Origin of the sequence: Polaromonas sp. CF318 (assembly GCF_000282655.1) — a bacterium.
Lineage (GTDB): Bacteria > Pseudomonadota > Gammaproteobacteria > Burkholderiales > Burkholderiaceae_C > Polaromonas.
This window is the reverse complement of the sequence record NZ_AKIV01000060.1, coordinates 1-54,864: the sequence shown is the minus strand read 5'-3', so window position 1 is coordinate 54,864 and position 54,864 is coordinate 1. Positions and strand designations below refer to the sequence as shown.

Genomic DNA, 54,864 nt, shown 5'->3' with positions numbered 1-54,864 from the left:
CGCAACCCCTATTTGCAGGACGACCTGCTGGACAACCCCAAGCGGCGCAAGCTGCTGGTCGACGCCCTGCAGCACCGGCTGACCGAGGTGGAAAAGCGCCGCACGCCTGAGGCCGACCCGCAGCGCGACGCCATCGTGGGCGAGCTGCTGGACGCCGCCCGCGCGGCGGTCACCCGCTTTTACACCTCGTTCAGCGAGATCTACGACCTGCGCCGGCTGGCTGAACGCAAGCTGCGCAAGCTGACCCGCAACGACAACATCAAGTTCGACGGCCTCTCGCGGGTCTCGCATGTCACCGACGCGACCGACTGGCGCGTCGAATACCCCTTTGTGGTCCTCACCCCCGACACCGAAGTGGAAATGGCCGGCCTGGTCAAGGCCTGTATCGAACTGGGCCTGACCATCGTCCCGCGCGGCGGCGGCACCGGCTATACGGGCGGGGCGATCCCGCTGACCTGGAAGTCGGCCGTCATCAACACCGAAAAACTCGAAGCCATGACCGAGGTCGAAATGGTCTCGCTGCCCGGTGTCGACAAACCGGTTGCGACCATCTGGACGGAAGCCGGCGTCGTCACCCAGCGCGTGGCCGATGCGGCCGAGCGCGGCGGCTTTGTGTTCGCGGTCGACCCGACCTCGGCCGAAGCCTCCTGCATAGGCGGCAACATTGCGATGAATGCGGGCGGCAAAAAGGCCGTGCTCTGGGGCACCGCCCTGGACAATCTGGCCTCCTGGCGCATGGTCACGCCCGAAGCGACCTGGCTGGAGGTCACGCGCGTGGGCCACAACCTGGGCAAGATCCACGACGCCGACATGGCCAGCTTCGAGCTGCAGTATTTCGAGGCCGACGGCAAGACGCCTCTGCGCCGCGAGCGGCTGGACATTCCCGGCAAGTCATTCCGCAAGGAAGGCCTGGGCAAGGACGTCACCGACAAGTTTCTCAGCGGCCTGCCGGGCATCCAGAAGGAAGGCTGTGATGGCCTGATTACCAGCGCGCGCTGGATCGTGCACCGCATGCCGGCGCACACGCGCACCGTCTGCATGGAGTTCTTCGGCAATGCCAAGGACGCGGTGCCCAGCATCGTGGAGATCAAGGACTTCATGTTCGCCGAGCAAAAGCGCGGCGGAGCCATCCTGGCCGGGCTGGAGCACCTGGACGACCGCTACCTGCGCGCCGTCGGCTATGCCACCAAGTCCAAGCGCGGCGGCCTGCCCAAGATGGTGCTGATCGGCGACATCGCCGGCGACGACGCCGACGTGGTGGCCCGCGCCACCAGCGAGATCGTGCGCATCGCCAACTCGCGCAGCGGCGAAGGTTTTATCGCCATCAGCGCCGAAGCGCGCAAGAAATTCTGGCTGGACCGCAAGCGCACGGCCGCCATTTCCAAACACACCAACGCCTTCAAGATCAATGAGGACGTCGTGATTCCGCTGCCGCGCATGGCTGAGTACACCGACGGCATCGAGCAGATCAACATCGAGCTGAGCCTGCGCAACAAGATCAAGCTGTGCGACGAGCTCGAGGCCTTTTTCCTCCAGGGCAGCCTGCCCCTGGGCAAATCGGACGACGCCAACGACATTCCGTCGGCCGAGCTGCTCGAAGACCGCGTCGCCCAGGCGTTGGCGCTGCTGGCCGAGGTGCGCGCGCTCTGGTCCGGCTGGCTGGAGGGCGTGGCCACCTTGTTCCCGCAGCTGCAGGACCATTCGCTGCGCGCCAGCTGGAAAACCCAGATCCGCGCTCCGCTGCAGGCGATTTTTTCGGGTGGCGCGTTCCTGCCCATCCTCGAGGAATGCACGGCCATTCACAAGCGCGTGCTCAAGGGCCGCGTCTGGGCGGCGCTGCACATGCACGCCGGCGACGGCAATGTGCACACCAACCTGCCGGTCAACAGCGACGACTACGAGATGCTGCAGACCGCGCACGAAGCCGTGGCGCGCATCATGGTGCTGGCCCGCTCGCTGGACGGCGTGATTTCCGGCGAACACGGCATAGGCATCACCAAGCTGGAGTTCCTGACCGACGAGGAGCTGCGGCCCTTCACCGAATACAAGCAGAAGGTCGACCCGCAAGGGCGCTTCAACAAGGGCAAGCTGTTGCGCAACCAGGGGCACCTTGGCAGGGAAGGGCAGGGGCTCCAGGCCGACCTGACCAATGCCTACACACCCAGCTTCGGCTTGATGGGGCACGAATCGCTGATCATGCAGCAGTCCGACATAGGTGCCATCGCCGACAGCGTGAAGGACTGCCTGCGCTGCGGCAAATGCAAGCCCGTGTGCGCCACCCACGTGCCGCGCGCCAACCTGCTCTACAGCCCGCGCAACAAGATTTTGGCGACCTCGCTGCTGGTGGAGGCCTTCCTGTATGAAGAGCAGACCCGGCGCGGCGTGAGCATCAAGCACTGGGAGGAGTTCGAGGACGTGGCCGACCACTGCACGGTCTGCCACAAATGCCTGACCCCCTGCCCGGTGGACATCGACTTCGGCGAAGTGTCGATGAACATGCGCAACCTGCTGCGCAAGATGGGGCAGAAGTCCTTCCGGCCCGGCAACGCCGCCGCCATGTTCTTCCTGAACGCGACCAACCCGCAGACCATCAAGTTCATGCGCGGTGCCATGGTGGACGTGGGCTTCAAGGCCCAGCGCCTGGCCAACGACCTGCTGCGCCGGCTGGCGCGCAAGCAGACGGCGCTGCCGCCGGCCACGGTCGGCAAGGCGCCCGTGAAAGAGCAGGTGATCCACTTCATCAACAAGAAGATGCCGGGCGGCCTGCCCAAGAAGACCGCGCGCGCGCTGCTGGACATCGAGGACAAGGACTACGTCCCCATCATCCGCAACCCGAAAAGTACCACCTCCGAGACCGAGGCTGTGTTCTATTTCCCCGGTTGCGGCTCCGAAAGGCTGTTCAGCCAGGTGGGCCTGGCGACGCAGGCCATGCTCTGGCACGCGGGCGTGCAGACCGTGCTGCCGCCGGGTTACCTGTGCTGCGGCTACCCGCAGCGCGGCAGCGGCCAGTTCGACAAGGCCGAAAAAATCATCACCGACAACCGGGTGCTGTTCCACCGCGTGGCCAACACGCTGAACTACCTGGACATCAAGACCGTGGTGGTCAGCTGCGGCACCTGCTACGACCAGCTGCAGGGCTATGAGTTTGAGAAAATCTTCCCGGGCTGCCGCATCATCGACATCCATGAGTACCTGCTCGAAAAAGGCATCACCCTGCGCACCGACCAACCCGGTGCGGGTTACCTTTACCACGACCCCTGCCACAGCCCCATGAAGCTGCAGGAGCCGATGAAGACCGTCAAAGCCCTGATGGGCGACAACGTGCTCAAGAACGACCGCTGCTGCGGCGAATCGGGCACGCTTGGCGTCACCCGTCCCGACATCTCGACGCAGATCCGCTTTCGCAAGGAAGAGGAGCTGCGCAAGGGCGAAGCCACGCTGCGGGCGTCCGGCGCGGTCGCCGACACCGGCAATGTGAAGATACTCACCAGCTGCCCGAGCTGCCTGCAAGGGCTCTCGCGCTACGGCAGCGACCTGCAGAACGGCCTGCTCGAGGCGGACTACATCGTCGTCGAAATGGCCAACCAGATCCTGGGCAAGGAATGGCTGCCGGCCTATGTGGAGGCGGCCAACCACGGCGGCATCGAGCGCGTGCTGGTTTAGGGCCCGGGTGTCAACAGAGATATTGCCAAAACCATGACGGCCGGTCTGTCCGGCCTTTCCCTTTCAGAAAGCAATTCCCCATGGCAGGCCTTCAACCCGGCTCCCCGACGCCCACGGCGCTGACGGTTCACAGCCAGTCGCGCGTTCTTGAGATCGCTTTTTCCGACGGCGCCGAGTTTCGGATTCCCTTCGAACTCATGCGCATTTACTCCCCGTCCGCCGAGGTGCAGGGCCACGGCCCGGGCCAGGAAATCCTGCAGACCGGCAAGCGCGAGGTGATGGTGGTCGAGCTCGAGCCCATAGGCAACTACGCGGTCAAGCCGGTGTTTTCGGACGGCCACGAGAGCGGGATTTTTTCCTGGGACTACCTCTACCACCTGGGGGCCGAGCAAAACCGCCTCTGGGACGACTACCAGCGTCGCCTGCAGGCCGCCGGTGTGGACCGCGATGCGCCCATGCCCCAGGCCGGCGGGCACGGCTGCGCCAGCCACTGATGGTGCGAGCCGCGCGAAGCCCTTCAACGCGCCGCGCCGGGCGGTCAAGGCCCGCCGCGGCACTGTTGTTTTTCCAGCATAAAAGCCAGCAATAAGCCCGCAATGTCCCGCGTCAGCCCAGGGTTGTCGCGGCCATTCCTGGCTTTGCCCTCTAGCATTGACCTATGAGCAGTACCCATTTCGGTTTTGAATCCGTCGACGAGCAGGACAAGGCGCGCCGCGTGCGCGGCGTCTTCGATTCCGTGGCGCCCAAATACGACGTGATGAACGACTTGATGTCCATGGGCCTGCATCGCGCCTGGAAGGCCTACACCGTGCTGGTGGCCAACGTCAAGGAGGGCTACCAGGTGCTGGACATCGCCGGCGGCACGGGCGACCTGGCGCTGGCCTTTGCCCCCAAGGTGGGCAGCACCGGGCGGGTGGTGCACACCGACATCAACGAGGCCATGCTGCGCGAAGGCCGCAACCGGTTGCTGGACGCCGGCGTGAACCTGCCGACGCTGGTCTGCGACGCCGAGCACCTGCCTTTCCCCGATGCGAGTTTCGACGTGGTGACCGTGGCCTTCGGCCTGCGCAACATGACGCACAAGGAGGACGCGCTGCGCGAGATGAACCGCGTGCTCAAGCCCGGCGGCAAGCTGCTGGTGCTCGAATTCTCCAAGGTGGCCAGGCCGCTGGAAAAAATCTACGACTGGTATTCCTTCAAGGTCCTGCCCCGGCTGGGCAAGCTGGTGGCCAACGATGACTCAAGCTACCAGTACCTCGCCGAGTCCATCCGCATGCACCCGGGCCAGGAAGAACTTAAAGCCCTGATGCGTAAAGGTGGTTTCGGCCATGTGGACTATCACAACATGACGGGCGGCGTAGTGGCATTGCATGTTGGAATCAAGTGCTGAAGTTGTTGAAGTGTGATTAAGGAGACGATATGAAGATCTGGTCCGCAATTCTTTCCACCGTGCTGGTCACGGCCATGGCCCTGGCAGGCACGTCGGCCGAGGCCAAGCGCCTGGCTGGCGGCAAGTCGATCGGCAAACAGTCGTCCAACGTCACGCAACGCGAGGCGGCGCCCGGCGGCGCCGGCTCCGCCACGAATTCCGCCGCCAAGCCGGCAACCCCCGCCGCGGCGCCCGCGCAGGCGCCCAAGCGCCCCTGGGGTGCGATGTTGGGCGGCCTGGCCGCCGGCCTGGGCCTGGCCTGGCTGGCTTCGTCGCTGGGCCTGGGCGGCGCCTTCGGCCAGATCATGCTGTTCGCCCTGCTGGCGCTGGTGGTCATGCTGGTGATCGGTTTTGTCATGCGCAGGCTCAAGGGCGGAGCGGCCAGTGCGCCCGGCGCGGCCTCCGGGCAGGCGCCCTTCGCCTTCCAGGGCGCAGGCAATGCCACCACTCCCAAAAACTACAGCCCCGAAAATGTCGGCAACGATGCCTCCGCGCGCCCCTGGGAGCGCAGCAGCATGGCATTCGACGCCAACAAATACGACGCGGCCGCACCCGCTGCGGGCGGCTCCATGATCGGCTCGGCCCTGCTGGGCTCGCAGTCCTGGGGTGTCCCGGCCGGCTTTGACGCCGAAGGCTTCCTCAAGGCCAGCAAGGCCAATTTCGTGACGCTGCAGGATGCCTGGGACCGCTCCGACATCCAGAGCCTGCGCGCCATGATGACGGACGACATGCTCGAGCAGATCAAGACCCAGCTCGCCGACCGCGAATCGCACACCGGCGGCCAGGTCAACAAGACCGAGGTCGTGATGCTGGACGCCCAATTGCTCGGCATCGAGGAACTGAGCGACGTCTACATGGCCAGCGTGGAGTTCTCCGGCATGATCCGCGAAGACGCCTCCGCCGGTGCCAGCCCCTTCCGCGAGGTCTGGAACATGACCAAACCCCGCAATGGCGGCAGCGGCTGGTTGGTGGCCGGCGTACAGGCACTTCAATAAACTACCCCCGTCCGGGCTCACTTCGTGTAGCCCGTTCCCCCTCAGGGGGCTGCGCCTGCCGGTAGATAAGTAGGTTGCTTACCTTGTCGGGTGTTTTATCCTGCAAAATCGGGGACGTATGAATACCACCACGTCCCCTTTTTCGTTTCTGGAATCCATCGCCACCCGCTTTCAGCCTCCCGCCTGGGTGGTCGACGAGGGGCAGCAGCGACTGGTGCTGTTCCTGAACCATGTCCTGATGCAGGAAAAGCAGGCCCAGGACCGGCTGCTCCGGCAAAAGGGGCGCGTGGTGCACCTGCGCTGGGGTCATTTTTCGATCGACCTGGTGGTCACGCCCGCGGGCCTGGTGGACCGGGCGGTGCCCGGCGCCAAACCTGACCTCACGCTGGCCGTCGCCACCGAGTCGCCCCTCACCGTCGTGCAGTCCGTCCTGGCCGGCAAGCCGCCGCCGGTCAAGATCGAAGGCGACGTGCAACTGGCCGCCGAACTGGGCTGGCTGGCCGAAAACCTGCGCTGGGATGCCGAGGAAGACCTGTCGCGCCTGATCGGCGATGCACCCGCCCACGCGGTGGCCGACGCCGGGCGCCGGCTGTTTGAAGGGCTCAAGCAGTTCCTCGCCAGGACGCCGCTGGCTCCGGCTCCCGCTTCATCCGGGGTCGCCACGCAGGCGGCGCCCGCAAGCCCCGCGGCGGGTGAGGGCGCCCCGACCGCGAAGGCCTCTGCATGACCCGGCTTTTCCGGGGCATCTTCATCGTCTGGACCGTGCTGCGGTTCGGGCTGGACGAGCTGGTGCTCTCCAGTTTCCAGCGCCCGGGGGTGCGCCTGCTGACGCGCATCGTTTCCATCGGGCGCAACCTGAAGGCGCCGCGCGGCGAGCGCCTGCGCGAAGCCCTCGAAAGCCTGGGTCCCATCTTCGTCAAGTTCGGCCAGGTGATGTCCACCCGCCGCGACCTGCTGCCGCCCGACATTGCCGACGAGCTGGCCCGCCTGCAGGACAGGGTGCCGCCGTTTGAGTCCGCCGTGGCCGTGGCCATCATCGAAAAAGCCTTCGGCCGGCCGCTGGACCGTATTTTTGCGAGCTTCGAGCAAACGCCGGTCGCCAGCGCCTCCATCGCTCAGGTGCACTTCGCCACCCTGCCGAACGGGCGCGAGGTGGCCGTCAAGGTGCTCAGGCCCAATATGCTGCCCGCCATCGAAAAAGACCTGGCGCTGATGCACATGATGGCCGGCTGGGTGGAGGGCGCCTCGGCCGACGGCAAGCGCCTCAAACCCCGCGAGGTGGTCGCCGAGTTCGACAAATACCTGCACGACGAACTGGACCTGCTGCGCGAGGCGGCCAATGCGGCCCAGCTGCGCCGCAACATGCAGGACCTCGACCTGGTCATGATTCCCGAGATGGTCTGGGACTTCTGCATGCCCGACGTGATGGTGATGGAGCGCATGAAGGGCGTCCCCATCAGCCAGGTGCAGCGCCTGCTGGAAGCCGGCGTGGACATGAAAAAGCTGGCGCGCGACGGCGTCACCATTTTCTTCACCCAGGTCTTTCGCGACGGTTTTTTCCATGCCGACATGCACCCGGGCAACATCCAGGTGAGCTTGGCGCCGGAAACTTTCGGCCGTTACATCTCGCTGGACTTCGGCATCGTGGGCACGCTGACCGAGGTCGACAAGGAATACCTGGCGCAGAACTTCAGCGCCTTTTTCCAGCGCGACTACAAGCGGGTGGCCGAGCTGCACCTCGAATCCGGCTGGGTCCCCCCCGAAACCCGGGTCGACGAGCTGGAAGCCGCCATACGCGCCTGTTGCGAGCCCTATTTCGACCGGCCGCTGCGGGAAATCTCGCTGGGGCTGGTGCTGATGCGGCTGTTCCAGACATCGCGGCGCTTTCACGTCGAAATCCAGCCCCAGCTGGTGCTGCTGCAAAAAACCCTGCTCAACATCGAGGGCCTGGGGCGGGAACTGGATCCCGACCTGGACCTCTGGAGCACCGCCAAGCCCTTTCTCGAAAAATGGATGCTGGAACAGGTGGGCCCCGAAAAACTGCTGGCGCAGCTCAAGGCCGAGGCACCGGCCTATGCCAAGCTGCTGCCGGGCCTGCCGCGCCTGCTGTCGCAGTACCTCAAATCACCGCCGGGCCTGCATCGCCGGGAGATCGAGGAACTGCTGCTCGAACAAAAACGCACCAACAAGCTGTTGCAAAGCGTGATTTACGGCGGGCTGGGCTTTGTTTTGGGGCTGATCGCCATGCAGTTCATCCTGCGCGTGCGGCTCTTCTAAAGCCGCCGGGAAGGGCCTCAACGGCCTATAATTGAGGGCTTTGCACCCGGGCTACCTTTCCCGGGCAAATTCCCCGGGTATTCCTGGGAATATCCCCTCAAAGCCTTAAGCACTATGCCAATCTACGCCTACAAATGCGAGTCCTGCGGGCATGCCAAGGACGTTCTGCAAAAAATCTCCGATGCGCCACTCACCGTGTGCCCGCAGTGCGGCGCGCCCGCGTTCAAAAAGCAGGTCACGGCTGCGGGTTTCCAGCTCAAGGGCTCGGGCTGGTATGTGACGGATTTTCGGGGCGGCAACAGCACGGGCGTGGCCGCGCCCAAGACTGAGGGCGGCGAAGCAGGCACGGCCAACGGCAAGGGAACGGACAGTAAACCGGCCGACTCTACCGCCCCCGCGCCGGCAAGCACCGCGGCGGCTCCGGCTCCCGCACCGGCCGCACCCGCCAAGGCTTCGGCCGGCGATTCTTCTTCCAAGTCTTCTTCGTGATGGCATCCATTCGCCGCTGGCTTCTGGCCGGACTCCTGGTGCTGGTGCCCCTGGCGATCACGCTGTGGGTGCTCGACTGGATCGTCGGCACGCTGGACCAGACGCTGCTGATCCTGCCGGGCGCCTGGCATCCCGACAAGCTGCTGGGTTTTCACATCCCCGGCTTCGGCGTGCTGCTCATGCTGCTGATCGTGCTGCTGATGGGCGCCTTCGCCAGCAATTTTTTCGGCAAGAAGCTGGTGCGCTGGGGCAATTCCTTCCTGAGCCGCATCCCCATCGTCCGCTCCATCTATTCGAGTGTGAAGCAGGTCTCCGACACGGTGTTTTCAGAAAACGGCAACGCCTTTCGCAAGGCCCTGCTGGTGCAGTGGCCGCGTGAAGGCGTCTGGACCATAGGTTTTCTCACCGGCACGCCCGGCGGCGACGTGGTCAACCACCTGCAGGGCGACTACCTGAGCGTTTACGTCCCGACCACGCCCAACCCCACCGGCGGCTATTTCGTGATGCTGAAAAAAAGCGACTGCATCGAACTCAAGATGAGCGTCGATGAAGCCCTGACCTACGTGATTTCCATGGGTGTCGTGGTGCCCGCAAAGCCCGCGCCGCTGCCCGCGACCCTGCCCCTGACCCCTCCCCTTTAAACGGCGACAACCGCCCCAAAAGCGCTGAAAGTTCGAGTATTTTTATGGCCATCGTTTCCCAAATGCGTTCCAACTATTGCGGTCTGGTGACCGAGAGCCTCATGGGCCAGACCGTGAGCCTGTGCGGCTGGGTCAACCGCCGGCGCGACCACGGCGGCGTCATCTTCATCGACCTGCGCGACCGCGAAGGCTATGTGCAGGTGGTTTGCGACCCGGACCGTGCCGACATGTTCAAGACCGCCGAAGGCGTGCGCAACGAATTCTGCGTTCAGGTCAAAGGCGTGGTGCGGGCTCGCCCCGAGGGCACGACCAACGAGAACCTCAAGAGCGGCAAGATCGAGGTCCTGTGCCACGAACTGATCGTGCTGAACCCCAGCGTGACGCCGCCCTTCCAGCTCGACGACGACAACCTGTCGGAGACGACGCGCCTCACGCACCGTGTGCTGGACCTGCGCCGCCCCTACATGCAGAACAACCTGATGCTGCGCTACCGCGTGGCCATGGAAACGCGCAAGTTCCTCGACGCCAACGGTTTCATCGACATTGAAACGCCGATGCTGACCAAGAGCACGCCCGAAGGCGCGCGCGACTACCTGGTGCCCAGCCGCGTCAACGAGGGCATGTTCTTCGCGCTGCCGCAAAGCCCGCAGCTGTTCAAGCAGCTGCTCATGGTGTCCGGCTTCGACCGCTACTACCAGATCACCAAGTGCTTCCGCGACGAAGACCTGCGCGCGGACCGCCAGCCCGAATTCACGCAGATCGATATTGAAACCTCCTTCATGGGCGAGCAGGACATCCGCGACCTGTTCCAGGGCATGATCAGCAGCATCTTCAAGACCGTGCTGAACACCGACCTGGGCGAGTTCCCCGTCATGGCCTATGCCGACGCCATGCACCGCTTCGGCTCCGACAAGCCCGACCTGCGCGTGAACCTCGAATTCACCGAACTGACCGACGTCATGGCCGACGTGGACTTCAAGGTCTTCAGCGCGCCGGCCACGACGGCGGGCGGACGCGTGGTGGCCCTGCGCGTGCCCGGCGGCTCCGAGATGAGCCGCGGCGAGATCGACGGCTACACCGAGTTCGTGAAGATCTACGGTGCCAAGGGCCTGGCCTGGATCAAGGTCAACGACGCCGGCAAAGGCCGCGAGGGCCTGCAAAGCCCCATCGTCAAGAACATCCACGATGCCGCCATTGCCGAGATCCTCAAGCGCACGGGCGCGCAGAACGGCGACATCATTTTCTTCGGCGCCGACAAGGCCAAGATCGTCAACGACAGCATTGGCGCGCTGCGCCTGAAGGTCGGCCATAGCGACTTCGGCAAAAAGACCGGCCTGTTCACCAAGGGCTGGAAGCCGCTGTGGGTGGTGGACTTCCCGATGTTCGAGTTCGACGAGGATGGCCAGCGCTGGAGCGCCGTGCACCACCCCTTCACCGCGCCCAAGGACGGCCACGAAGACTGGATGGACACCGACCCGGGCCGCTGCATCGCCAAGGCCTACGACATGGTGCTCAACGGCTGGGAATTGGGCGGCGGCTCGGTCCGTATCCACCGCGCCGAAGTGCAGAGCAAGGTTTTCAGCGCGCTGAAAATCGGCCCTGAAGAAGCCCAGCAGAAGTTCGGCTTCCTGCTGGACGCGCTGCAGTACGGCGCGCCGCCGCACGGCGGCCTGGCCTTCGGCCTGGACCGCATCGTCACCATGATGACGGGCGCCGAGTCGATCCGCGACGTGATCGCCTTCCCGAAAACCCAGCGCGCGCAGGACTTGCTCACGCATGCGCCCAGCCCGGTGGACGAAAAACAGTTGCGCGAGCTGCACATCCGCCTGCGCAACCCCCAACCCGTCTAAACGGCGCGCCAACTGCCGGCCCGGAGCGGGGATGCCTTGAAAGCCTTCAAGATCCCCGAATCCGTGCTGGTGGTCATCCACACGCCGCAGCGCGAGGTGCTGCTGATAGAGCGCGCCGATAATCCCGGCTTCTGGCAAAGCGTGACGGGGTCCAAAGACGGGGTGGACGAGCCCTTGCTGGAGACCGCCATGCGCGAGGTGCTTGAGGAGACGGGCATCGCGGCTCCGCCGGCGCAGTTCCGCGACTGGGGCCTTGCCAACGTCTACGAGATCTACCCGGTCTGGCGCCATCGTTATGCACCTGGCGTGACCCGCAACACCGAGCACGTCTTCAGCCTGTGCCTGCCCGAGGCCCGCGAGGTGAAGCTCAACCCCCGGGAGCACACCGCCTGGCAATGGCTGCCGCACCACGCGGCGGCCGACCTGTGCTTCTCGCCCTCGAATGCCGAGGCGGTGCTGCTGCTGCCGCAATTCATGGCCTGAGCCGCAAAGGCCACAGGGGCCGCGCGCAGGCGCAACACTTTGTGAGTTGGCGTTTCACGGGATTGGCAAACACCGGCTGCTCGGTTTAAATGGGACGGACCCCACGCCCATCTCTCCATTCGCACAGGGACGAACGCCACCGCCCATGCTGTATCCCCTCCACAAGACCGGCGCGCTGCAACTGCTCCAGGGCGGGCGGGATTTTTTCCCCGCTTTGGTCCAGGCGCTGGATGCGGCGCATAGCTGGGTCCAGCTGGAAACCTATATTTTCGATTTTCACGGCGCCGGGGCGCAGGTGGCTGAGGCGCTGGTGCGCGCCGCCAGCCGCGGCGTGACGGTGCAGGTGCTGGTGGACGGCATAGGCACCAGCCCGCTGCCGGCCGAATGGCGCGAAAAATTCGCGCAGGCCAAGGTCGACTGGTGCGTGTACTCTCCCTTGGGCACGGGCTTGAGCGGCCTGGGCCTGCTGGTGCCGGAGCGCTGGCGCCGCCTGCACCGCAAGCTGTGCGTCGTTGACCAGCACACGGTGTTTTGCGGCGGCATCAATGTGCTCGACGATTTCTACGACCCGAATCACGGGGAGCTCCAGGCGCCGCGCGTCGATTTTGCCGTGGCCGCCACCGGGCCGCTGGCGCTGGAGGCCGCCGATGCCATGGCGCTGCTGTGGTGGCGCGTGCAGGCGGGTTACAGCGCGCGGCAGCGGCACATGAACGCCGCGTGGGAGAAGTTCAAGGCGGCGGGTTACGGCGGGCGCACGGGCGCTACGCCGCCCGCCGCAGGCCACGGTGCCGGCCCCAGGGCGGCGATGGTATTGCGCGACAACCTGCGCAACCGCAGCAGCATAGAGCGCGCCTACCGCAAGGCTATAGGCAAAGCTCACCACGAGATCATCATCGCCAACGCCTACTTCCTGCCGGGGCGCAAGCTGCGGCGCGCCCTGATAGGCGCGGCGCGGCGCGGCGTGCGCGTCACCTTGTTGCTGCAGGGCCGCTATGAGTACTTCATGCAATACCACGCGGCCCGGCCCGTCTACGGCGTCCTGCTGGCGGCGGGCGTGGAGATCCATGAATACGAGGCCGGCTTTCTGCACGCCAAGGTGGCCGTGGTGGACGGGCACTGGGCCACCGTGGGTTCGTCCAACCTGGACCCCTTGAGCCTGCTGCTGGCCCGTGAAGCCAACGTGGTGGTCGAGGACAAGGCCTTTGCCGAAGGCTTGGCGGGCATTTTGCGCGATGCCATGGTCAAGCAGGGGCGGCGCATGGATCCGGCCGCCCACAGCCACCGCCCCCTGGGCCAGCGCCTGCGGGGCTGGGGGGCTTATGCCCTGGTGCGGCTGGCGTTGCTGGTGGCGGGCCAGCGCTATTGACTTCCCGAAACCGCCGTTTCCGGTAATCAGCTCCTAAATTGATAGCTGCATGCGCCCATGCGGATGGGTCAGAAGGCCAAAGACCCCGCCAAATTCCGGACAAGACGGCAGGGGGACGGGCTGGTAATATCTGGCATGCTTATGAAATCCGACACGCCCCCCCAGGACGCGACCGGCGAGGGTACGCCCGTTTCCGTCAAGATCCGCGAACGGCTGGCGCTGGCGCGCAAGCGCTTTCACGCCAATGACAACATCGCCCAGTTCATCCAGCCCGGCGAACTCGAAAAACTGCTGGACGAAGTCGAAGGCAAGATGCAGGGCGTGCTCGACAGCCTGGTGATAGACACCGCCGGCGACCACAACACCAACAACACCGCGCGCCGCGTGGCCAAGATGTACCTCAACGAGGTGTTCAAGGGCCGCTACGTGGCCTCGCCCACCATCACCGAGTTCCCCAACGCCGAGCACCTCAACGAGCTCATGATCGTCGGGCCTATCACGGTGCGCAGCGCCTGCTCCCATCACTTCTGCCCGGTCATCGGCAAGATCTGGATAGGCGTACTGCCCAATGAGCACACCAATGTGATCGGCCTGTCCAAATACGCGCGCCTGGCTGAATGGGTCATGGGCCGCCCGCAGATCCAGGAAGAGGCCGTGGTGCAACTGGCCGACCTCATCATGGAAAAAACCCAGCCCGACGGCCTGGCCATCGTGATGGAGGCCAGCCACTACTGCATGGCCTGGCGCGGCGTGAAAGACATGGACAGCAAGATGATCAACTCGGTGATGCGCGGCGTGTTCCTGAAAGATTCGACCCTGCGCCGCGAATTTCTCGCACTGATTCCGCAAAAAGGCTAAGCATGCTCGTACGTTTACTTTACGCAAGCCGCGCGGTCGACACCAGCCCCGAAGCCATCGAGGGCATCCTGTCGCAGTCGCGCCAGCACAACCCGGCCACCGGCATCACCGGCATCCTCTGCTACGGCGGCGGCATCTTCCTGCAGGCCATCGAAGGCGGGCGCATGGCGGTCAGCGACCTGTTCGGCCACATCCAGCAGGACGCCCGCCACAAGGACGTGGTGCTGCTGCACTTCGAGGAAATCTCCGAGCGGCGCTTCGGCGGCTGGACCATGGGGCAGGTCAACCTCTCCAAGCTCAACCATTCCATCCTGCTGAAGTATTCCGAGAAGGCCGAGCTCGACCCCTATTCCGTCTCCGGCAAGGTGTCGTACGCGCTGCTCGAAGACCTGATGGCCACCGCCTCCATCTGCGGGCGCGTTTGAGTAGATGACCCCCACGCTCCGCCGTTGCGCGGGTAGCTACCTCCCGAGGGGGCGTTGCGCCTGCGGCCCGGCAAAGCCGGTTCCGCGGCCCTGGCTGGCAAGAAGGCGCTTCATGCTGCACCGCAGCCTTGTTGTGTTGGCTTGACCGGTGCCCCTTTCCGCCCTTGCCCTGATTGTTCTTGCCGGCCTGATTCACGCCAGCTGGAACATCGCCGCCAAAAAGGCCGGCGGCGATGTTCGCTTCGCCGCTTTCACCAGCATCGTGATGATGCTGTTCTGGGCGCCGCTGGGCATCTGGCTGGGCAAGGACCAGGTGCCGGGCTGGGGCAGCGCGGAGTGGCTGCTGCTGGCCGCCAGCGCCGTCCTCCACACGCTGTACTACGTCGTGCTGCTGCGCGGCTACCGCAAGGCCGACCTCACCGTGGTCTATCCGCTGGCGCGTGGCTCGGGCCCCTTGCTGTCGTCGCTGGCCGCGATCTTCGTGCTGGGGGAGCAGATCTCCACCCTCGGCGCCGCGGGCATTGCCGGTGTGGTCGTGGGCGTGTTTCTTATCGCCGGCGGGCCGGGCCTGTGGCGGGCCACGCACGATCCGGCGCAACGCAAGCGTATCCACAAGGGCATGATCTATGGGCTGATCACCGGCGTCTTCATTGCGAGCTACACGGTGGTGGACGGCTACACGGTCAAGGTCTTGCTCATGTCGCCGATCCTGCTGGACTACATGGGTAACCTGCTGCGGCTGGTCGTGGTCGCTCCGCAGGTGCTGCGTGACGTGCCGGCCGCGGCCCTGCTGTGGCGGCGGCAGTGGAAATACGCGGTCTTTGTCGGCATCATCAGTCCCGTGTCCTATGTGCTGGTGCTCTACGCCATGCAGACGGCCCCGCTCTCGCACGTCGCGCCCGCGCGGGAAATTTCCATGCTGTTCGCCGCGCTGATCGGTGGCCAGTTGCTGGGTGAGGGCGACCGCCTGCTGCGATTGCTCGGAGCCGGCTTCATCGCGGCCGGCGTGATGGCGTTGGCGGTGGGCTGACCATGGCCAACACGCCCTTGCTCGGCTGCGACTTTTCCAGCACACCGACGCGCCGCAAGCCGATCGTCATGGCACTGGGCCACGAAGCCGGCGGCCGGGTGATGCTCGAGCGGCTGGAAAGGCTCGAAACCCTGGATGCGTTCGCGGCCTGGCTGTCGCAGCCGAGCGAGTGGGTGGGCGGCTTCGATTTTCCGTTCGGGTTGCCGCGCGAATTGGTGGAACACCTGGGCTGGCCGTTGCAATGGCGCGAGTGCGTGGAGCACTACGCCGGCCTGTCGCGCGCGGAAATTCGCACAACCTTCGCCGCGTTCTGCGACGCGCGTCCGGTGGGCGGAAAATTTGCGCACCGCGCCTTCGACAAGCTGGCAGGCTCCAGCCCGTCGATGAAGTGGGTCAACCCGCCTGTGGCCTACATGCTGCACGCCGCGCTGCCGCTGCTGCTGGCGGCCGGTGTGCACATCCCGGGCCTGCACGCGGGCGACCCCGGCCGTGTCGCGCTGGAAGCCTATCCCGGGCTGCTGGCGCGAGAGCTGATCGGAAAGCGCAGCTACAAGAACGACGACAAGGCCAAACAGACGCCGGAGCGGCTGATCGCGCGCAAGGACCTGATCACCGCGCTGGAAAACGGGCAAACCCGGCTGGGGCTGCGCCTGAAAGTCAGCCATGCCCAGCGCGACGCGCTGGCTGACGACGCCAGCGGCGACAGCCTGGATGCCGTGCTGTGCCTGATGCAGGCGGCCTGGGCGCAGCGGCAGGGCGCGCCGCGCTACGGTTTGCCGCTGGAGATGGACCCACTGGAAGGCTGGATTGTCACAGCCTGACCGCCCTCTTTACGCGATGGTGTTCTTTTCCAGAGCTCTCGTGATGGCCGCGCTGCTGGGCTCGTGGCTTCCCGTCCAGGCATCTTCCCAAGCGAAGTCCACACCAAGCGCCTGGTCCGGCGTGGTGACCTATGTGGTCGACGGCGACACGCTGAGGGTGCGGCCGCCCGGCGGCGGCAAGCCGGTCAGCATTCGCATCAGCGGCATAGATGCGCCGGAAATCTGCCAGGCCGGCGGCACCGCCTCCCGCGACGCGCTGATGCGCATGCTGCTGGGCCAGCGCGTGGCGGTGCACGGGCGGCAGTATGATGACTACGGCCGCCTGCTGGCGAAGATCAGCTTCAAAGGCGATGACACAGGCCGCTGGATGGTGGCGCAGGGCCTGGCCTGGTCTTACCGCAACCGGGGCAACGCCGGCCCCTATGCTGCGCAGCAGCGCCACGCCAGGGCCGCGGGACTGGGAATCTTCTCGCCGTCGCACGCCGCGCCGCCGGTGTATCCCGCGCAATTCCGCAAGCGGCACGGCAGCTGCCGCTAATACGGGCGCTGCCCCTTGTCCTACGGCTGTTTCAGCCTGGGCCGATGTGCGGCAACGGGCCATCTGGCTAGAGTGAATGTGCGCGAACGCCGCTTCGCCATTTTCTTGCGCCCGGCCGTTCAGGCCGGGCCCCTCACATCCCGATAAGGAGCCACCATGATTCCCACCCTCTTGAATCCCTCGCATGCGAGCCATGCCCTGCGTCCGCTGGCCGTCCTGGTCGCGGCATCCCTGGCGCTGGCCCTGTCGGCCTGCAACAAGCAGGACGAGGGCAAAACAGCCGGCCAGCAACTCGACTCGGCCATTGCGAAAACCGAAGACGCCGCGGCCAGGGCCAAAGCCAAGGCCGAGAGCGAGATGGCCAGTGCCGGCGCCGCAGTGAAAAACGCGACCCAGAGCGCCGAGTCTTCCGGCAAGGACATGGCCGCCAAGGCCGGTGAAAAAATCGACGACCTCACCATCACCACCACCGTCACCGCGGGCTTCGCGAAGGACCCCGACCTGAGCGTGCTCAAGATCAATGTGGACACCCGTGACGGCGCAGTGATCCTCAAGGGCTCCGCGCCCACGACGGCCGCCCGCGACAAGGCCGCCGAGCTGGCCAAGGCGGTCAAAGGCGTCAAATCGGTGGACAACAAACTTGAAGTCAAGGCTGCCGGCTAGAGGCCGCGAGCCCGGACGTGCAAAAGGCAGGCCACGGGAATCCCATGCCTGCCTTTTCCAGCCACCTTGCGGTGGCATAGGGCCTGACCGTTTACGGGCGAACGACGATGTCGTTGCGAACAGCCTTGACGTTCTTCACGTTGCGGGCGATGTTTTCAGCCTGGGCCTTTTCCGCGGCGGATTTGGCGAAGCCGGACAGCTGGACGGTGCCGTTGAGCGTTTCCACCTTGATGGAGGTGGCCGCCACGGTTTTGTCCTCGACGAATTTCGCCTTCACGGACGTTGTGATGGCGGCGTCGTCGACATAGGCGCCGGCAGTTTCCTGGCCACGCCCGACAGCGCAGCCGCTGCCAATGATGGTGATGCCTGCCAGGGCGGCGAATGCAATTGCGCGAGCGTATTTCATATTGTTTCCTCTTGTGTTGATTTCATGGTTTTGGTGCAGGGTTGAAAAAGCCTGCCTGTGAACGGCACCACGCCCACAGGCCTGCGGTCATGGTTTATTTTTCGAGCCAGTCCTTGAGTTCGTCGGCATGTTCTTCCTCGTCGGCAAGAACGTCCTCGAGCATGCGCCGCGTCGTCGGGTCCTTGTCGCCGATCAGCGCGATCATCTGGCGGTAGATCTCCACCGCGATGCGCTCGGCGACCAGGTTGACGCGCACCATGGTCTTGAGGTCGTTGGATTCGTCGTAGTCGGCATGGCTGCGCTGCTGCAGCGTGCCGGGTGAAAAATCGGGCTCGCCGCCCAGTTGCACGATGCGCCGGGCGATGCGGTCCGCGTGCCCGGATTCCTCATTCGCGTGCACCAGGAATTCATCCGCGATGGCGGGTGAGGACAGGCCGCCGGCCATGAAATAGTGGCGCTTGTAGCGCAGCACACAGACCAGTTCCGTCGCGAGGGCGTCGTTGAGCAGCTTCACGATGGCGTCGCGGTGCGGACCGTAGGCCGGTGTGATGGCGCCGTCGGCCAGGCTCTTGCGGGCCGCATCCAGGCCGGTTTCGTCAAGCACCAGTTCGCCGGAAGTTGCGGTAGGGCGTTTGGAAATGACGGGCGTGTTCATGGTGTCCTTTGCGTCTGCTCGTTGTCCTGCGCCGGACGGGAAAGCATGGACAGCAGGGCACCGGAGATCTCCGACGACTTGAGCGTGGCCAGCAGCACGCTGCCCAGGGATACCAGCCGCCAGGGCTTGAAAGCCACGGCCGCGGCGCCCGCCAAGGCGGCGATGCCCAGCAACTGCAGCGGTTTTTCCCTGGCGTACTCCCCGAGCACGGGCCGTACCAGGTTGAGTGCGGCGCTCACGGGGTGGTGCTGCCACCAGGCGCCCAGTGCGTGTTTGATGAAGCCCCAACTGCCGCCTTCGGCATGCGACGGGCCTTCATCACCGTGCCGCGCGGACTGTTCCGGCTCGTCATGGGACAGCTTGTCGCGGCTCATGTGCCTGACGATGGCCTTGCGGCTGCTGGCCAGCCTTTCCTGCGGCGTGGGCTGGGTGAGTTGAGCGAGGGATGTCATGGCGCGGTATGGGTGACGCTGTTCAGGCGGCCATGCGCAAGGCACGGGCGTCACTGTCGATCTGCGCCTTCAGTTCGGGAAAGCGTTCCGCGGCGAAAGGCTTGCGCGCCCGCAGCATGGCCAGCACCAGGATGGCCAGCGCGATGCCCGGCACCACCACCAGCGCCCAATGGAACTGGTTGTGCAGCATTCCCAGCATCACGGCGGTACCGGCCAGGCCCAGGAAGACCGCGGCCGCCACAATCGCCGCGGCCCAGGCCACCACGCGCGCCAGCAATTCGGCGCTGGCCTCGGAAGCTTCTTCCTGGAACAGCGCCGCATAGGCCGACAGGTGATCCACGACCAGGTCGGGCCGCTGCACGATGGTGGAAAAAAGGGGATGGAGCATGGCGGAGTGGTCTTGGTGGTCTCTGTCGCGGTGGCTCAGTAGCGGTTCTGCTGGCGGTGGTGGCGTGCCGAGGAAATCAGCAGCGCGACGCCCGCGCCCACGGCCGCGGCGATCAGCACGGAGCGCAGGGGCTGGTCGGCGACATAGCGCGAGGTGGCGGCCGTCGCGTTGGACAGCGAGCGCTGCGCGCGGTCCTTGGCTTCGGCGGCGATGTCCAGGCTCTGGCGCGCCAGGTGCTGGGCCTTGGAGGCCAGCATGTCGACCACGGGGTCGACGCTGCCTCGCAGGTCGCGTACCTTGCTTTCGGCCTTGTCGAGGGCCTCGTTGGCATAGCTGCGGGTGCTGGCCACGGTTTTCTCGGCGGTCTGCAGCAGCTCATCGGAGGCTTGGCGTGCGGTGTTGGTGGCGGTCTGGGGGGTCATGGCGGTCCTTGGTGGGTTGAGGGAGCATTGAAAAGAAGAAGGGAAAATAAAAGCCGGGTCACCGGGTGACGCGGCTCATGCGGGAGGCCTTCGGCGAAAGGCGGGGCTGTCAGTTCTTGCGCAGCAGGCTGATGACAAAACTGACGACGGCCATCACGGCAAAAATGAAAAACAGGATCTTGGCGATCTCGACGGCGCCGGCCGCGATGCCGCCGAAACCGAACACGGCGGCGATCAGCGCGATCACGAGAAAAACGACGGAATAGTGCAACATCTGAGGCTCCTTGCTCCGGGTGGATGGCCCATGCTTCGATTGAAGCGGCCTTGAGCCAAGCTTAGAGAACGTCCCGGGATGGTCTCATCGGCTGCGGACGTGTGCCTGTGTCAGTTCGAATGGCCACGCCCTGTAGGAGGGGGCCGACATTTTGTTACGCCGTTCGCGAGGCGCGCGCGCATGTCAACGCGTCTTCGGCAGCACCGCGGAAATGCGCGTACCCTCACCTTCGGCGCTGGTGACGGTGAGGCGGCCGCCCGCCGCTTCCACGCGATGCCGCATGCCGGCCAGCCCATGGCTTCCCGCGCCCACGCTGCCGACCTTGAAACCCTTGCCGTTGTCCTTGACCTCGACGGTGATGTAGCTGTCGAAGTTATGCAGGCTGATCTCGGCCTGCTTGGCTTCCGCGTATTTGCCGATGTTGGTCAGCGACTCCTGCACCAGGCGGTAGACGGTCAGCTGCGCGGAACCGCCGAGCTCGACGGGCTCCAGGTCGGTGGTGATGGTCAGGCCCGAGCGTTCCTCGAACTCCCGCCCCAGGATTTCCAGCGAGGCCACCAGGCCCAGGTGTGACAGCGAGGACGGGCGCAAATCTTCCACGATGCGCCGCTTGAGTGCGATGCCGCTGTTGAGCGTGTTGGTCAGGTGCGTGAGCCTCTCCACCGCTTCCGGCATGCTGCCCGCCAGGCGCGACTTCAAACGCGCCACGTCGAGCTTGGCCGCGGTCAGCAGCGCGCCCAGCTCGTCGTGCAGTTCGCGAGCCAGGTGGCCGCGTTCGTCCTCGCGCACATTCTGCAGGTGGGTGGCCAGCTCGGCCAGGTTGGCGGTGCGTTCACGCACCTGCACCTCGAGGAAGTCGCGTTCGCGCTGCAGGGATTCCTGCTCGCGCCGGCCGGAGGCCAGCAAGGCCTTGGTCTGCAGCAGGTACATGTAGAAGGCCAGCAAGCCCGCCAGCGCCACGGTGGCTACCCCGATGCGCGACAGCTGCAGCGAGCGCCGGATCTGGTCCTGCCCCTGCTCCATTTTGCTGACGCTGCCGGCGGCCAGCCTAGCGGACTGCTCGCGGATGGCCTCCATGTGTTCCTTGCCGACGTCCGTGGTCAGCACGAACTTCCAGGCGTCCTCATTGCCCTCCTTGCGCATGCGAACGCTCAGGTCCATTTCGGCCAGCTTGCGGGAAACGTGCCGCGACATCTGGCCGAACTCCGCGAGCTGTTCCCGGTAGGGCGTGAACAGCTGGCGCAGCGTGTCCAGGTTGTGGTCGATGTCGGCCAGCGCGGCGTTGTAGGGCTCCAGGTAGCGCGCGTCCCCCGTCAGCAGGTAGCCCCGCTGGCCGGTTTCCGCGTCCAGCATATGCTGCAGAAGCTTGTTGATGGCGCCGCGGGTCTGCTGCGCCTCTTCAATGCTGGCCGCCGCTTCGGTAGACTTGCGGAAACTCGCCTCATTGATGAAGATGAGGAAGGCGGCGGCCAGCACCGCCAAAGGCAGGCTGATGGCCATTCTGGGTATCGCAAATGCTTTCACGGCAAACTCCGTTTGGTACTTCGGTGAAGAATTCGTCAATAATGGGTGCTGAAAATTAAAGCAGGCGCCAGTTCAAGGCTCTTTTCACGGCGTTGCCGGCTTGCAGCTTTATAGGAAGACAGCGACATGATCAAAATCGGAATTGTGGACGACCACGCCATTGTGCGTTCGGGGCTCAAGCAGTTTTTCTCGGACCAGGTCGACTTGCGCGTTGTCGGCGAGGCCGGCAGCGGCCGCGAGGCCATTGACCTGGTTCGCAATGTCGAACTCGACATCCTCGTCATGGATTTGTCCATGCCGGGCCAAAGCGGCATTGACGCGCTGGCCATGATCCGCGCGAAGGCGCCCGATGTCGGCATTCTCATTCTCAGCGGCTATCCCGAGGAGCACTATGCGGTCAACCTGATCCGCCAGGGCGCCAGCGGCTACCTCAACAAGGAGTGCGACCCTTCCGAAATTGTCGACGCGATCCGCGTGATCTCGCTGGGCAAGCGCTACATCACCCCGGCGGTGGCGGAGTTGCTGGCTCAGCAGCTGAACCGGCCCAATGACGTTGCCTCCCACGAGCAGCTGTCCGAGCGGGAGTTCCAGGTGTTCCTCAAACTGGCAAAAGGCGAGACGGCGGGCGACATCGCCAAGGCGTTGTCGCTGAGCGTGAAAACGGTGAGCACCTACCGTACCCGTGTGATGGAGAAGATGAGCCTTTCCTCGAACAGCGACCTGACTTACTACGCGCTCAAGAACAAGCTGATTGATTGAGTTCAATCGGCGGCGGCGCTCTGCTGGATGCAATAGTCCACCAGGGCGTCGATCTCGTTGGATTTGTCGAAGACTGCGTCGACGCCGAGTTGCGTGCAGCGCTGGCGAATGTCGGCGGTGGCATAGTTGCTCAAGACCACGACTTTCTGCCGCGAAGGGCGGTCCCTGCAGGCGGCCAGCACCCCCAGGCCGCTTCCCTGTTTGAGAAACAGGTCAACAATCGCCAGGTCCCAGTCCTCGCTGTTCTCCGCCAGCCAGGCCTTGCCTTCGTTTTCGGTGTCTGCGGTTCCCACGGCATCAATGCGTGCCAACTCCTCCAGCGTCCCAATCAGATTTTCGCGAATGGTCGGATTGTCTTCTACGATGTACGTTTTCAGTCTCACTGCTCAGGTCCAGGTAGGAGGCCGCGTGGCTTTCGAAGTATTACGAAAGTCCCAAAAATGCGAATGTCTCTTGTTTCCTAATGTATCTTTAACCTGGGCCCATTCTGCCAGCGGCCAAGGCCAGCACTTGTAGGAGGCCACCTACGGCTGCGTTGCGTGTGCATCTCAGCCACACTACGCGGGCTGTAGGCACATGCTCACAGTGTGTCATGGTGCCTGCCGACTGCCCCATGCGGCGATCCGGCCGATAGTGGAATGCAGGGCTAAACGGAGCCCCGCGCCCTTGCAGGCGCAGGCATGGCACCACAACGCAGGGAGACAAACGCATGCTAGCCAGTGCTTCCAGCGCCTTCCCGGCCACTGTGCGGCGAACCTGGTGCCTTGCGCTTTCCTGATGCAGGCCTGATCCTCCATGCCACCCATGAATACCCCACAGTCCGCGCCGGTCCTCTGGCGAAGGTGGCTTGCCGCTATAGGCGCCGTGCTGCTTGCCCTGGTGCTGGTACTGGTGTTTTTCCCCTGGGATATGCTGCGCGGCCCCATCAACCGCCATGTCTCCGACCAGCTGGGCCGGCGCTTTGAAATCACCCGGCATCTGTCGGTGCACCTGGGGCGCACCGTCACGGTCAGGGCCGACGGTGTCGAGTTTGCCAATCCCGAGTGGGCCAGCAAGCCTTACCTGGTCAAGGCGGAGGCGGCCGAATTCGACATCAGGTTGCTGCCGCTGTTGGTGGGCAAGGTCGTGTTGCCGCGCATCGCGCTGACGGCGCCGGAAATAGGGCTGCAGATGGAGCCCGATGGGCGCCGGACCTGGGCGCTGGCGCGCGACACCTCCGATGAGGGCGCCATTCCGCGCATCGATGCCTTGCTGATCGACGGCGGTAGCGTGGACTACCAGGCGGCGGCGCAGGGCGCCAACATCCATGTGGATTTTTCGCTTGCACAGGAAGCTACGGGTCAGTTGCCCCTCACCTACAAGGCGACGGGCAAATGGCAAAACGAAGCCTTCAGCGCCCATGGGCGCACCGGCGGCGTGCTGCAGCTGAGCAAGGACCTTGAAGCGCCTTTTCCCATCGAGGTGAATGCGGTGGCCGGCAGGACCAGCCTGAAGGCCAAGGGCAGCATCGCCAACCTGGCGGACCTTGCGGGGGTGGATGCCAGCTTTGACCTGCAGGGCCGCAACCTCGAGGAACTCTACAAGCTGCTGGGCGTGGTGCTGCCGTCCACGCCGCCTTACAAACTGCGCGGCAAACTCGCCAGGCACGGCAAGGTCTGGGCCGCTAGCCAGATCCAGGGCCGCCTGGGCAGCTCGGACCTCAGCGGTGCGCTGAATTTCGACCAGTCCGCGCCGGTGCCCTTGCTGACCGGCAAGGTGCAGTCCAAACTGCTGGACTTCGCCGACCTGGCGCCGGTGATCGGATTGCCTGCGCCGGCGGGGCCCACCCCCGTGAAGGCGGCGACTACCCAAGCCGGGGATGAACCCGCGCCGGCGAAAAGCAGCAAACCGGATCGCGCATCGCGAAAGGTCTTGCCCGTGGCAACACTGGATGTCACCCGGCTCAAGGCCATGAACGCCGACGTGGTGTATTCGGCGGCCGACATCCGGCATGTGCAGGTGTTGCCGCTGGACAAGGGCAGCGTCCACGTCAAGCTGACAGGCGGCGCCCTGCAACTCGAGCCGATATCGATGGGCATCGCGGGGGGCACGGTGGCCGGCGCCATACGCATAGATTCCAATGTGGTGCCGGCGATTTTTGCGGCCCGGCTGGACCTGCGCGGCGTGCAGCTCAACCAGCTCTTCCCCGCGGTGGAAACCACCAAAAGCAGCCTGGGAAAAATGAGCGGCCAGCTCGACCTCAAGGGACGCGGCAATTCGCTGGCGCAAATGCTGGGCACGTCTTCGGGCGATGTGGCCGTCCTGATGGGCAAGGGCCAGATCAGCAACATCCTGCTCGAGTTCATGGGCCTGGACGGCGGCGAGATCATCAAGTTCCTGGTGCGCGGCGACCGCAATGTGCAGCTGCGCTGCGCGGCTGCCGCCTTTGAGGTCAAGCAGGGACTGATGAGCAGCAAGACCATCGTGCTCGACACCTCGGACACGGTGATCAACGGACGTGGCAACATCAGCCTGGCCGATGAAACCCTGGACCTGGTCCTGGAGCCGGCACCCAAGGACCGCAGCATCCTGAGCTTGCGCTCGCCCCTAAAAATCGGCGGCACTTTCGCGGCCCCGTCGGCAGGTCCCGACAAGGGCGCGCTGGCCGGTCGCGCCGGCATCGCGCTCGCGCTGGGTGTGGTCAATCCCTTGCTGGCACTGGCCGCCACCATAGAAACCGGGCCGGGCCAGGACGAAAACTGCGCGGCGATCCTGAAACAGGCCGCCGCCTCCAGCGCCGGGTCGCGTATTCCGGCGGCCGCCGTCAAATAAAAGATCAGCGATGAATGCCGCCGCAGACCGCGCAAGTGGTGTTGCGCGCCAGTTTCATCTCGCTCCACTCCATGCGCCTGCCTTCCAGCATCAACAGGCGCCCGGTGAGCGCCTCGCCCACGCCGCAAATCAGCTTCAGGGCTTCGGCCGCCTGTGTGCTGCCGATGATGCCGACCAGTGGTGCGAACACACCCATGGTGGCGCACAGGGCTTCTTCCATCAGCTCCGATTCGGGGAACACGCAGGCATAGCAGGGCGACTGCGCATCGCCCGCGTCGAACACCGCGACCTGGCCGTCGAAGCGGATGGCCGCGCCCGAGACCAGCGGCTTGCGATGCTTCACGCAGGCGCGGTTGATCGCGTGGCGGGTCGCGAAGTTGTCGGTGCAGTCGAGCACCAGGTCGGCTTTGGCCACCAACTCGTCCAGCAGCGCGCCCTCGGCCCGCTGCGTGACGGGCGTGACCGTGACGTCGGGGTTGATCGCCGCGATGGCCTGCCGTGCGGATTCGGCCTTGAATTCGCCGATACGGCCCAGGGTGTGGGCGACCTGCCGCTGCAGGTTGGTGGCCTCGACGCGGTCGTGGTCGGCGATGGTGATGTGGCCGACGCCGGCGCTGCCCAGGTAAAGCGCGACCGGTGAGCCCAGGCCGCCGGCCCCGACGATCAGCACATGCGCCTTCAGGAGCTTGTCCTGGCCTTCGATGCCGATATCGTCGAGCAGGATGTGCCGGGAATAGCGAAGCAGCTGGTCGTCGTTCATGGAAGGAAAGGAGTCCGCCGAAGGGAAAGGGCGGCCTCGAGGGAACAGGAGTGCGAAAAACCGGCCTGGGAAAACCGGGAAAGCCGGGAAAGGCCGGTTATCCCGGCGCTATCCCGTCACGGCCTCAGTTTTCTTTTTTCTCGTTCTTGGGTTCCACCACGGCGGTCTTGCTGACCAGCACGGGACGGCCCTTGAGCTGGTTGATCGCCTGCGCCAGCTGGAAGTCCTTGTCGCTGCCCAGTTCGGGCGGGCGGCGCTGCTCAGGTGTCTTCTTGGCTTCTTCCTCGAGGCGTTTGAGCGCTATCTCGCGGGCTTTTTCGCGGTTGGCGTCCTTGACCTCGGCGCCCTGGCCGCTGTTGAGGTGTTTTTCCAGGTCGGCTTCGCGGGTGCGCAGGGCGGCAAACGGGCTGCCTTCCGCGGTTTCGTCCACCATCACGTCGGGCACGATGCCGCGCGCCTGGATGGATTTCCCGCTGGGGGTGTAGTAGCGCGCCGTGGTGAGCTTCAGGCCCGTGTCGGGGCCCAGCGGTCGCACGGTTTGCACCGAGCCCTTGCCGAAGGTCTGCGTGCCCATGATGGTGGCACGCTTGTAGTCTTGCAGCGCGCCGGCGACGATTTCGCTGGCCGAGGCCGAGCCTTCATTGACCAGCACCACCAGCGGCACGTTCTTGAGGGCCGCGGGCAGGCGCTTGAGCGGGTCGGCACCGTTGCGGCGCTGGTAGAACTCGGGCGAGGCCTTGTAGGTGAACTTGCTTTCGGCGAGCTGGCCATTGGTCGACACCACGGTGACGTTGTCAGGCAGGAAAACGGCCGACACGGCGACGGCGGCGTCCAGCAGGCCGCCCGGGTCGTTGCGCAAATCGAGCACCAGACCCTTGAGGTTGGGTTCCTGCTTGTAGATCTGCTCGAGCTTGGTCACGAAGTCCTCGACCGTGCGCTCCTGGAACTGGCTCAGGCGTACCCAGGCGTAACCGGGTTCCACCACCTTGCTGCGAACCGACTGGGTGCGGATTTCCTCGCGCGTGATGGTGACCGGGAAGGTGCGGTTTTCGTCCTTGCGGAAGATCGTCAGCAGCACTTTGGTCTTGGGCTCGCCGCGCATCTTCTTGACGGCCTCATTGAGTGTCAGGCCCTTGACGGCGGTGTCGTCGATGCGGGTGATCAGGTCGTTGGGCTTGAGGCCGGCGCGGTCGGCGGGCGAGCCTTCGATGGGCGAAACCACCTTGACCAGGCCGTCTTCCTGGCTGATTTCGATGCCGACGCCGACAAAGCGGCCCGTCGTGCCTTCGCGGAATTCCTTGTAGGACTTCTTGTCGAAATAGACCGAGTGCGGGTCCAGGCTGGCCACCATGCCGGAGATGGCGTCGGTGATGAGCTTTTTCTCGTCCACCGGCTCGACGTAATCGGTCTTGACCATGCCGAAAACCGCGGCCAGCTGCTGCAGCTCCTCGAGTGGCAGGGGGGCGATGCCCGCGCGGGCCACCGCCTGCAGCTGTACCGTGGTGAGAGCCCCCGCCACGGCGCCGATTGAAATCCAGCCTGCTATCTTGAGCTTTTGACCCATAAAAAATACCTTCGTAAGCCGTTGGGAAACCCTTGTTCCCCCCGTGGGAAGCAATATACACCTTGGAGAAAGGCCGGGGCCTCCAGTTCCACCCTAGCCAAGGCGCGGGGCGAAAAAAGAAGCGAAACAGGCGGCTATTTACAGGACTTTTACAAAATCCGGACGGCTAAGCCCTTGTGGGAGAGTCAGGCTTTTCCCTGGGCGCCCACTGCGGCGGCGGCTTTGGCCGCGGCCTCGCTGTCGCCCAGGTAGTAGTGGCGCAGGGGTTTGAGGTTGGCGTCCAGCTCATAAACCAGCGGAATGCCGTTGGGAATGTTGAGCCCCACGATGTCGCTGTCGGAGATGTTGTCCAGGTATTTCACCAGCGCGCGTATGGAATTGCCGTGCGCCGCGACCACGATGCGCTTGCCGGCCTTGATGGCGGGCGCCATGGATTCGTTCCAGAAGGGCAGCACGCGCTCCACGGTGTCCTTGAGGCACTCGGTCAGCGGCACCTGGCCGGGCTGCAGTTTGGCGTAGCGCGGGTCATCGCGTTCGCTGCGCGGGTCGTTCGCCTCCAACGGTGGCGGTGGGGTGTCGTAGCTGCGGCGCCAGACCAGCACCTGCTCGTCGCCGAATTTTTTCGCGGTTTCGGCCTTGTTCAGCCCCTGCAGGGCGCCATAGTGCCGCTCGTTGAGGCGCCAGCTGTGCACCACGGGCAGCCAGGTGCGGTCCATCTCGTCCAGCGTGTGCCACAGCGTGCGGGTCGCCCGCTTGAGCACGCTGGTGTAGGCCAGGTCGAATTCGTAGCCCTCGCTTTTGAGCAGCCTGCCGGCGTTTTTGGCCTGTTCAATGCCGGTTTCCGTGAGGTCCACGTCGGTCCAGCCGGTGAAGCGGTTTTCAAGGTTCCAGGTCGATTCGCCGTGGCGTATGAGCACGAGTTTGTACATGGTCGGAAGGGTGGAGAGTGGAAAAAAGGGGGAAATAAAGGGAATTCGGAGGCTGCCCGGCGGGGCGGTTTCTCCCTCCATTCTAAAATCACGGGTTAGCTGAAAAATACACAAAGGGTTTACCGTGAAATTTCTGATCGATAACTGGATGCTGATTTCGATAGCACTCGCCTCGGGCGGCATGCTGGTTTGGCCCATGATTTCCAGCGGCCTGAATGCCGGCGCACTGACCGCCAGCGGCGCGGTGCAGCTGATCAACCGCGAAAAGGCGGTGGTCGTGGATGTCAGCGAAGCCGATGAATTCGCCGCCGGCCACGTCACGGGCGCCAAAAACGTGCCTTTCAGCGAACTGGAAGAGAAATTGCCCCTGACGGTCAAGAACAAGGGCCTGCCCCTGATCCTGGTGTGCGCCACCGGTGCGCGCGCCGGCCGTGCCGTCGCCGTGGCCAAAAAGCTCGGTTACGAGCAAGCCCAATCGCTGGGCGGCGGGCTTAAAGCCTGGAAAGAGGCTAACCTTCCTCTGGAAAAGGCCTGAACAAGGCTGGGCCGGGCAAAGCAGGCATGAAACCTGCCTCACCCGGCAAGTCCTGATTCATCCACTTTTCCCGCGCCGCGCCCATGCCGGCGCGATCCGGAGACACCATGCAAACCGTCAAGATCTACACCACCGGCACCTGCCCTTACTGCATCCAGGCCAAACAGCTGCTCAAACAGCGCGGCGTCACCGAACTCGATGAAATCCGCGTCGACATGGTGCCCGGCGAACGCCAGAAGATGATGGACATCACCGGCCGGCGCACGGTGCCGCAGATCTTCATCGGCGAGACCCATGTGGGCGGCTGTGACGACCTGATGGCGCTCGATGGCCGCGGCGGCCTGATGCCTCTCCTGAATAATCCAGCCTGAATTTTTGAGGCAGGAATGCCTGAGATAATGCGCGCTGGCCGCCGGCCTGCCGGCGCATCGATTCCCTCCCAGCACCCGAAAGAACACCATGGCTGAAGCCAATCTTGACCCCGTATTCCAGATCCAGCGCGTTTACCTCAAGGACGTGTCGCTGGAGCAGCCCAATTCGCCCGAAATCCTGCTGAACCAGGAGCAGCCCAGCGTGGACATCCAGCTGGGCGTGGGCGCCACGCCCATCGCCGAAGGCCTGTTCGAAGTCGCCGTCACGGCCACCGTGCAGACCAAGATTGCCGACAAGACGGTGTTCCTGGTGGAGGCCAAACAGGCCGGCATCTTTGAAATCCGCAACGTGCCGCCCGAGCAACTGGGCGCCATCCTGGGCATCGCCTGCCCGCAAATCGTCTACCCCTACCTGCGCGGCAACGTGGCCGACGTGATCCAGCGCGGCGGTTTCCCGCCCGTGCACATGGCCGAAATCAACTTCCAGGCCATGTACGAGCAGCAGCAGGCCGAAGCCGCGGCGGCTGCTCCGGCTCCGTCCCAGATCATCGTCTGAGGGCCCGCCGGGATGCTCCCGGCCGCCTCATGATGTCCGCGTGACACCCTCATGAAAATACTGGTCATAGGCGCGGGTGCCTGGGGTACGGCGCTGGCCGTCAGCAGCGCCTCGCGCCACCAGGTCACCCTGTGGGCGCGCGATGCCGCCCAGCTGGCCGGCCTGCGGTCCGAGCGCGTCAATGCCCGCTACCTGCCCGGCATCACCCTGCCCGCCGCCCTGGCGCTGCAAGGTGGCGACGCGCCGCTGGCCCAGGCCCTGGCCGGGCAAGACCTCATCATCCTCGCGACGCCGGTGTCGGCGGCCCGCGGCATGCTGCACAGCCTGCGGGATGCCGGTGCGCCCGTGGCCTGGCTCAGCAAGGGCTTTGAGGCCCCGGTGGACGCCGCTGCATCGCCTTTCGGCTTGATGGTCCACGAAATTCGCGCGCAGGCCGCTCCCGGCTTGAGGGCCGGCGTGCTCAGCGGCCCCAGCTTTGCGCTCGAAGTCGCGCGCGGCCAGCCGACGGCACTGGTCGCGGCCAGCGAACATGCCGAGGTGCGAGACGCGCTGGTCGCCGCTTTCCACGGCGCCACACTGCGCGTGTACGCCAATGACGACGTCGTGGGCGTGGAGGTGGGCGGCGCCGTCAAGAACGTGCTGGCCATCGCCACGGGCCTGTGCGACGGCCTGCAACTGGGCCTCAATGCCCGCGCCGCGCTGATCACGCGCGGCCTGGCCGAGATGACGCGCCTGGGCGTGGCCCTGGGCGCCCGCGCCGAAACCTTCACCGGCCTGTCGGGCCTGGGCGACCTGGTGCTCACGGCCACCGGCGACCTGAGCCGCAACCGCAAGGTCGGCCTGCTGCTGGCCGAGGGCAAAACGCTTGCGCAGGCGGTGGCTTCGCTGGGCCATGTCGCCGAAGGCGTGTACTGCGCCCGCACCGTGGTGCAGCGCGCCGCCGGCCTGGGCGTGGAGATGCCGATTGCCCAAAGCGTTGTCGCCTTGCTGGACGGCAAGCTCCAGCCCGCCGAGGCGGTGGCGATGCTGATGGGCCGCGGGCCTACGGCCGAGCTGGCCTGAATCTCCCCTTCACGCCAAGGCGTGGCTACTTGCGCAGGTGCAGCGTCACCAGCAGCGATGCATCCCGCACCGCCGTCAGGCCGTGCGGCACGCCGCCGGCCAGCCAGAGCAACTGGCCGGCTTTCATGGGCTGGGTCAGGCCGTTCGCGGTGAACGCCACTTCGCCTTCGAGGCATTGCACGGTGATCTCTCCCTTGACCTGGTGCGAGGGCACGGTCTTGCCGGCCGGCACGATCAGGCGCATGACCTCCAGCTCCTCGCTTTTGAACAGTGCGACGGTGCGACCCTCGGAGAGCTTGCCCGCCAGCGGCTGGACGTCAACGAGCTGCCCGGATGCGGCGTGGGGAATGGCCATGGCGGAACTCCTGGGAACGTGGGGGCTATGGAACTTTATACCCCAAGGCGGGTGTTGCCCGTCAGCGCGTTTGACCTGATCAGGCCGGCAAAATCGTCCCGGGAACCGCCTTGTTGTAGTACAGGAAGACCTCGTCGCGCACCCAACCCAAGGATTCATACAAGGCCTGCGCCTTGTGGTTGCTCCTGGCGGTGCTGAGGTCCAGCCGCGCGAAGCCGTTTTGCTGCGCGTGCGCGTGGGCCGCCTGCATCAACGCGCGGCCGGCGCCGGTCTTGCGGGCATCGGGCGCCACAAAGAGGTCGTACAGCGTGTAGATCGGCTGGGCGATCACCGAGCAGAAGCTGGGGTAGAGCTGGCAGAAACCCACAATGGATTTTTCAACCTGCGCGACCAGGATGACCGATTCCTGCCTGCGCATGCGCTCGCCGATGAACTGCAGCGCCAGCGTGGCATCGGCGGGTTGTTCGTAAAACTGCCGGTAAGCGTCGAACAGTGCGGCCACCGCCGCCAGGTCGGGCTCGGCGGCGAGGCGTATGGACACCGCGCTCATGCGAGCTGCTTTTCCATGAAGACGCTCAAGGGGTCGGGCGCATACCCGCCAAACGGTTCCCGCGCGACATAACCGAGCTTCTCATAGAGGCCCAACGCCTCGGGCTGGTGAATGCCGGTCTCCAGCCGGGCCAGGCTCACGCCGCCAGCCGTGAGGTGCGCCTCCAGCGTTTGCATGATGGCCTTGGACAGCCCCTTGCCGCGGTGCGCATCCAGCACAAAGACGCGCTTGATTTCACCGTAGATCCCGTCGTCGTCCAGCGTCTTGACCGCGCCGCAGCCCACCAGCGCGCCGTCGACGTGGGCGCCCACAAACAGCACGTGGGGCTGGCGCAGCGCCTCTGCGCTTTCCAGGTGGTTGCTTTCAGCCGGGTAGAGCGCCGCCATATAGGCGTCGGACTGCGCGAGCAGCGATTGCGCTTCGGGGGACAGCGGGTCGATGGGGACGATGTGCATGTAGCGTTGCAGCCTAGATTTCCAGGTTGTCGATCAGCCGCGTGCTGCCCAGCTTGGCCGCACCCAGCACCACCAGCGGCTCGCCGGCCAGCGGGCCCTGCGGCGCCAGCAGGTCGGCGCGGCGGCGCACGGTGAGGTAGTCGGGTTTCCAGCCGCGGCGCGCCAGCGCCTGCATGGCCTGGGCTTCCAGCGTGGGCAGGTCGGGCGTGTCGCCGGCGCGGGCAGCTTCGCCCAGCGCGCGTATGGCTTTGGAAAGCTCCACGGCCTCGGCGCGTTCGGCGGCGCTCAGGTAGCCGTTGCGCGAGGACAGCGCCAGGCCGTCTTCGGCGCGCTGGGTCTCGCCGGCCAGGATCTCGATGGGCAGCGCGAACTGCTGCACCATGCGGCGCACCACCATGACCTGCTGGTAGTCCTTCTTGCCGAAAGCTGCCACGCCCGTGGGCATGCCGGCGAACACGCAGGAAAACAGCTTGAGCACCACGGTGCTCACGCCGATGAAAAAACCGGGCCGGAAGTGGCCTTCGAGGATGTCGCTCAAGTCCGTGGCCGGGTGCACCTTGTAGGTCTGCGGCTCGGGATACAGGTGCTTTTCGAGCGGGGCGAACAGCACGTTGCAGCCGGCGGCCTTCAGGCGTTCGGCATCGGCGTCCAGGGTGCGCGGGTAGCTGTCGAAATCCTCATGCGGGGCGAACTGCAGGCGGTTCACGAAGATGCTGGAGACGCTCACGTCGCCCAATGGCTTGGCCTGCTTGACGAGCGCGATGTGGCCGTCGTGCAGGTTGCCCATGGTGGGCACAAAGGCCGGGCGCTTGTAGGGGCTCAGCGCCTCGCGCAGTTCGGGGATGGTGTGGACGATCTGCATCATGTCTCCAGAAAGGGGTGGCGCAAGGGAGCGCGGCTCACCACGCGTGGGTGGCGTTGACCGGAAAGCTGCCGTCCTTGACGGCGCGCACATAGGCTTCCATGGCGCCTCGCACACTGGCGGTCTTGTTGTCCGGGCCTTCCATGAAGTTGCGCACGAACTTCGGCATCTTGCCCAGGTTCATGCCCAGCATGTCGTGCAGCACCAGCACCTGGCCGGCCGTGCCGCTGCCCGCGCCTATGCCTATGGTGGCGCAGTGGGTCAGTTCTTTCGTCAGTTCGGCCGACAGGGCCGCGGGCACCATCTCCAGCACCATCATGGCGGCGCCGGCGTCCTGCAGCTCGTGGGCCTGTTGCTTGAGCGTGGCGGCGGCTTCCTCGCCTTTGCCCTGCACGCGGTAGCCGCCCAGCGCATGCACGGTCTGCGGCGTCAGGCCCAGGTGGGCGCAGACGGGAATGCCGCGCTCGACCAGGAAGCGCACGGTCTCGGCCGTCCAGCCACCGCCTTCAAGCTTGACCATATGGGCGCCGGCCTGCATCAGCACCACGGCGCTGCGCAGTGCCTGCTCTTTCGATTCGTGGTAGCTGCCGAAGGGCAGGTCGCCTATCAGCCAGGCCGTGGCCTGCGAACGGCGCAGGCCGTTGGCCACGCACTCGGTGTGGTGGCGCATGGTTTCCAGCGTCACGCCGACGGTGCTGGTCAGGCCCTGGCAGACCATGCCCAGCGAGTCGCCCACCAGGATGCATTCCACGCCCGCCGCATCGGCCACGGCCGCGAAGGTAGCGTCGTAGGCGGTCAGCATGGTGATTTTTTCGCCGTGCGCCTGCATTTCGCGCAGGCGCGGCAAGCTCAGCGGCTTGCGCGCCGACGGCGTGGACGAGGGCGGCAGCGTGCCGTAAGGCGTGGCGGAGGTATTGGCAGGAGATGTCATGGGCGCATCCGGAATTTAGCGAGAGTCTAACCAGCTTCACCGTGCTTTTTTAGCCGCGGTTTAGAGAGCCCAGACAAGCTGTGCGTGTTAGCGCGTTTCAGGCGCCGAGCGGCTCATGCCCAGGCGTTCGAGCAGCTTGACGTCGGCCTCGGTGTCAGGGTTGCCGGTGGTCAGCAGCTTGTCGCCGTAAAAAATCGAATTGGCGCCTGCCAGGAAGCACAGGGCCTGCACGCCGTCGCCCATCTGCTGGCGACCGGCCGACAGGCGCACGCGCGCGGTCGGCATGGTGATGCGCGCCACGGCAATCGTGCGCACGAACTCAAACGGGTCCAGGTCGGCCTGGTTCGCCAGCGGCGTGCCCTCGACCTTCACCAGGTTGTTGATGGGCACCGATTCGGGATAGGGCGTGAGGTTGGCGAGCTCGGCCACCAGGCCGGCGCGCTGGCGGCGCGTCTCGCCCATGCCGACGATGCCGCCGCAGCAGACCTTGACGCCTGCGCTGCGCACGCGCGCCAGCGTGTCCAGGCGGTCCTGGTAGTCGCGCGTGGTGATGATGTCGCCGTAAAAATCGGGGGCGCTGTCGAGGTTGTGGTTGTAGTAGTCCAGGCCTGCGCTTTGCAGGGTCTGCGCATGGCCGTCTTCCAGCATGCCCAGGGTGGCGCAGGCTTCGAGGCCCAGGCCCTTGACGGTGCGGATCAGTTCGGCCACTTTTTCAATGTCGCGGTCCTTGGGCGCGCGCCAGGCTGCGCCCATGCAAAAACGCGTGGCGCCCGCGGCCTTGGCACGCTGGGCTGCGGCCAGAACTTCGGCTGGCTCCATCAGCTTGCTGGCTTCCACGCCGGTGTCGTAGCGCGCGGCTTGCGGGCAGTAGCCGCAGTCTTCGGCGCAGCCGCCGGTCTTGACCGATAGCAGGGTGGCGAACTCGACACGCGTGGGATCGAAGTTTTCGCGGTGCACGGTTTGCGCGCGGTGCATCAACTCGGGGAAGGGCAGGTTGAACAGCGCCTCGATGGCGTCCACGCTCCAGCGCTGGTCGCCGGCGGGGGCCGGCTCAGCCTTGGGCCGGGGGCGGTGCAAGGTAACGGTTTGTTCTGCAACGTGGGACATGGTTCTTCCTTCCAGGGGATGGGTTTTGGAGTCTAGCTGAAGAGATTTCTTGATGATTAAACGGCCTGCCTTGCCAGCGCGCCCAGGGCCTCAACCAGCTGGTCGACGTCGGCTTCGCTGTGCGCGGCCGACAGCGCGATGCGCAGTCTCGCCGTGCCTTCGGGCACGGTGGGCGGGCGTATTGCCGGCACCCAGATGCCGCGCGCGCGCAGGCCTTCCATGACGGCCAGCGCCTGGTCGTTGGCGCCTATCAAAAGCGGCTGGATGGCGGTCTGCGAGTCCGACAACTGCCAGCCGCTGCCTTCAAGACCTGCTGCAAGGCCGCCGCGCAGGCGCGAGATAAGGCGCTGCAGGTGCGCACGCCGCCACTCGTCCTGCTCAATGACCATCAGGCTGGCGCGCAGCGCACCGGCCAGCAGCGCAGGCGCGGCGGTGGCAAAAATATAGCTGCGGGTTTTTTGCAGCAGCCATTCGACCAGCGCCTCGTCGCCCGCCACAAAGGCGCCGGCGACGCCGGCGGCCTTGCCCAGCGTGGCCATGTAGAGGACGCGGCGCGAGGCTTGCGCGCCGTGCAGGCCGGCCGCGGCCAGGCTGCCGCGGCCCTGCGGGCCCAGCACGCCAAAGCCGTGGGCGTCGTCCAGCAGCAGCAGGGCGTCGTGGCGCTCGCACAGCGCCAGCAGCGCGGGGATGTCGGCGCTGTCGCCGTCCATGCTGAAGACGGCGTCGCTGATCACCAGCTTGCGCGGCGCCTCGCTGCGCGCGAGTTCGTTTTCCAGCGCGCCCAGGTCGGCATGGGCGTAGCGGTGTATCTGCGCGCGTGACAGCCTCGCGCCGTCGATCAGGCAGGCGTGGTTGAGCGCATCCGAAAAAATCGCGTCGCCGGCGCCCACCAGCGCCGGCACGATGCCGATGTTGGTGGCATAACCCGCATAAAAATACAGCGCGCGCGGCAGGCCCACAAAGGCCGCGAGCTCACGCTCCAGCGCCGCGTTGGCCTCGCTGTGGCCGCTGACCAGCGGCGAGGCGCCTGCTCCCACGCCGTAGGCTTCGGCGCCTTCGCAGGCGGCCTGCACCAGGGCCGGGTGCGTGGCCAGGCCCAGGTAGTCGTTGCTGCAAAAGGCCAGCATGCTGCGGCCGTCCACCGTCAGGCGCGCGCCGCTTTCGGGCCGCACCGCGCGGCGCTGGCGGCGCAGGTGCGCGCCGTCCAGTTCGGCCAGGCGGGCCGGAAATTCGTCGAGCCAGGAAGCGGTCATTGTCATTGCCATGCGGGGGGGAGCTCAAAGTGGATGGCGCGCGGGTCGGGCGCGGCCTGGTGTTGGAGGGTGGCCAGCAGCGGCGCCTGCAGTTTTTTCCGTAGGAAGGCGATGTTGTCCTCTTGCGCCAGCATGGCGGCATCGACGTGGTTGGCCACCCAGCCCACCAGTGTGAGGCCGCGCGCGCGTATCGCCTCGGCGCTGAGCAGCGCATGGTTGAGGCAACCCAGGCGCAGGCCTACCACCAGCAGCACCGGCAGGCCCAGGGCCTGGGCCAGGTCGGCGCCGGTTTCGCTGTTTGACAGCGGCACCAGGAAGCCGCCCGCGCCTTCCACCACCACGGCGTCGGCCAATTGGGCGAGTTGGCGCTGGCAGGCCACTAAATGGGCGATGTCAATCTGTGTGCCGGCGCGGGCTGCGGCGATGTGTGGCGACACCGGGTCGGGCAGCAGCACCGGGTTGTCGAGTTCGGGCGGCACGCGGTAATTGGAGGCGGCGCGCAGCGCGAGTACGTCTTCATTGACCTCTTCGCCATTGACCTGGACCGTGCCCGCCGCCACCGGCTTCATGCCGACGACGCGCACATGGTGGCGGGCCAGCGCGTGCAGCAGTCCGGCGCTGGCCAGGGTCTTGCCCACGCCGGTGTCGGTGCCGGTCACAAACAGTGAGAGCTTGCGTGTGGCCTCAGCCATGGGCGCCGCCTTCCTCGGCCAGCGTGGCCTCCAGCGCCGCCAGCGCGCCGCGCGCCAGGTGCTGGGCGGCCTGTGCATCCATCACATAAGGCGGCATGGCGTAAATCGTCTGGCCTATGGGGCGCAGCAGCACGCCGTTGGCCATGGCGTGCTGCGTGTAGCGGCGCGCGAAATGGGGAAGGCTGCCGGGCACCACGTCCCAGGCCCAGATCATGCCCAGACGGCGCGCGTGCCGCACGGCGCGGTGCTGCGTGAGCGGCGCGAAGGCCGCATCCAGCACCCGGGCTGTTTCGGCATTGCGCGCAAGGGCATCGGTTTGCTCAAACAGCTCCAGCGTGGCCAGCGCCGCGCGGCAGGCCAGCGGGTTGCCGGTGTAGGAATGCGAATGCAAAAATCCGCGCGCCACCTCGTCGTCATAGAAGGCTTCATAGACCGCGTCGGTGGTCAGCACGGCCGACAGCGGCAGCGTGCCGCCGGTCAGCCCTTTGGACAGGCAGATGAAGTCCGGCCGTATGCCGGCCTGCTGGTGGGCGAACATCGTGCCGGCGCGGCCGAAGCCGGTGGCGATTTCGTCGGCGATCAAATGCACTTCGTAGCGGTCGCACAGCGCGCGGGCTTCCTGCAGGTAGGCCGCGTCGTGCATGGCCATGCCGGCGGCGCACTGCACCAGGGGCTCGACGATGAGCGCGGCGGTCTGCGCATGGTGCTGTTCCAGCCAGGCCTGCAGGCCCCCGGCGGCGCGGCGTGCCGTGTCCGCCGGGCTTTCACCGGCCAGGGCGCCGCGCGCGTCGGGGCTGGGCACCGTGGCAGCCAGCCGCACCAGCGGCGCATAGGCTTCACGAAAGAGTGCGATGTCGGTCACCGCCAGTGCGCCAACGGTTTCGCCGTGGTAGCCGCCGGCCAGGCCTATGAAGCGGCTTTTTTCAGGCCGGCCGCTGTTGCGCCAGTAATGCGCGCTCATCTTGAGCGCGATCTCGGTGGCGCTGGCGCCGTCGCTGCCGTAAAAGGCATGGCCCAGGCCGGTCAGCGCGCCCAGGCGCTCGGAGAGTTCCACGACGGGCTGGTGCGTGAAGCCGGCCAGCATGACGTGGTCCAGCGTATCGAGCTGGTCCCGTAGCGCCGCCTTGATGTGGGGATGGCCGTGGCCGAAGAGGTTGACCCACCAGGAGCTGACGCCGTCCAGGTAGCGCTTGCCTTCAAAGTCGTAAAGCCACACGCCTTCGGCGCGCGCGATGGGCACGGGCGGCTGGGCTTCGTGCAGCTTCATCTGCGTGCAGGGGTGCCACACATGGCGCAGGCTGCGCCGGATCATCGCTGCGTTGTCCATGGGGCCTTGTGTGAAGGAAAAGGAGAAAAGACCGGGCCCCGCGCTGCGCGGGGCCGGAGGGCTCAGGGCTGCTGCACCGGGATGGTGGAGCGCTCTTCCTTGATGCGGTTGTCGGGGTTCACAAACACCAGCTTGGGGCTGAAGCCCGCGACGTGCTCTTCATGCACCTGCGCGAAGGCGGCGATGATGACCAGGTCGCCCACGGCGGCGCGCCGCGCGGCCGAGCCGTTGACCGAGATGATGCGGCTGCCGCGTTCGGCGCGTATCGCATAGGTGATGAAGCGCTCGCCGTTGTTGATGTTCCAGATGTGCACCTGCTCGTTCTCGGCCAGGTTGGCGGCGTCCAGCAGGTCTTCGTCGATGGCGCAGGAGCCCTCGTAGTTGAGTTCGCAATGCGTCACCGCCGCGCGGTGGATTTTCGATTTGAGCAGTGTTCTGAACATGGTGGTGGGCGTGGATGAAAATAGGGGCAAGGGGAGCGCCATTGTGAGTGGGCGCTTCGCGGCGTTCAGGCATCTGGCCGGTCGCTGTAACATTCGCGACAGTTTTACGCTCTATTTAATAGTTTAGTGCACGGTATGGTGCCCATCCTTTCTTAGATTGCTCATGAAAAAGTCATTTGATTTCTCCGCTGAGGCCCTGGCCGCCCTGGCCCAGGCCGACGCGGCGCGCGCGCTTGCCGAAGACATTGGCGCCGGCGACCTGACGGCCGGCCTGATCGATGCGGCCCGCCGGGCGCGGGCGCAGGTGCTGGCACGCGAAAGCGCCATCGTCTGCGGCAGCGCCTGGGTGGAGGCCACGGTGCGGCAGCTCGACCCGCAGGCCCAGCTGCTCTGGCATGTGAAGGACGGCGAGCGCTGCGAAGCCGGCCAGGTGGTGTTCGAGGTGCGCGGACTGGCCCGGGCCCTGCTGTCGGCCGAACGCACGGCGCTCAATTTTCTGCAGCTGCTCAGCGCCGTGGCGACCAAGACGGCGGTCTACGTCGACATCGTGAAGGGCACGCCCGCACGCATCGTGGACACGCGCAAGACCCTGCCCGGCCTGCGGCTCGCGCAGAAATACGCCGTGGTGACGGGCGGCGGCACCAACCACCGGGTCGGTTTGTACGACGCGGTGCTGATCAAGGAAAACCACATCGCGGCGGCCGGCGGCATCGCGCAGGTGCTGGCGCGCGCGGCCGAGGTCGCCGCGCAGGCCGATTTTGTGCAGATTGAAGTCGAGAACCTGGGCGAGCTGGCCCAGGCCCTGGATGCCGGCGCGCGCATGATCCTGCTGGACAACATGAGCCTGCCCGAGCTGAAAGAGGCCGTTCGCATCAACGCCGGGCGCGCCGTGCTGGAGATTTCCGGCGGCGTGACCCTGGACGGCCTGCGCACCCTGGCCGAAACCGGCGTGGACCGCATCTCCATAGGAACGCTCACCAAGGACGTGCGGGCGATTGATTTTTCCATGCGCTTTGACGCGCAGGCGGTGTGAACATGCAAACAGCCGTGCCGATTCGCGTCGATTACGAGCAGCCCGGGGCGGCCGGCGCCTGCAGCACGCACCAGGCCTGGGCCCGGGTGCCGGCCGAACCCACGCAGGCCGAGCGCGCGGCGCTCAAAACCCGCATCCGCGAACTGCTCAAGGCGCGCAACGCCGTCATGGTGTCGCACTATTACGTGCATCCCGACCTGCAGGACCTGGCCGAAGAAACCGGGGGCCTGGTGTCGGACTCGCTGGAGATGGCGCGCTTCGGCCGCGACCATGCGGCGCAGACCCTGGTGGTGTCCGGTGTGCGCTTCATGGGCGAGACGGCAAAAATCCTGTCGCCCGAAAAGCGCGTGCTCATGCCCGACCTGGATGCGACCTGCTCGCTGGACCTGGGCTGCCCGGCCGCTGAATTCAGCGCCTTCTGTGATGCCCACCCGGACCGCACGGTCGTGGTCTACGCCAACACCAGCGCGGCCGTGAAGGCGCGCGCCGACTGGCTGGTGACCTCGAGCTGCGCGCTCGACATCGTGCGTGCGCTCAAGGAGCGCGGCCAGAAAATCCTCTGGGCGCCCGACCGCCACCTGGGCGGCTACATCCAGCGCGAGACCGGCGCCGACATGGTCTTCTGGAACGGCGCCTGCATCGTGCACGACGAGTTCAAGGCCTTTGAGCTGCAGGCCCTGAAGGCCGAACACCCCGGCGCGCGCGTGCTGGTGCACCCCGAGTCGCCCGCCGACGTGGTCGCCCTGGCCGATGCCGTGGGCTCCACCTCCGGCATCCTGAAAGCGGCGCGCGAGATGGATGCCAAAAAATTTATCGTTGCCACCGACAACGGCATGATGCACAAGCTGCGCACGCTGAACCCGGGCAAGGTGTTTATCGAAGCGCCTACCGCCGGCAACAGCGCCACCTGCAAGAGCTGCGCGCACTGCCCCTGGATGGCCATGAACGGCCTGGCCGGGCTGGCACAGGTGCTGGAGACCGGCGCCAATGAAATTTCGGTCGATGCGGCACTGGGCCAACGCGCCCGTTTGCCCATAGACCGCATGCTGGCCTTCACCGAGGCCTTGAAGGCAGGGCGGCCGGTCGCGGGGCTGGTGCCGAACATAGGCGCTGCCTGATGGTGTTGGCCTGACGTGACGGGCAAGCTCTCCGCCCTCATCGATTTCGCCGACCCCCAACAGCCAGCGGGGCCGCGCCTGCGCCAGGCCTTTGGCGCACCCCGCGAAGTGCTGGTGGCGCGGCGGCCCGAAGAACTGCGCGCAGTGCTGGATGCCGCGCAGGCCGCGGCACGGCAAGGCGCCTGGTGCGTGGGCTATTTGCGCTATGAAGCCGCCCCCGCTTTTGATGCCGCGCTGCCGGTGCACTCGGCTGACGGGCCCTTGGCCTGGTTTGCCGTGCACGACACCGCGCTGGCCTGGCCTGATCCCGTACAAGAGGCCTCACCACTGCTTCAATGGCAGGAGGCGATGACGCGTCCCGCGTTTGAGGCCGCCCTGGCCCAGCTGCAGCGCGCGATTGCCGATGGTGAGTATTACCAGGTCAATTTCACGGCGCAGATGCGGGCTGCGCTGGATGGCGACGCGGGCAGCGCCCTGGCGCTGTTCCAGGCCCTGCAACGCGCCCAGCCGGGCGGCTACGCGGCCTTGATGGACACGGGCGATGAGCAACTGCTGTCGGTATCTCCCGAGCTGTTTTTCGACTGGCGCGAGGGACGGCTGCTCACGCGGCCCATGAAAGGCACGGCGCCTCGCGGTGTCAATCCCAAGGACGATGCCGCGCAAGCCGAGGCGCTGCGCAGTTCGGCCAAGGAGCGCGCCGAAAACGTGATGATCGTGGACCTGCTGCGCAACGACCTGTCGCGCATCGCCGAACCTTTCAGCGTGCGCGTGCCGCGCCTGTTCCACACCGAGGCCCTGCCCGCGGTCTGGCAGATGACCTCGGACGTCGAGGCGCGCACCCGGCCCGACTGCAGCCTGGCCGACGTGTTTGCCGCGCTGTTTCCCTGCGGCTCCATCACCGGTGCGCCCAAGGTGCGGGCCATGCGGGCGATTCATGCACTGGAAGCCGGGCCACGCGGTGTGTATTGCGGGGCCATGGGTGTGCTGCGGCCCGGCGGCGCGGCGACTTTTAATGTGCCCATACGCACTGTGAGCCTGCGTGGCCAAGAGGCCCGTTGCGGTATAGGCAGCGGCATCACCTCGGGTTCCGTGGCCCAAGCCGAGTGGCAGGAGTGGCGCCACAAACGGGCTTTTCTGGAGCGTGCCAGCATGCCTTTTGACATCCTTGAAACCCTGGCATTGGACGCGGGCCAACTGCGCCACCTCGATGCGCACCTGGCGCGCATGGCGGCGAGCGCCGCCCACTTCGGCCATCCATGGGATGCGGCGCAGGTCGATGCCTGCCTGCGGGATCTGGTGCAGGCGCACCCGCAAGGCCTTTGGCGCGTGCGCCTGCTGCTGGCCGCCGGCGGGACATTCAGCGCCCAGGCTTACGGCATGGAGCCCTCACCACCCCGGGTGCGCCTGCAGCTGGCCGAGCGGCCGCTGGACGCGGCGTACAGCGAATTTGTGCGCTTCAAGACGACACGCCGCGCCCACTACGACGCCTTTACGCCGGCCTCGCCGGAGGTGTTTGACTGCGTGCTGTGGAACGAGCTGGGTGAGATCACCGAATGCACACGCGGCAATATCGCGATGCGGATGGACGGCCGCTGGGTCACGCCGCCGCTGGCCTGCGGGCTGCTGCCTGGCGTGGGCCGCGCGCTGGCCTTGCGGGAAGGCCGGCTCAGCGAAGCCGTCGTGCGGGTGGATGAATTGGCAAGGGTAGAGGCCTGGGCCTTTGTGAACAGCCTCAGGGGCTGGATAGACGCCACCCTCGCCTGAAATGCCTTAAAGCTTTTCTTTGACATAGGACGCGCGGTCCATGTCCACCATCTCCACGCTCAGTTGCACCATCAAGCCCGCCGGCCGCGGCGTCAGGCGTCGCAGCACGCCGGCGATGCGCTCGCCCAAGTCCTTTTTGGCGTCAGGCGTGCGGCCCGACAGCAGGCGCAGCTGGGCATGCACAAAAGCGCGCGAGGCCGGCGCGGTGCCGATTTCAAAATTATCCAGCGCGACCAGCCGGGTTTTCAGGTCGGATTCATTCTGTATTTCAGGGCTGGCGGTAAGGGCCTGGTTCAGCGCCTGGAGCACTTCGGCCTTGGGAAAGCCGGCGAGGTTGCTGGAATATTCAACGGTTAAGTGAGGCATACGGGCTCCGGGTAAGAGTGGCAGGAAAAGGGTTCGAAAAGGCTCAGCTGCCAGGCGGCACCAACACGGTGGGGACGGCCTGTTCAGCGATGCCGGGGTAGTCGCGGCTGAAGTGCAGGCCGCGGCTTTCATGCCGGCCGTGGGCCGAGCGCACGATCAGGTCGGCCACCTGCACCAGGTTGCGCAGCTCCAGCAGGTCGCGCGTGACGCGGAAGTTGGCATAAAACTCCTGGATCTCGGCATCGAGCAGGGCAATGCGGTGCGCCGCGCGCTCCAGCCGCTTGGTGGTGCGCACAATGCCCACGTAGTTCCACATAAAGCGGCGCAGTTCGTCCCAGTTGTGTGAGATCACCACGGTCTCGTCGGCATCGGTGACCTGGCTTTCATCCCAGGCCGGCAGTGCCGGTGTTTCGGCGGCGGCTTCGGCCGCTATGGCGTTCGCGGCGGCGCGCGCCAGCACCACACATTCGACCAGCGAGTTGCTGGCCAGGCGGTTGGCGCCGTGCAGGCCGGTGCAGGCGGTCTCGCCGATCGCATACAGGCCGGCGACGTCGCTGCGGCCCTGCTGGTCGGTCATGACGCCGCCGCAGGTGTAATGCGCGGCCGGCACCACCGGAATCGGCTGGCGCGTGATGTCGATGCCGAGCTCGAGGCAGCGCTTGAGGATGTTGGGGAAGTGTTCCTGCAAAAACGCCGGGCTCTGGTGCGAGATGTCCAGGTAGACACAGTCCAGGCCATGCTTTTTCATTTCAAAGTCGATGGCGCGCGCCACCACGTCGCGCGGCGCCAGCTCGGCGCGTTCGTCGTGCGCCGGCATGAAGCGCCCGCCGCCGGCCGAGGGCGGCAGCAGCAGCTTGCCGCCTTCGCCGCGCACGGCCTCGGTGATCAAAAATGATTTGGCGTCGGGGTGGTAGAGGCAGGTCGGGTGGAACTGGATGAATTCCATGTTGCCGACGCGGCAGCCCGCGCGCCAGGCGGCGGCAATGCCGTCGCCGGTGGCGGTGTCGGGGTTGGTGGAGTAGAGGTAGACCTTGCCGGCACCGCCGGTCGCCAGGATGGTCTGGCCGGCGCCGAAGGTCAGCACCTGGCCGCTCAGGGTGTCCAGCACATAGGCGCCGTGGCAGCGCTTGCCGGGCCGTTTGAGTTGCCGGTCGGTGATGAGGTCGACCAGCATGTGGTGCTCGAACAGTGTGATGCCCGGCGTGGCGCGCACCTTTTCGATCAGCGTGCGCTGCACGGCCGCGCCGGTGGCGTCGGCCGCGTGCACGATGCGGCGCTGGCTGTGGCCGCCTTCGCGGGTCAGGTGCAGCTCGCCGGGGTGTTCGCCGTCCTCCGAAAACGCCACGCCCAATTGGCGCAGCCAGGCGATGGCCTCGGGCGCGCCCTGCACCACGGCCTGCGTGGCCGGCAGGTCGCACAGGCCCGCGCCCGCGACCAGGGTGTCCGCCACGTGCTGCGCCAGCGTGTCACCCTCGGCCAGCACCGCGGCCATGCCGCCCTGGGCCCAGGCGCTGGAGCCGTCGTTGAGTTCGCGCTTGGTGACCACCGCCACGCGCCGGCCCGGGGCGAGCAGCAGCGCGCAGGCCAGGCCCGCCAGGCCGCTGCCGATGATGAGGACGTCAAAGGCGTGCAGCGGCGGGGCCGGCAAGCGTGTCATGAAGGGGGAAGGTCTAGGCTGGGGTGTACGCCAGGCGCACGTAGATGGGCGCGAAGGCCTCGGCCTGCGTGACTTCCAGCAGGCCTTCCTTGGAGAGCTCCAGCAGCGCGATAAAGGTCACGACCAGCACCGGCATGCCGCGCGCGGCGTCGAACAGCTCCTCGAACTCCAGGAACTTGCGGCCCTGCAGCTTGCGCAGCACGATGCTCATGTGCTCGCGCACCGAGAGTTCTTCGCGGCTGATGACGTGGTGCTGCACCAGGCGGGCACGCTTGACGATGTCGCGCCAGGCTTCCTGCAGGTCGACCACATTGACGTCGGGAAATCTCGGCTGCAGCGACTGCTCGACATAGACCTGGGCGCGCAGGAAATCGCGGCCGAACTGCGGCACTTCGTTGAGCTTGTGGGCGGCGAGCTTGATCTGCTCGTACTCGAGCAGGCGGCGAACCAGTTCGGCGCGCGGGTCTTCGGGCTCCTGGCCCTCGGCCACCTTCTTGGGCGGCAGCAGCATGCGCGACTTGATCTCGATCAGCATGGCCGCCATCAGCAGGTATTCGGCCGCCAGTTCCAGGTTGGTGGCGCGAATCTCGTCGACATAGGTCAGGTACTGGCGCGTGACCGCCGCCATCGGGATGTCGAGGATGTTGAAGTTCTGCTTGCGGATCAGGTAGAGCAGCAAGTCCAGCGGGCCTTCAAAGGCCTCGAGGAAGACCTGCAGCGCATCGGGCGGGATGTACAGGTCGTGCGGCATCGCGAACAGCGGCTCGCCGTAAAGGCGAGCCAGCGCGACCTGGTCTATCACTTCGGGCATGTCCGTGCCCACCACGGGCTGCGCCTGGCCGGCGGCCGGCGGCAGTTCCTGGGGTTCAGGCGGGAAATGGGGCTGGGACATGAAAACAGCGGATGCGAGCGTAAAGGGCCGTGGCCCTTTTATTTGCCGTTGGGGTGGCTGCTGGTGCCGTAGACGTAGGGCTGCTGCGGCACGCGGGCTTCGCTGTACTCGGCCTGCTCGCTGCGGTTCAGGTTTTTGTCCCACAACAGGGCGCGTCCGGCGCGCTGCTCCGCTTCCAGCGTGGGCTTTTTGGCCTTGAGCTGGTCTATGAACTGCGTCGTGTCGGAGGTGTAGTCGGAGCGGCGGAAGATGTTGAGGAGGGCCATGGGGTCTAAACTGCCTGAAACGTATAGTGGGCTGATTTTACCGGGGTCTGCCATGCCTTCCTTGTTTTCACCTTTTTCGCCCTCTTTGCCGGCCCAAAAGGGGTTGTCGCCCGCTTTTTCATCAAGAAGGATGTTTGCCTGTATGGGTCTGCTCTCATTTGTCCTGGGCCTGGCGGGTTGCGACCCGCAGCGCATCGCCGAGCTGGAAGAAGGCGTGGCCACCGAAGCCGATGTGCGCGCCCGCTTCGGCGAGCCCGAAAAAATCTGGGATGCCGCCGACATGGCCGACACGCCCCTGCCCGGCGCGGCCGCGGCGCCGGGTGCCCGCACCTTTGAATACAACCGCCAGCCGCAGGGCCAGGCCAACTACATGATCACCATAGGCGCGGACGGCAAGATGAGCGCCCTCAGGCAGGTGCTGACGCCACAGAACTTCGAAAAAGTGCTGCCCGGCATGCGCATGGAGCAGGTGCGAAAAATGCTCGGCAAGCCCATGAAGGTCACGCCTTATGCGCTCAAGCAGGAAACCCACTACGACTGGCGCTACCTGAACCCGCCCAGTACCGCGCGCATTTTCACGGTGGTGTTTGATGCCGACCTCAAGGTCAAGGGCACGGCATCCGTCGATGAGGAAAGTATCAGCCCCAGCGGTGGCACGCGTTAACAGGCGCTAGACCATCTCGATCTTTGCCAGAAAGCCCGAGCGCTCCATCACGGCCAGCGGCTGCGCATTGAGCCCTGCGATGACCAGCCGGCCGCCGCGCAGGACGATGGCCTTGTGCAGTTGCTCCAGCACGTCCAGCCCGGAGGTGTCCAGCGATTGCAGCGACTGGACGTCCAGCCGCACCACCAGGCCCTTGGGTGCGCTCTCCACCACGGTGAGGATGGGGTCCAGCTTGGCCACCGCGCCGAAGAACAGCGAACCGTAAAGCTGAAAGCTTGCCGAGTCCGCGTCGCGCGAGACCTCGACCACCTGGAACAGGCTGCTCATGCGCCGTACGAAGAGCACACAGGCCAGGATCAGTCCGACCTGCAGCGCCACCGTGAGGTCGAACACCACCGTCAGGAAAAACGTGCCCAGCATGATGAGGCGGTAGTGGCTGCTGGCCTGGGGCAGGCGGGCGAACTCGCGCCATTCGCCCATGTTCCAGGCCACGTAGAGCAATATGCCCGAGAGCACGGCCAGCGGCACGTGCACCGCCAGCGGCGCGGCCGCCAGCACGATGAGGGCCAGCGTGAGCGCATGCACCAGGCCGGAGACCGGCGAGCTGGCGCCGGACCGCACATTGGTCACGGTGCGGGCGATGGTGCCGGTGGCCGGCATGCCGCCGAAAAAGGGCACGACGAAGTTGGCCACGCCCTGGGCCATCAGTTCCTGGTTGGGGTCGTGGCGCGGCAGGCCCGAGACCTGGTCGGCCACGCGCGCGCACAGCAGCGACTCCACCGCGCCCAGCATCGCGATGGTGATGGTGGGCGCCACCAGCAGGCGCACCGTCTCCCAGGAAAAATCAGGCAGAGCGAACGAGGGCAGGGCGCGCGGTATGCCGTTGAAGCGCGTGCCTATGGTTTCCACCGGCAGGGCCAGGAAATAGGCAAAAGCCGTCAGCGTGACCAGCGCCACGATGGGGCCGGGCATGCGCGAGGCCATGCGCGTTGCGCGCTTGAGCTGCACGCCCTCGACCGCCTGCATCAGCCGGATCAGGCGCATGGTGAAAAAACCGCCCGCGGCGCGCGCCTGTGTGTCGAACAGCCGGGGCCAGATGAACAGGCCCAGCAGACAGATGAGGCCCAGGCCCAGCGCATAGGGGTTGAAGCTGTCCAGGTGGTTGCCCAGGACCTTGATCTGCGAGAAAAAATCGGCCGGCATCTTGGGCACGACCAGGCCCAGCAAATCCCTGGCCTGCGACAGCGCGATCAGCACCGCGATGCCGTTGGTAAAGCCCACCACGATGCTGACCGGCACATAGCGCACCAGCGTGCCCAGCTTGAGCAGGCCCAACAGGAACAGCAGCACGCCGGCGCAGGCGGTGGCGATCAGCAGGTTGGCCAGGCCGTAGCGCTCCAGGATGCCGTAGACAATCACGATGAAGGCGCCGGCGGGGCCGCCGATCTGCACCGCCGAGCCGCCCAGCGCCGAGATCAGCGCGCCGGCGATGATGGCGGTCCAGATGCCGGCCTCGGGCTTGAGGCCGGAGGCGATGGCAAAAGCCATGGCCAGCGGCAAGGCCACGATACCGACGGTGACGCCTGCTCCGGCATCTTTCAAAAACCGTTCCCGCGTGTAGCCGGCGAGTGCTGAAAACAGGCGAGGGCGAAACGGCGCAAGGTAAGCGGGCAGGTGCATGGGCTTTGATTGTGGTGCCAGGCATGTGCCGGCGAGAAGTCCTGGACGTGACATTTTTCCATTGCCGGCAATGAAGAGCTTGGTTACAGTGAATGGGTCATTAGGTCAAAATACTTACTTTTACAGCCTTTCGCGGACTGGATAAGCTTTGGGGCTTCACGGCGCCTGGTTCCGGACTGTCCCAGCGTGCTTTTCCTGGAGAAGTGATTGCCCGGTTTTTTCGGTTTTTCGTGGATGCCCGGATGGCGCCTGCCGCGGCGGGTGGCCGCTTTGGCGGCGCTGTTGCTGGCGCAGGCCATGGCTATGGCGCAAGAATCCCCTGCTTCCCCGGCGGGGGAACCTTCCCCCGTCGAGCATCCCGCCGCAAGCCCTGCGGCCGTGGTGCCGGGCCCTTTCAAGGCCGGGCGCGGCGTCCTGGGCGAGGGCCAGGTGCTGGTCGACAGCGCGGGTACCCTCACTTTCGAGCAGGTACGCAGCAAGTTTGATGCCGGCGAAGGGCGTGCCGTCCAGCCCAGCGACATCATGCCCACCGGGGGCGGGGCGGCGCTGTGGTACCGCCTGGCCTTGCCGGCGGTCGCTGTGCCCACGCCGCTGATGCTCACCGTTCCCCACCCCAACATGGACAGCGTGGACCTGTACCGTCCGGCATCCGGCGGCTTGTGGCAACTGGAGCGGTCCGGTGACGCGGTGCCTGTCGCGCGGTGGCCGGTGCGCCACCTGACCCCGGCCTTCGAGCTCCTGCTGCAGCCGGGCGAAACCCGGCCCAGCTACCTGCGGGTGGCGCACAACTACCCCCTCAGCGTGCCCTGGGAGCTGTCCGACCCGGACAGCTTCCATGAACAGTCCAAGGAGTCGCACCTGCTGCTGGGGGTGTACATCGGGCTGGTCCTGCTGATCGCGATGATGAGCACGCTGCACGCGGCGTCCTGGCGCGACAGCATTCATCTTTTTTTCGCCGGCTATGTGCTGGTGGTGGCCACGGGCCAGCTGGCGCTGACCGGGCTGGCCGGGGAGTTTCTCTGGCCGGGCAACGCCTGGTGGAATGACTGCGCGCCGGTCGCCATGACGCTGGCCACCGCCGCGCTGCTGCACCTCTTTTTGCGCCAGATGGTGGTCGACCGTGACGCGCCCTGGCTGTCGCGCGGCCTGCTGCTGATGACTGTGCTCGGCGCGGGCATCCTGACGGCTTTCCTGGTGATGGGCAACAAGTCCTCCTTCAACCTGGCCACCCCTTATTACCTGGGCAGCATGGCCGTCTACCTCAGCGTGGCCGGCTGGTATGTCTGGCGCCGGCCCATGGTCGGCCTGTGGGTGCTGGCCGCCATGGTCTGCCTGACGGTGGGGTCGGTGTTCCCCATCCTGCGCACGCAGGGCATGCTGCCGCTGGGCACCGCCACGCAGTACGGCGCGCAGATAGGCGCGGCATTCGAGATCCTGCTGCTGGTGGTGGCCCTGTACCTGCGCAGCCGCGAAAAGCGCGACAACCAGGCCCGTGTCGGTGCCCTCACGCGTGTGGACCCCTTGACCGGGCTGGGCAATCACCGTGTGCTGCTGCAGCGGCTGGACGCCCTGCTGGTGCGCCAGCGGCGCGACCCCGGCGCGGGCGCGGTGATGCGCGTGCGGCTGGGCAACGCCATCGACATCCGCCAGAACTACGGCATGGAAGCGGCGCAAAGCGCGGTGGTGCAGGCCGGGGCCTGCGTGGCCGGCGTGGCGAGTGACGGCGACACCGTGGCGCGCCACCGCGACGGCGATTTTTTGCTGATCCTGCAGGGCCACCTCACGCGCGACGAGCTCACGCAGATCGCGCAGCGCCTGATCGCCCGAGGCCTGGCGGACAGCCCCAGCCTGCCGCCCGGCACCATGATGCAGTTCAGGATTGCCGTGGCCGAGGCGCCTTTCAATGCGCCCGATGCCGAGCAGCTGCTGCACGCCATGGGCAATGTGCTCAGGGAGCTGTCGGGCCGCTCCGGCACCGGCTTGCGTTTTATCAACGCGGCAGCCGGCTGAGGTCAGAGGCCCGATGCCGGGCGTGGCTCAGTGGATGCGCATGCCCGGCGTGGCGCCCGGCAGGGGTTCCAGCACGTAGATGCCGGGATGGGTCTTTTCATCGGCATGGCTGGCGGCCAGCACCATGCCTTCACTGATGCCGAACTTCATTTTTCGCGGGGCCAGGTTGGCCACCAGCACCGTCAGCTTGCCGACCAGGTCCTCGGGTTTGTAGGCCGAGGCAATACCGCTGAACACATTGCGCATGCGGCCTTCGCCGGCATCCAAAGTCAGGCGCAGCAGCTTGGTTGAGCCTTCCACCGCCTCGCAATTCACGATTTTTGCAATGCGCAGGTCGACCTTGGCGAAGTCATCAATGGTGATGACGGGTGCCAGCGCTTCGCCGCCGGGCAAATCCGCGGGCGTGGCGGGTACGGGTTCGGCTTGGGCCGGGGGTTCGAACAGCGCTTCGAGCTGCTTGGGGTCGACGCGCTGCATCAGGTGTTTGTAGTCGCCAATCACGTGGCCCTTGCCCAGCATGGCGCCGGCGTCGGCAAAACCCAGCGGGCCGACCTTCAGGAAGGCTTCGACCTGTGTGGCCAGCGCGGGCAGCACGGGCTTGAGGTAAATCGTCAGCAGGCGGAAGGCTTCAATGCACACCGTGCAGACGTCCTGCAGGCGCGCGTCCATGCCGGCCTGCTTGGCCAGTTCCCAGGGCTTGTTCTGGTCAACATAGGCGTTGACGCGGTCCGTCAGCAGCATGGTTTCGCGCAGGGCCTTGGCGAATTCGCGGCTTTCATAGAGCGGTGCGATGGCGTCTTTCGCCGCGCGCAGGGTATCCAGCAGCGCAGCGCCGTCGGCCGAGACTTCGCCGAGCTGGCCGGCAAAACGCTTGCTGATAAAGCCCGCGGCGCGGCTGGCGATGTTGATGTACTTGCCCACCAGGTCGCTGTTGACGCGCGCCATGAAGTCGTCGGCGTTGAAGTCGATGTCCTCGTTGCGCGCATTGAGCTTGGCGGCCAGGTAGTAGCGCAGCCATTCGGGGTTCATGCCCAGGCTCAGGTACTTGAGCGGGTCCAGGCCGGTGCCGCGGCTCTTGCTCATCTTCTCGCCATTGTTCACCGTGAGGAAGCCGTGCACAAACACGTTGTCGGGCGTCTTGCGTCCGCTGAAGTGCAGCATGGCCGGCCAGAACAGGGTGTGGAAGGTGACGATGTCCTTGCCGATGAAGTGGTACTGCTCCAGGCCGGGCGTGGCCATGTAGGCGTCGTAGTTCTCGCCGCGCTTTTCAAGCAGGTTTTTCAGCGAAGCCAGGTAGCCGACCGGCGCGTCCAGCCAGACGTAGAAATATTTGCCTGGCGCATCGGGGATTTCAATGCCGAAGTAGGGCGCGTCCCGGCTGATGTCCCAGTCGCCCAGGCCCTCGCTCTTCGTGCCGTCGGCGTTCTCGCGCACCGAGAACCATTCCTTGACCTTGTTGGCCACCTCGGGCTGCAGCTTGCCGTCCTGCGTCCATTTTTCGAGGAATTCCACGCAGCGCGGGTCGGATAGCGTGAAGAAAAAGTGCTCCGAGCTCTTGAGCACCGGCTTGGCGCCCGACAGGGCCGAGTAGGGGTTGATCAGGTCGGTGGGCGCATAGACCGCGCCGCAGACCTCGCAGTTGTCGCCGTACTGGTCTTTCGAGTGGCAATTCGGGCATTCGCCCTTGATGAAGCGGTCGGGCAGGAACATGCTCTTCTCGGCGTCGAAGAACTGTTCAATGGTCTTGGTCGCGATCAGGCCGGCCTTTTTGAGATCCAGGTAAATTTGCCGCGCGAGTTCGTGGTTTTCCGGTCCGTCGGTGGAATGCCAGTTGTCGAAGCTGATGTGAAAACCATCCAGGTAGGGCTTGCGGCCCGCGGCGATGTCGGCCACGAACTGCTGCGGTGTCTTGCCGGCTTTTTCGGCGGCGATCATGATGGGCGCGCCGTGGGCGTCGTCGGCGCCCACGAAGTTCACCGCATGGCCCTGCATGCGCTGGAAACGCACCCAGATGTCGGCCTGGATGTATTCCATGATGTGGCCGATATGGAAATTGCCGTTGGCATAGGGCAGGGCGGTGGTGACAAACAGGCGGCGCTGGGACATAGGGATCTTTTATGGGCTGGGTGAGGGCTAACCCGCGATTTTAAGTCTCAGTGAGCCCGGGCCGCTCCGCCAAGCCCCCAAGACCCCAGTGGGCGCCGCCACGGCGTTAGACTTCAGCCCAACCCCCGCGCCGCCAGAGCGCCGCCCCCACTTGACAGATTCACCGGAGTATTTCCCCATGTCCCTGGACCAACAGGCCGTCCTGAACGCCGTGCAAGCCGTGCTGGATCCCAACACCGGCAAAGACTTTGTCAGCACCAAGGCCTTGAAAAACCTGCAGATCAGCGGCAGCGACGTGTCCTTTGACATCGAGCTCGGCTACCCGGCCAAAAGCCAGGTCGCCGGCCTGCGCAAAAGCCTGATTGCCGCCGTCAAGGCCGTGCCCGGCGCCGGCAACGTCTCGGTCAACGTCGCGGTCAAGATCGCCAGCCACAGCGTGCAGCGCGGCGTGCAGCTGCTGCCCAACGTCAAGAACATCATCGCCGTCGCCTCCGGCAAGGGCGGCGTCGGCAAGAGCACCACGGCCGTCAACCTGGCCCTGGCCCTGGCGGCCGAGGGCGCCAGCGTGGGCCTGCTCGACGCCGACATCTATGGCCCCAGCCAGCCCATGATGATGGGCATAGAGGGCCGGCCCGAGAGCGTGGACGGCAAGAACATGGAGCCCCTGGAGAACTACGGCATCCAGGTGATGTCCATAGGCTTCCTGGTGGCCCAGGACGAGGCCATGATCTGGCGCGGCCCCATGGCCACCCAGGCGCTGGAGCAGCTGCTGCGCCAGACCAACTGGAAAGACCTGGACTACCTGATCGTCGACATGCCGCCCGGCACCGGCGACATCCAGCTCACGCTGTCGCAGCGCGTGCCCATGACGGGTGCCGTCATCGTCACCACGCCGCAGGACATCGCGCTGCTGGATGCCAAGAAGGGCATCAAGATGTTCGAAAAAGTCGGTGTGCCCATCCTGGGCATCGTCGAAAACATGGCGGTGCACATTTGCAGCAACTGCGGCCATGCCGAGCATATTTTCGGCGAGGGCGGCGGCAAAAAAATGGCGGCCGACTACAAGATGGACTACCTGGGCGCGCTGCCGCTGGACATGCAGATCCGTCTGCAGGCCGACAACGGCCGGCCCACCGTGGTGGCCGACCCGGACGGCGAGGTCGCCGGCATCTACAAGGCCGTGGCGCGCAAGATGGCCGTCACCGTGGCGGCCAAGTCCAAGGACTTTTCCGCCAAATTCCCGACCATCACGATCAGCAAGAACACCTGAAAAAGCCCGAGCGCGGCGCCCCATGAACCTGCTGGCATCCCTGCGTTACCTGGCCGCGCTCGACGAGCACAAACATTTCGGCCGCGCGGCCCAGGCCTGCCACATCACGCAGCCAGCGCTGTCCAACGCGTTGCGCGCGCTGGAGCGGGAATTCGGCACCGTCATCGTGCGGCGCGGGCGCAACTTCGAAGGCTTCACGCCCGAAGGCGAGCGCGTGCTGCTCAGCGCCCAGCGCATGCTGCATGAGCGAGAGCTGCTGCAGCAGGAGCTCGACAGCGGCATCGGCAAGCCGCAGGGGAGCCTGGCCATAGGGGCAGTGCCCACCGCCATGCCGGTGGCCGCGCGCTTTTGCGCCTTGCTGCAGGCGCGCTACCCGGGCATCTCGCCCACGGTGCGCTCCATGAGCTCCAACGAACTGGAGGCCGGCCTGGAAAGCCTGGCGCTGGACATGGGCCTGGGCTACACCGACCGGCTGCGCGCCAATGGGCCCAGCCTGCGCCAGATCAAGCAGTACACCGAGCACTATTTTTTCGTGCGCCGCGCCGCCAAGGCCAGCAAGGACCAGATGCGGATAGGCCCCAAGATCACCTGGGCCGAGGCCGCCAAACACCCGCTGTGCCTGCTCACGCGCGACATGCACAACCGCACCATCGTCGACAAGGCTTTCCAGGAAGCCGGCCAGGCCTGCGAGCCCGTCATCCAGACCAACTCCATCCTCACGCTGGCGCTGTCAGTGGCCGAGGGCAATGTCTGCACCGTGATGCCGGGCGCGCTGGTCGGCGCGGTGCGCGGCTACCGCGAACTCGAAGCCCTGCCCCTGGTCAGCCCCGAGGTGCGCACCACCATAGGCTTTATGGCCCAGGGCGGCGACCCATCCCGCACCCTGGAAGCCGCTCTAGCCCTCGCCCAGGACGCAGGCTGGCTGCGCCACGCCGCAGCTCACAGCGGCCTGCTCAGCGTCTAGCGCTCCACCCGACAACCTCCATGCGTAGCAGAGGGCTCCCCAAACCAGCAGGGGCCGCGGAACCGGCTTTGCCGGGCCGCAGGCGCAGCGGCCCCCTCGGGGG

57 protein-coding genes (1 of these 57 only partly in view) are annotated in these 54,864 nt (G+C 65.8%); 30 read left to right on the top strand and 27 right to left on the bottom strand.

Annotated elements, in window-relative coordinates:
- The 17 genes from PMI15_RS10495 to PMI15_RS10415 all read left to right on the top strand — a co-directional run.
- Positions 1-3,663, top strand: the 3' portion of a protein-coding gene (locus PMI15_RS10495; protein WP_007867981.1) for a DUF3683 domain-containing protein. It extends 237 nt beyond the left edge of the window; only the last 3,663 of its 3,900 coding nucleotides appear in the window; its start codon lies off the left edge, out of view; its stop codon occupies positions 3,661-3,663.
- A gap of 80 nt (positions 3,664-3,743) precedes the next feature.
- Positions 3,744-4,157, top strand: coding sequence for a gamma-butyrobetaine hydroxylase-like domain-containing protein (locus PMI15_RS10490; RefSeq protein ID WP_007867978.1), 414 nt, complete (start codon positions 3,744-3,746; stop codon positions 4,155-4,157).
- Positions 4,158-4,321: 164 nt separating this feature from the next.
- Positions 4,322-5,053, top strand: a complete 732-nt coding sequence (gene ubiE, locus PMI15_RS10485; protein WP_007867977.1) for a bifunctional demethylmenaquinone methyltransferase/2-methoxy-6-polyprenyl-1,4-benzoquinol methylase UbiE — start codon at positions 4,322-4,324, stop codon at positions 5,051-5,053.
- Between the two features lie 29 nt (positions 5,054-5,082).
- A complete protein-coding gene (locus PMI15_RS10480) occupies positions 5,083-6,087 on the top strand; it encodes a Tim44 domain-containing protein (protein WP_007867975.1) in 1,005 nt (334 codons plus the stop codon).
- 118 nt (positions 6,088-6,205) lie between these two features.
- A complete protein-coding gene (locus PMI15_RS10475) occupies positions 6,206-6,814 on the top strand; it encodes a hypothetical protein (RefSeq protein ID WP_007867971.1) in 609 nt (202 codons plus the stop codon).
- Positions 6,811-8,364, top strand: coding sequence for a ubiquinone biosynthesis regulatory protein kinase UbiB (gene ubiB, locus PMI15_RS10470; protein ID WP_007867970.1), 1,554 nt, complete (start codon positions 6,811-6,813; stop codon positions 8,362-8,364). The genes PMI15_RS10475 and ubiB overlap by 4 nt, the downstream gene beginning before the upstream one ends.
- 114 nt (positions 8,365-8,478) lie before the next feature.
- Positions 8,479-8,853, top strand: a complete 375-nt coding sequence (locus PMI15_RS10465; protein ID WP_007867969.1) for an FmdB family zinc ribbon protein — start codon at positions 8,479-8,481, stop codon at positions 8,851-8,853.
- Positions 8,853-9,494 carry a DUF502 domain-containing protein gene (locus tag PMI15_RS10460; protein WP_007867968.1) on the top strand — a complete coding sequence of 214 codons (642 nt, stop codon included), beginning with the start codon at positions 8,853-8,855 and terminating at the stop codon, positions 9,492-9,494. The genes PMI15_RS10465 and PMI15_RS10460 overlap by 1 nt, the downstream gene beginning before the upstream one ends.
- Before the next feature lie 44 nt (positions 9,495-9,538).
- Positions 9,539-11,344, top strand: a complete 1,806-nt coding sequence (aspS, locus tag PMI15_RS10455; RefSeq protein ID WP_007867966.1) for an aspartate--tRNA ligase — start codon at positions 9,539-9,541, stop codon at positions 11,342-11,344.
- Positions 11,345-11,380: 36 nt separating this feature from the next.
- Positions 11,381-11,827, top strand: a complete 447-nt coding sequence (gene nudB / locus PMI15_RS10450; protein ID WP_007867965.1) for a dihydroneopterin triphosphate diphosphatase — start codon at positions 11,381-11,383, stop codon at positions 11,825-11,827.
- Between the two features lie 145 nt (positions 11,828-11,972).
- The gene (gene clsB, locus PMI15_RS10445) at positions 11,973-13,193 is read left to right on the top strand and encodes a cardiolipin synthase ClsB (RefSeq protein WP_007867962.1); all 1,221 of its coding nucleotides are present in this window, start codon (positions 11,973-11,975) and stop codon (positions 13,191-13,193) included.
- A gap of 135 nt (positions 13,194-13,328) precedes the next feature.
- The gene (gene folE / locus PMI15_RS10440) at positions 13,329-14,051 is read left to right on the top strand and encodes a GTP cyclohydrolase I (protein ID WP_036838408.1); all 723 of its coding nucleotides are present in this window, start codon (positions 13,329-13,331) and stop codon (positions 14,049-14,051) included.
- A 2-nt stretch (positions 14,052-14,053) separates the two neighbouring features.
- Positions 14,054-14,476 carry a BLUF domain-containing protein gene (locus tag PMI15_RS10435; RefSeq protein WP_007867959.1) on the top strand — a complete coding sequence of 141 codons (423 nt, stop codon included), beginning with the start codon at positions 14,054-14,056 and terminating at the stop codon, positions 14,474-14,476.
- A 148-nt stretch (positions 14,477-14,624) separates the two neighbouring features.
- Complete coding sequence (locus PMI15_RS10430) at positions 14,625-15,506, top strand: DMT family transporter (RefSeq protein WP_007867953.1); 882 nt, start codon at positions 14,625-14,627, stop codon at positions 15,504-15,506.
- Between the two features lie 2 nt (positions 15,507-15,508).
- Positions 15,509-16,327, top strand: coding sequence for a DUF429 domain-containing protein (locus PMI15_RS10425; protein ID WP_007867945.1), 819 nt, complete (start codon positions 15,509-15,511; stop codon positions 16,325-16,327).
- Between the two features lie 43 nt (positions 16,328-16,370).
- Positions 16,371-16,865 carry a thermonuclease family protein gene (locus tag PMI15_RS10420; protein WP_007867942.1) on the top strand — a complete coding sequence of 165 codons (495 nt, stop codon included), beginning with the start codon at positions 16,371-16,373 and terminating at the stop codon, positions 16,863-16,865.
- A 156-nt stretch (positions 16,866-17,021) separates the two neighbouring features.
- Entirely contained in the window at positions 17,022-17,528 is a 507-nt protein-coding gene (locus tag PMI15_RS10415) for a BON domain-containing protein (RefSeq protein WP_007867938.1), read from the top strand.
- A 91-nt stretch (positions 17,529-17,619) separates the two neighbouring features.
- On the opposite strand, the gene PMI15_RS10410 is transcribed toward PMI15_RS10415, so the two are convergent.
- The 7 genes from PMI15_RS10410 to PMI15_RS10380 form a co-directional block, all read right to left on the bottom strand.
- On the bottom strand, positions 17,620-17,934 hold the full coding sequence (locus tag PMI15_RS10410) for a BON domain-containing protein (RefSeq protein WP_007867936.1): 315 nt from the start codon (positions 17,932-17,934) through the stop codon (positions 17,620-17,622).
- Positions 17,935-18,028: 94 nt separating this feature from the next.
- Entirely contained in the window at positions 18,029-18,589 is a 561-nt protein-coding gene (locus PMI15_RS10405; RefSeq protein WP_007867933.1) for a bacterioferritin, read from the bottom strand.
- Entirely contained in the window at positions 18,586-19,041 is a 456-nt protein-coding gene (locus PMI15_RS10400) for a hypothetical protein (RefSeq protein ID WP_007867929.1), read from the bottom strand. Before PMI15_RS10400 ends, PMI15_RS10405 begins: the two co-directional genes overlap by 4 nt.
- 22 nt (positions 19,042-19,063) lie before the next feature.
- Positions 19,064-19,429: a hypothetical protein gene (locus PMI15_RS10395; protein ID WP_007867926.1), complete on the bottom strand. Its 366-nt coding sequence runs from the start codon at positions 19,427-19,429 to the stop codon at positions 19,064-19,066.
- 35 nt (positions 19,430-19,464) lie between these two features.
- Complete coding sequence (locus PMI15_RS10390) at positions 19,465-19,851, bottom strand: hypothetical protein (RefSeq protein ID WP_007867923.1); 387 nt, start codon at positions 19,849-19,851, stop codon at positions 19,465-19,467.
- Between the two features lie 109 nt (positions 19,852-19,960).
- Positions 19,961-20,125 (bottom strand): DUF1328 domain-containing protein, encoded by a 165-nt coding sequence (locus PMI15_RS24350; RefSeq protein ID WP_007867921.1) that lies wholly within the window; start codon positions 20,123-20,125, stop codon positions 19,961-19,963.
- Positions 20,126-20,308: 183 nt separating this feature from the next.
- A complete protein-coding gene (locus PMI15_RS10380) occupies positions 20,309-21,649 on the bottom strand; it encodes a CHASE3 domain-containing protein (protein WP_238541103.1) in 1,341 nt (446 codons plus the stop codon).
- Positions 21,650-21,775: 126 nt separating this feature from the next.
- Between PMI15_RS10380 and PMI15_RS10375 the strand changes: the two genes are divergently transcribed.
- The gene (locus PMI15_RS10375; protein ID WP_007867910.1) at positions 21,776-22,408 is read left to right on the top strand and encodes a response regulator transcription factor; all 633 of its coding nucleotides are present in this window, start codon (positions 21,776-21,778) and stop codon (positions 22,406-22,408) included.
- A 2-nt stretch (positions 22,409-22,410) separates the two neighbouring features.
- Here the strand turns inward: PMI15_RS10375 and PMI15_RS10370 are convergent, their stop codons facing one another.
- Complete coding sequence (locus PMI15_RS10370; protein ID WP_007867896.1) at positions 22,411-22,791, bottom strand: response regulator; 381 nt, start codon at positions 22,789-22,791, stop codon at positions 22,411-22,413.
- 412 nt (positions 22,792-23,203) lie between these two features.
- On the opposite strand from PMI15_RS10370, the gene PMI15_RS10365 reads away from it, so the two are divergent.
- The gene (locus tag PMI15_RS10365) at positions 23,204-25,219 is read left to right on the top strand and encodes an AsmA family protein (RefSeq protein WP_007867894.1); all 2,016 of its coding nucleotides are present in this window, start codon (positions 23,204-23,206) and stop codon (positions 25,217-25,219) included.
- Positions 25,220-25,223: 4 nt separating this feature from the next.
- Here the strand turns inward: PMI15_RS10365 and PMI15_RS10360 are convergent, their stop codons facing one another.
- From PMI15_RS10360 to gpmA, 3 genes are all read right to left on the bottom strand, one after another.
- Positions 25,224-25,979 (bottom strand): HesA/MoeB/ThiF family protein, encoded by a 756-nt coding sequence (locus PMI15_RS10360; RefSeq protein ID WP_007867892.1) that lies wholly within the window; start codon positions 25,977-25,979, stop codon positions 25,224-25,226.
- Between the two features lie 124 nt (positions 25,980-26,103).
- Entirely contained in the window at positions 26,104-27,543 is a 1,440-nt protein-coding gene (locus PMI15_RS10355; protein ID WP_007867890.1) for a S41 family peptidase, read from the bottom strand.
- A 185-nt stretch (positions 27,544-27,728) separates the two neighbouring features.
- Positions 27,729-28,472: a 2,3-diphosphoglycerate-dependent phosphoglycerate mutase gene (gene gpmA, locus PMI15_RS10350; RefSeq protein WP_007867888.1), complete on the bottom strand. Its 744-nt coding sequence runs from the start codon at positions 28,470-28,472 to the stop codon at positions 27,729-27,731.
- 124 nt (positions 28,473-28,596) lie between these two features.
- Between gpmA and PMI15_RS10345 the strand changes: the two genes are divergently transcribed.
- The 4 genes from PMI15_RS10345 (at position 28,597) to PMI15_RS10330 (ending at position 30,996) form a co-directional block, all read left to right on the top strand.
- Complete coding sequence (locus PMI15_RS10345; protein ID WP_007867886.1) at positions 28,597-29,007, top strand: rhodanese-like domain-containing protein; 411 nt, start codon at positions 28,597-28,599, stop codon at positions 29,005-29,007.
- A gap of 107 nt (positions 29,008-29,114) precedes the next feature.
- Entirely contained in the window at positions 29,115-29,378 is a 264-nt protein-coding gene (gene grxC, locus PMI15_RS10340) for a glutaredoxin 3 (RefSeq protein ID WP_007867884.1), read from the top strand.
- Positions 29,379-29,466: 88 nt separating this feature from the next.
- Complete coding sequence (secB, locus tag PMI15_RS10335; RefSeq protein ID WP_007867881.1) at positions 29,467-29,934, top strand: protein-export chaperone SecB; 468 nt, start codon at positions 29,467-29,469, stop codon at positions 29,932-29,934.
- A 51-nt stretch (positions 29,935-29,985) separates the two neighbouring features.
- Positions 29,986-30,996: an NAD(P)H-dependent glycerol-3-phosphate dehydrogenase gene (locus PMI15_RS10330; protein WP_007867878.1), complete on the top strand. Its 1,011-nt coding sequence runs from the start codon at positions 29,986-29,988 to the stop codon at positions 30,994-30,996.
- A 25-nt stretch (positions 30,997-31,021) separates the two neighbouring features.
- Here PMI15_RS10330 and PMI15_RS10325 read toward each other — a convergent pair whose 3' ends face one another.
- From PMI15_RS10325 to panD, 10 genes are all read right to left on the bottom strand, one after another.
- A complete protein-coding gene (locus PMI15_RS10325) occupies positions 31,022-31,351 on the bottom strand; it encodes a cupin domain-containing protein (RefSeq protein WP_007867875.1) in 330 nt (109 codons plus the stop codon).
- A 79-nt stretch (positions 31,352-31,430) separates the two neighbouring features.
- The gene (locus PMI15_RS10320; protein WP_007867873.1) at positions 31,431-31,901 is read right to left on the bottom strand and encodes a GNAT family N-acetyltransferase; all 471 of its coding nucleotides are present in this window, start codon (positions 31,899-31,901) and stop codon (positions 31,431-31,433) included.
- Positions 31,898-32,356, bottom strand: coding sequence for a GNAT family N-acetyltransferase (locus PMI15_RS10315; RefSeq protein ID WP_007867870.1), 459 nt, complete (start codon positions 32,354-32,356; stop codon positions 31,898-31,900). The genes PMI15_RS10320 and PMI15_RS10315 overlap by 4 nt, the downstream gene beginning before the upstream one ends.
- A 13-nt stretch (positions 32,357-32,369) precedes the next feature.
- Entirely contained in the window at positions 32,370-33,218 is an 849-nt protein-coding gene (panC, locus tag PMI15_RS10310; protein ID WP_007867866.1) for a pantoate--beta-alanine ligase, read from the bottom strand.
- A 37-nt stretch (positions 33,219-33,255) separates the two neighbouring features.
- On the bottom strand, positions 33,256-34,149 hold the full coding sequence (gene panB, locus PMI15_RS10305) for a 3-methyl-2-oxobutanoate hydroxymethyltransferase (RefSeq protein ID WP_007867865.1): 894 nt from the start codon (positions 34,147-34,149) through the stop codon (positions 33,256-33,258).
- Between the two features lie 87 nt (positions 34,150-34,236).
- Complete coding sequence (gene bioB, locus PMI15_RS10300; protein WP_007867864.1) at positions 34,237-35,256, bottom strand: biotin synthase BioB; 1,020 nt, start codon at positions 35,254-35,256, stop codon at positions 34,237-34,239.
- Between the two features lie 56 nt (positions 35,257-35,312).
- Positions 35,313-36,509: an 8-amino-7-oxononanoate synthase gene (bioF, locus tag PMI15_RS10295; protein ID WP_036838401.1), complete on the bottom strand. Its 1,197-nt coding sequence runs from the start codon at positions 36,507-36,509 to the stop codon at positions 35,313-35,315.
- A gap of 2 nt (positions 36,510-36,511) precedes the next feature.
- On the bottom strand, positions 36,512-37,201 hold the full coding sequence (bioD, locus tag PMI15_RS10290; protein WP_007867860.1) for a dethiobiotin synthase: 690 nt from the start codon (positions 37,199-37,201) through the stop codon (positions 36,512-36,514).
- On the bottom strand, positions 37,194-38,528 hold the full coding sequence (locus PMI15_RS10285) for an adenosylmethionine--8-amino-7-oxononanoate transaminase (protein WP_036838399.1): 1,335 nt from the start codon (positions 38,526-38,528) through the stop codon (positions 37,194-37,196). Before PMI15_RS10285 ends, bioD begins: the two co-directional genes overlap by 8 nt.
- Positions 38,529-38,590: 62 nt before the next feature.
- A complete protein-coding gene (gene panD, locus PMI15_RS10280) occupies positions 38,591-38,971 on the bottom strand; it encodes an aspartate 1-decarboxylase (RefSeq protein WP_007867856.1) in 381 nt (126 codons plus the stop codon).
- Between the two features lie 163 nt (positions 38,972-39,134).
- Here panD and nadC point away from each other — a divergent pair, with 163 nt between their 5' ends.
- Genes nadC through pabB form a run of 3 tightly spaced genes read left to right on the top strand, consistent with a single transcriptional unit; the run spans position 39,135 to position 42,886 of the window.
- The gene (gene nadC / locus PMI15_RS10275) at positions 39,135-40,004 is read left to right on the top strand and encodes a carboxylating nicotinate-nucleotide diphosphorylase (RefSeq protein WP_007867853.1); all 870 of its coding nucleotides are present in this window, start codon (positions 39,135-39,137) and stop codon (positions 40,002-40,004) included.
- 2 nt (positions 40,005-40,006) lie between these two features.
- Positions 40,007-41,122, top strand: a complete 1,116-nt coding sequence (gene nadA, locus PMI15_RS10270; protein WP_007867838.1) for a quinolinate synthase NadA — start codon at positions 40,007-40,009, stop codon at positions 41,120-41,122.
- A gap of 15 nt (positions 41,123-41,137) precedes the next feature.
- Positions 41,138-42,886 (top strand): aminodeoxychorismate synthase component I, encoded by a 1,749-nt coding sequence (gene pabB, locus PMI15_RS10265; protein WP_007867829.1) that lies wholly within the window; start codon positions 41,138-41,140, stop codon positions 42,884-42,886.
- Between the two features lie 6 nt (positions 42,887-42,892).
- Here the strand turns inward: pabB and PMI15_RS10260 are convergent, their stop codons facing one another.
- The 4 genes from PMI15_RS10260 to PMI15_RS10245 are packed head-to-tail and all read right to left on the bottom strand — an operon-like array spanning position 42,893 to position 46,067.
- Positions 42,893-43,252, bottom strand: coding sequence for a 5-carboxymethyl-2-hydroxymuconate Delta-isomerase (locus tag PMI15_RS10260; protein ID WP_007867826.1), 360 nt, complete (start codon positions 43,250-43,252; stop codon positions 42,893-42,895).
- A gap of 43 nt (positions 43,253-43,295) precedes the next feature.
- Positions 43,296-44,909: an L-aspartate oxidase gene (nadB, locus tag PMI15_RS10255; protein ID WP_007867823.1), complete on the bottom strand. Its 1,614-nt coding sequence runs from the start codon at positions 44,907-44,909 to the stop codon at positions 43,296-43,298.
- Positions 44,910-44,922: 13 nt separating this feature from the next.
- A complete protein-coding gene (locus tag PMI15_RS10250; RefSeq protein ID WP_007867820.1) occupies positions 44,923-45,801 on the bottom strand; it encodes a ScpA family protein in 879 nt (292 codons plus the stop codon).
- A 38-nt stretch (positions 45,802-45,839) separates the two neighbouring features.
- A complete protein-coding gene (locus tag PMI15_RS10245; RefSeq protein WP_007867807.1) occupies positions 45,840-46,067 on the bottom strand; it encodes a DUF3460 family protein in 228 nt (75 codons plus the stop codon).
- A 142-nt stretch (positions 46,068-46,209) separates the two neighbouring features.
- Here PMI15_RS10245 and bamE point away from each other — a divergent pair, with 142 nt between their 5' ends.
- Complete coding sequence (bamE, locus tag PMI15_RS10240) at positions 46,210-46,731, top strand: outer membrane protein assembly factor BamE (RefSeq protein WP_007867805.1); 522 nt, start codon at positions 46,210-46,212, stop codon at positions 46,729-46,731.
- Between the two features lie 6 nt (positions 46,732-46,737).
- Here bamE and PMI15_RS10235 read toward each other — a convergent pair whose 3' ends face one another.
- Positions 46,738-48,411 carry a SulP family inorganic anion transporter gene (locus tag PMI15_RS10235; RefSeq protein WP_007867802.1) on the bottom strand — a complete coding sequence of 558 codons (1,674 nt, stop codon included), beginning with the start codon at positions 48,409-48,411 and terminating at the stop codon, positions 46,738-46,740.
- A gap of 207 nt (positions 48,412-48,618) precedes the next feature.
- Here PMI15_RS10235 and PMI15_RS10230 point away from each other — a divergent pair, with 207 nt between their 5' ends.
- Positions 48,619-50,421, top strand: a complete 1,803-nt coding sequence (locus PMI15_RS10230) for a 7TM diverse intracellular signaling domain-containing protein (RefSeq protein WP_238541102.1) — start codon at positions 48,619-48,621, stop codon at positions 50,419-50,421.
- Between the two features lie 27 nt (positions 50,422-50,448).
- Here PMI15_RS10230 and metG read toward each other — a convergent pair whose 3' ends face one another.
- Positions 50,449-52,527 carry a methionine--tRNA ligase gene (gene metG, locus PMI15_RS10225; protein ID WP_007867799.1) on the bottom strand — a complete coding sequence of 693 codons (2,079 nt, stop codon included), beginning with the start codon at positions 52,525-52,527 and terminating at the stop codon, positions 50,449-50,451.
- A 178-nt stretch (positions 52,528-52,705) separates the two neighbouring features.
- Here metG and apbC point away from each other — a divergent pair, with 178 nt between their 5' ends.
- Both apbC and PMI15_RS10215 read left to right on the top strand, forming a co-directional pair.
- Complete coding sequence (apbC, locus tag PMI15_RS10220; RefSeq protein ID WP_007867797.1) at positions 52,706-53,797, top strand: iron-sulfur cluster carrier protein ApbC; 1,092 nt, start codon at positions 52,706-52,708, stop codon at positions 53,795-53,797.
- A 22-nt stretch (positions 53,798-53,819) separates the two neighbouring features.
- Positions 53,820-54,761, top strand: a complete 942-nt coding sequence (locus PMI15_RS10215; RefSeq protein ID WP_007867795.1) for a LysR family transcriptional regulator — start codon at positions 53,820-53,822, stop codon at positions 54,759-54,761.
- Positions 54,762-54,864 lie beyond the last annotated feature (103 nt).

Coding starts and splice junctions, on each gene's coding strand:
- PMI15_RS10490 (WP_007867978.1), top strand. CDS start 3,744: ATGGCAGGCCTTCAACCCGGCTCCCCGACGCCCACGGCGCTGACGGTT.
- ubiE (WP_007867977.1), top strand. CDS start 4,322: ATGAGCAGTACCCATTTCGGTTTTGAATCCGTCGACGAGCAGGACAAG.
- PMI15_RS10480 (WP_007867975.1), top strand. CDS start 5,083: ATGAAGATCTGGTCCGCAATTCTTTCCACCGTGCTGGTCACGGCCATG.
- PMI15_RS10475 (WP_007867971.1), top strand. CDS start 6,206: ATGAATACCACCACGTCCCCTTTTTCGTTTCTGGAATCCATCGCCACC.
- ubiB (WP_007867970.1), top strand. CDS start 6,811: ATGACCCGGCTTTTCCGGGGCATCTTCATCGTCTGGACCGTGCTGCGG.
- PMI15_RS10465 (WP_007867969.1), top strand. CDS start 8,479: ATGCCAATCTACGCCTACAAATGCGAGTCCTGCGGGCATGCCAAGGAC.
- PMI15_RS10460 (WP_007867968.1), top strand. CDS start 8,853: ATGGCATCCATTCGCCGCTGGCTTCTGGCCGGACTCCTGGTGCTGGTG.
- aspS (WP_007867966.1), top strand. CDS start 9,539: ATGGCCATCGTTTCCCAAATGCGTTCCAACTATTGCGGTCTGGTGACC.
- clsB (WP_007867962.1), top strand. CDS start 11,973: ATGCTGTATCCCCTCCACAAGACCGGCGCGCTGCAACTGCTCCAGGGC.
- folE (WP_036838408.1), top strand. CDS start 13,329: ATGCTTATGAAATCCGACACGCCCCCCCAGGACGCGACCGGCGAGGGT.
- PMI15_RS10435 (WP_007867959.1), top strand. CDS start 14,054: ATGCTCGTACGTTTACTTTACGCAAGCCGCGCGGTCGACACCAGCCCC.
- PMI15_RS10425 (WP_007867945.1), top strand. CDS start 15,509: ATGGCCAACACGCCCTTGCTCGGCTGCGACTTTTCCAGCACACCGACG.
- PMI15_RS10420 (WP_007867942.1), top strand. CDS start 16,371: ATGGCCGCGCTGCTGGGCTCGTGGCTTCCCGTCCAGGCATCTTCCCAA.
- PMI15_RS10415 (WP_007867938.1), top strand. CDS start 17,022: ATGATTCCCACCCTCTTGAATCCCTCGCATGCGAGCCATGCCCTGCGT.
- PMI15_RS10410 (WP_007867936.1), bottom strand. CDS start 17,934: ATGAAATACGCTCGCGCAATTGCATTCGCCGCCCTGGCAGGCATCACC.
- PMI15_RS10405 (WP_007867933.1), bottom strand. CDS start 18,589: ATGAACACGCCCGTCATTTCCAAACGCCCTACCGCAACTTCCGGCGAA.
- PMI15_RS10400 (WP_007867929.1), bottom strand. CDS start 19,041: ATGACATCCCTCGCTCAACTCACCCAGCCCACGCCGCAGGAAAGGCTG.
- PMI15_RS10395 (WP_007867926.1), bottom strand. CDS start 19,429: ATGCTCCATCCCCTTTTTTCCACCATCGTGCAGCGGCCCGACCTGGTC.
- PMI15_RS10390 (WP_007867923.1), bottom strand. CDS start 19,851: ATGACCCCCCAGACCGCCACCAACACCGCACGCCAAGCCTCCGATGAG.
- PMI15_RS24350 (WP_007867921.1), bottom strand. CDS start 20,125: ATGTTGCACTATTCCGTCGTTTTTCTCGTGATCGCGCTGATCGCCGCC.
- PMI15_RS10375 (WP_007867910.1), top strand. CDS start 21,776: ATGATCAAAATCGGAATTGTGGACGACCACGCCATTGTGCGTTCGGGG.
- PMI15_RS10365 (WP_007867894.1), top strand. CDS start 23,204: ATGCCACCCATGAATACCCCACAGTCCGCGCCGGTCCTCTGGCGAAGG.
- PMI15_RS10360 (WP_007867892.1), bottom strand. CDS start 25,979: ATGAACGACGACCAGCTGCTTCGCTATTCCCGGCACATCCTGCTCGAC.
- PMI15_RS10355 (WP_007867890.1), bottom strand. CDS start 27,543: ATGGGTCAAAAGCTCAAGATAGCAGGCTGGATTTCAATCGGCGCCGTG.
- gpmA (WP_007867888.1), bottom strand. CDS start 28,472: ATGTACAAACTCGTGCTCATACGCCACGGCGAATCGACCTGGAACCTT.
- grxC (WP_007867884.1), top strand. CDS start 29,115: ATGCAAACCGTCAAGATCTACACCACCGGCACCTGCCCTTACTGCATC.
- secB (WP_007867881.1), top strand. CDS start 29,467: ATGGCTGAAGCCAATCTTGACCCCGTATTCCAGATCCAGCGCGTTTAC.
- PMI15_RS10330 (WP_007867878.1), top strand. CDS start 29,986: ATGAAAATACTGGTCATAGGCGCGGGTGCCTGGGGTACGGCGCTGGCC.
- PMI15_RS10325 (WP_007867875.1), bottom strand. CDS start 31,351: ATGGCCATTCCCCACGCCGCATCCGGGCAGCTCGTTGACGTCCAGCCG.
- PMI15_RS10320 (WP_007867873.1), bottom strand. CDS start 31,901: ATGAGCGCGGTGTCCATACGCCTCGCCGCCGAGCCCGACCTGGCGGCG.
- PMI15_RS10315 (WP_007867870.1), bottom strand. CDS start 32,356: ATGCACATCGTCCCCATCGACCCGCTGTCCCCCGAAGCGCAATCGCTG.
- panC (WP_007867866.1), bottom strand. CDS start 33,218: ATGCAGATCGTCCACACCATCCCCGAACTGCGCGAGGCGCTGAGCCCC.
- panB (WP_007867865.1), bottom strand. CDS start 34,149: ATGACATCTCCTGCCAATACCTCCGCCACGCCTTACGGCACGCTGCCG.
- bioB (WP_007867864.1), bottom strand. CDS start 35,256: ATGTCCCACGTTGCAGAACAAACCGTTACCTTGCACCGCCCCCGGCCC.
- bioF (WP_036838401.1), bottom strand. CDS start 36,509: ATGACCGCTTCCTGGCTCGACGAATTTCCGGCCCGCCTGGCCGAACTG.
- bioD (WP_007867860.1), bottom strand. CDS start 37,201: ATGGCTGAGGCCACACGCAAGCTCTCACTGTTTGTGACCGGCACCGAC.
- PMI15_RS10285 (WP_036838399.1), bottom strand. CDS start 38,528: ATGGACAACGCAGCGATGATCCGGCGCAGCCTGCGCCATGTGTGGCAC.
- panD (WP_007867856.1), bottom strand. CDS start 38,971: ATGTTCAGAACACTGCTCAAATCGAAAATCCACCGCGCGGCGGTGACG.
- nadC (WP_007867853.1), top strand. CDS start 39,135: ATGAAAAAGTCATTTGATTTCTCCGCTGAGGCCCTGGCCGCCCTGGCC.
- nadA (WP_007867838.1), top strand. CDS start 40,007: ATGCAAACAGCCGTGCCGATTCGCGTCGATTACGAGCAGCCCGGGGCG.
- PMI15_RS10260 (WP_007867826.1), bottom strand. CDS start 43,252: ATGCCTCACTTAACCGTTGAATATTCCAGCAACCTCGCCGGCTTTCCC.
- nadB (WP_007867823.1), bottom strand. CDS start 44,909: ATGACACGCTTGCCGGCCCCGCCGCTGCACGCCTTTGACGTCCTCATC.
- PMI15_RS10250 (WP_007867820.1), bottom strand. CDS start 45,801: ATGTCCCAGCCCCATTTCCCGCCTGAACCCCAGGAACTGCCGCCGGCC.
- PMI15_RS10245 (WP_007867807.1), bottom strand. CDS start 46,067: ATGGCCCTCCTCAACATCTTCCGCCGCTCCGACTACACCTCCGACACG.
- bamE (WP_007867805.1), top strand. CDS start 46,210: ATGGGTCTGCTCTCATTTGTCCTGGGCCTGGCGGGTTGCGACCCGCAG.
- PMI15_RS10235 (WP_007867802.1), bottom strand. CDS start 48,411: ATGCACCTGCCCGCTTACCTTGCGCCGTTTCGCCCTCGCCTGTTTTCA.
- metG (WP_007867799.1), bottom strand. CDS start 52,527: ATGTCCCAGCGCCGCCTGTTTGTCACCACCGCCCTGCCCTATGCCAAC.
- apbC (WP_007867797.1), top strand. CDS start 52,706: ATGTCCCTGGACCAACAGGCCGTCCTGAACGCCGTGCAAGCCGTGCTG.
- PMI15_RS10215 (WP_007867795.1), top strand. CDS start 53,820: ATGAACCTGCTGGCATCCCTGCGTTACCTGGCCGCGCTCGACGAGCAC.